Raw genomic sequence first — 46,919 nt, 5'->3', positions numbered from 1 at the left:
CGCGATGAACCTTTTTTAATGGAAGAAGTTCTAGTTTGTATCCCTAACACATTATTGTGGAGGGAAGCACACACCTGTTCCTCCTAACCCGCAATAACCATTCGGATTTTTAGCTAGGTATTGCTGGTGGTAGGTTTCTGCGAAAAAATATTTTCCAGCAGGTAGAACTTCCGTCGTGATCTCGTTGCCTAAAGATTCAGTCATTGCTCTTTGATATTCTTGTTTAGAGTGCTCGGCGATAGACTGTTGCTCTTCGCTGAAGGTGTATATAGCAGAACGGTATTGAGTCCCTAAATCGTTGCCTTGGCGCATCCCTTGAGTTGGGTCATGGCGTTCCCAAAAGGTCTCAAGTATTCGAGCTAAAGACGTTTGTTCGCTATCAAAAATGACACGAACCACTTCGGTATGGCCAGTTTGTCCGCTACATACCTGCTCATAAGTGGGGTTAATCGTGTATCCACCAGCGTAGCCAACGGATGTTGAAATCACGCCATCTAATTGCCAGAACAGACGTTCAGCTCCCCAGAAGCATCCCATACCAAGTAGGACTTCTTGTTGAGAACCCGTAGGAGCATTGAGCAAGTCAGTTTGATTGACGAAATGGCGCTCAGTGATTCGAATTGGGTCAGCATTTCCCGGTAATGCGGTTGCTGCGGAAACCAGTTGTTGTTTGTTTAGCATGTTATATTCCTTTTCGCATACGTTTACCGTGTTAGTTAACATTAGATCTAGGTTTATATTAACTGGAGGCTCATATTGACGGCCGGTTAATATTGATTAAGTCTTTACATTAGACCGTGTTATTGCCGGATTTATTACAGACTCAATGTCGTTTTAGCGGTATGATTTCTTTTCACTTATTAACGTATTGATAACTTCTTCACCAATTAAACATGATAAGAAAAACTTTACCAGTTCTGATTGGCACTCTACTGTCATCGACGCTCGCTTTCGCTGACGTCTCCCTTGAAATTAAAGGGCTTGATGGCGCGCTTGCTGATAATGTGGATGCGTATCTGAGTGCGATTCCTGAAGAAGAGTATTCGGTTTCATTGAGGTTCCAATCTCGCTTGGAGTCGATGATCAAAGAAGCGTTGAATGCGTTAGGCTACTACCAACCTAGTATTACATTTACTCACTCTGAAGATGACAGTGAATTGACTGTTACGGTTGAACAGGGTGATCCTGTTGTTATTTCTGCTTCAGATATTGTTCTGACTGGTGAAGCCAAAGATGATCCTGATTTTTTGGCCTTGATAGCTAAGAGCAAGTTATCTAAAGGTTCGATTTTGAATCATGGTAATTATGACTCTTTAAAATCATCGATCCGCAACCTTGGATTAGCGAAAGGTTACTTCGATGGGGCGTATGATCTTAGCAAACTAGAAGTCGCTCCTGAATTAAACCGCGCTTATGTCCGCCTTCATTATAACAGTGGTATTCGCTATCACTTTGGCTCTACTCAGGTTACGGGTAGCCAAATAGAAGAAGAGAAGGTGCAGTCACTTAAACCATTTGAAGATGGCGAACCTTACTCGATAACCAAAGTTGGCGAATACAACCAAAACCTTTCCAATACAGATTGGTTCTCTTCAGTCTTTGTTGAGCCTGATTTAAGTCAATTGGGTGAAGGTCGTGAAATTCCGATGAAGGTGAGCCTAGCTCCGCAAGCGCGAAACCAAATTGAAACGGGTATCGGTGTATCAACCGACCTTGGTGTTAAAGGTACCCTCAAATGGAAAAAACCTTGGGTTAACGCTCAAGGCCATAGCTTCAATAGCAGCTTATCGATCTCCAAACCAGAACAGACGATTACCGCAGCCTACAAAATCCCGTTGGACGACGTGCTTAATGACTATTATCAAATTAAGTACGGAATGAAGAACCTAGACAATCGTGATACCAAAAGTTTGGAGTCGAACTTAGCCTTAGAAAGATATTGGCGTTTGGATAATGGCTGGCAACGTACTGTGTTTATTCGATACTTGGTCGAAAACTATGAACAAGGTTTGCAAGATGACTTGGCGCAATTCGTATTGCCAGGTGTCTCTTTCTCACGAACTCGAACTCGTGGTGGCTCAATGCCAATGTGGGGTGACAAACAAACCATCATGCTTGAAGCCGGTGATGACACCTTGTTGTCTGAAACCAAGGTGGTGCGTTTCCAAGGGCAAACGGCCTGGATCCGAAGTATTGGTAATAACCATCGAGGTTTAACCCGCCTTCAATTCGGCGGTAACTTTGCCGATGAATTTGAGAAGCTGTCACCCTCTCTGAGGTTCTTTGCCGGTGGTGACAACAGTATCCGTGGTTATGGTTATGAATCCATATCTCCCCGAGATGAAAGTGACGCATTAACAGGTGCAAAATTCCTTGCTACCAGTTCATTTGAATACCAATACCGCTTAGTTGGAAATTGGTGGGGCGCAGCTTTCTACGATATTGGTGATGCATTTAATGATAAGCCAGAATGGAAACGCGGTACTGGCGTCGGGGTTCGCTGGGCATCGCCAGTCGGGCCTGTGAGTTTAGATTTTGCTTGGGGTTTAGATGCGAAGAAAGGCGATGAGTTCCAACTGCACTTTAGTTTAGGGCCAGAATTATGATCAAAGTGATGGGCAAGTGCCTGAAATGGACGTCGATTTCATTGACGTCTATTTTGCTGTTGTTGATAGCCCTGCTCGGTTTTGTGCTGTTCACCAATCCAGGGTTGAACACAGTGCTATGGGGCGCTGAAAAAGCATTGCCACAACTGAAAGTGGAGAGCACCAAAGGGGCTCTATTCCCAAGTTTCACGCTTAATAACGTTCAGTTTAAAGATGACAGCCTGCATATCGATACCAAGGTTCAAAAGCTGAACTTGGCTATTAATCCTCGCTGTCTGCTTGACCCTAAGCTGTGTGTCGATCGTTTAGCGATTCAAGGGTTGGACTTTGCATTTACTGAACTGCCTCCACCCTCTACAGAAGAAACAGAACCGACTCCGCCCGTAACATCGGTAAAAACACCGTTGCCAATTGTGATCAACCGTATCGCTTTGTCTGATATCAAGTTGAATATCTTGGGACATGAAATTGAATGGAGCCTGTTCTCTACGGCTTTGAGTATGCAAGGTAAAAAGCTGACGGTATCGCCAACCTTGTTCAATGACCTAAAAATTAAGCTTGCTGAATCGACAGAAGAACCGCAAACAGAAACGGTAGAACCAGAGGCTGCCACTAAAACGGCTATCGAGTTACCTGAAGTCTTAATTCCTTTGCAGGTTGTACTTGAGCGTTTTGACCTAAACCGTTTCACCTTAGAACAAGAAACGCCAATCGTTGTTAATCACCTTGGGTTAGAGGCACGCGCGGGTAAACACACGGTTGATGTTTCAACTCTCGAACTCGATATGCCACAAGCAAGCGCTAACCTTGCGGCTAAGGTTGAGCTTAAAGGTGATTACCCGTTAGAACTTTCTTTGGATGCGTTAGTGAAAGAAACAGACCTCGCTGGTCAGAAGTTATCGCTAAAAGCACAAGGCAGCGTGGCTAAGTTAAGCCTAGAGTCTCAGTTTTCTGAATTGATAGAGGCAAAACTGTCTGGGGGCATTCAACCCTTAGAGCCAACTCTGCCATTTGATCTTCTTTTGGAGGGAGGCAAAGCGCAATGGCCTCTTACTGGTAAAAGTGACTACCAAGCTGCAATTGAGAAATTCAAAGCCGATGGCTCATTAGATGGTTTTAATGTGCAGCTTAAAGGTGAGGCTGATGGTAAGGAAATTCCGGCCTTAACAATAGATCTGCAAGGCAAAGGCACCACGGAACAGATTGAACTTGAACGCTTGAAACTGAATGCCTTGGGTGGCGAACTAAATGGTGTAGTCAAAGCGAACTGGAAGAAGCTCGTTAATTGGCAAGCCGATGTGACGCTCAAAGACATTCAACCGGGTCTGCAGTGGCCAGAAGCCGAAGGTAACATTAGCGGTAGCATCATCACTTCGGGTGAGCTGACGGAAGCAGGCGGTTGGGCGATTGAACTGCCTAAGCTAGATATTGAGGGTATCCTGCGTGAATACCCACTGGATATCGAAGGGCAGTTGTCAGCGTCTGATCGCAGCGCTAGCGGCGAACCAAAGCTGAAAACAAGCGGTTTGAGCTTGGCTCACGGTGCTAATTCGATTAAGGCTCAAGGGCAACTGGATAAGCAATGGGACATGGGCGTTGATATCTTCTTCCCTGAGCTCGCAAGAAGTGTGCCTGAGTTGAAAGGCAGAGTGATTGGTAACATCCAACTTAGCGGCCCAACGAATGAGCCTGAGGTCGACCTTGCTTTAAATGTCGATATGATTGATTGGAATAGCGAGGCAACACTTGAGTCGTTATCACTCAATGGCTCCGTCGTTCCACTGCCATTACCGGAAGCTCAAGCTGACCTTGTATTAAAAGCGAAGAACTTAACCTATCAAGATCAAAGTGTTGAAAGCATTGATTTAACGGTGAGTGGTGGTGAGAAGAAGCATACCGTGACACTTGATGTGATATCCGACATCGTGTCTACAAGCTTAGCTATTTCCGGTGAGTTGATTCAAAAGCCTTCTCTTATTTGGGATGGGTCGTTAGACAGAGTCAAAATCACCACTCAACAGGGGCCTTGGTTATTAGATCAACCTGTCGCTATCAAAGCCGATGTCGAGAAACAGTTAGCCGATGTTCAAGCGCACTGTTGGATACAAGCTAGTTCGAGTGTGTGCTTAGATGAAGACGTTCGTGTTGGAAAGTCGGGTGAGGCCAAACTGGGTATCAACCAATTCGATTTTGAGCAGATCCAAGCTCTCATGCCTAAAGAAACGCAATTACGGGGCTTAGTTAATGCGACGGCTCACGCTAAGTGGTCAGAGCAAGATGAGCCTGAAGTTACGATAAGCGTTGATATGCCGAAAGGACAAGTTGTTCAACAAATTGACGAACCAATCACATTTGGTTGGGAAAGCGTTGCATTGAGTGCACAACTGAAAGATAACAAATTGGATGCCGATTTTAAGCTGGATGTTTCTGATAATGGTGATCTATCTGGCACAGTATCGTTACCAAACATTCTCGCAGAAGACAAAATGGTCGATGCGGTAATTAAGCTGACAACCTTCCATCTGGACTTCTTACAGCCAATCCTCGGCGAATACAGCCTGTTGAAGGCCGATCTTGAGAGTGACCTACAGGTAAAAGGCTCTTTGATGCATCCTCAAGTCTTTGGTCAATTCTCTGTTGATGGTATTCAAGTCAAAGGCGATGTCACGCCAGTCGATATTAAAGATGGTCGCATTGACCTCGATTTTGACGGCTACAGCGCGAAGTTAGATGCCAATGTTGAAACACCTGATGGTCACCTTGATATCAAAGGCTTCGGGGATTGGAAAGATCTTAAAGCATGGCACTCTAATGTCAGAGTGTTTGCTGATGAGTTGATGGTTGATATCCCGCCTATGGTTAAGGTGAAGGTTGTTCCCGACATGACCATTGATGTCACGCCAGAGCTTGCAAAAATTACGGGTGATATTGCATTGCCTTGGGGACGTATTGTTGTCGAAGACTTACCACCGTCAGCGGTCGGCGTCTCTTCTGATCAAGTGATCTTGAATAAAGATCTTGAGCCAGAGAGCGAAGACACGATTCCATTCAATGTGATGACCAATATTAATATCTCCATTGGCGATGACTTTAAACTGTCTGCTTTTGGTCTTGAAGGTGATTTGGTCGGCAAGCTCAACGTGGCTCAAAAAGACCAAGGTCCTTTTATCACAGGTGAGGTAAATATCGTCGATGGTACTTACCAATCCTTTGGGCAAGATCTCTTGATCAAAGAAGGTAAGATTCTAATGAATGGGCCTCCAGATCAGCCATATGTAGCGATCAATGCGATACGTAACCCTGACAATACTCAAGATGATGTGACCGCTGGTATTCGTGTGACAGGCCCGGCGACAGAGCCGACCATCGAAATTTACTCTGATCCTGCGATGCCACAAGCTAATGCGTTATCTTATATTTTACGTGGTCAAGATATTGATGGGGAGTCGAATGGTTCAATGACAACGACCTTAATAGGCTTAAGCTTAGCGAAGAGCGGTAAGGTTGTCGGCGAAATTGGTGAGGCTTTTGGCGTACAGGACTTGCAATTGGATACTGCAGGCTCTGGGGATGATTCCCAGGTTACGGTCAGCGGCTACATTCTCCCTGGTTTACAGGTGAAGTATGGCGTAGGTATCTTTAACTCGTTAGGTGAGTTTACTGTTCGTTATCGATTGATGCAGGATCTCTATGTGGAAGCGGTATCGGGGCTAGACAGTGCTGTGGATCTTCTCTATCAATTTGAATTCGAGTAACAAAGAGTAGTATTGATTAGCGGATGACGAATGCTGAGGAGGGGTTATGCAGCAACTTGTTTTTGTTTATGGAACCTTGAGGCAAGGTCAGTCCAACCACCACTATTTGCAGCAGTGTGAGTGCTTAGGAAGATTTGACACCCCTGAGGAATACGCTCTTTTCGATTTAGGTGCCTATCCAGCGATGATTTCTGGAAAGAAAAATGTCGTTGGCGAGGTCTATATCATTAACGATGAAGTTTTGGCTTCGCTCGATCGGCTAGAAGATGTTCCTGTTGAGTATCGTCGCGAGCAAATAGAGACTATATTTGGATTAGCATGGGTATATTTGTATCAGCTTGATCTAACGGCTAATAAAGAAATACTTTCGGGTGACTGGTGTAAGCGGGACAACCCGTAATAGCTACCTATCCGTAACATCTATGTATTCTGAGTTGTCGAACAAAAAGCCAGCATGTAAATGCTGGCTTTTTTAATGGCGTTAATTTGATAAATTAAGCGAGATGATTAGTCTCGGTTAAGTTCAAGGAACTCTTCTACTTTTTTCACCATGTTCTTAGAACCGACAAAGAAAGGCACACGTTGGTGTAGTTCTGTTGGTTTTATATCCATGATGCGTTGGGCGCCATCGGAGGCAATACCGCCAGCTTGCTCCATGATGAAGGCTATTGGGTTGCATTCGTACAGCAGACGTAGTTTTCCTTGTGGGTGGCTTTGTGTGCTCGGGTACAAGTAGATACCGCCTTTCAGAAGGTTACGGTGGAAATCCGATACTAGAGAGCCGATGTAACGTGATGTGTAAGGACGGTTGTCACTTGGCTCATTTTCTTGGCAGTATTTGATGTACTTTTTAACACCCGTTGGGAAGCGAATGTAGTTGCCTTCGTTGATCGAGTAGATCTTACCTTCGTCTGGAATCATCATGTTTTCATGAGATAGACAGAAGGTGCCCAGAGATGGGTCGTAGGTGAAGCCGTTTACGCCATTACCTGTTGTATAAACAAGCATAGTTGATGAGCCGTAAATTACGTAACCCGCGGCTACTTGCTTGTGTCCTGGCTGTAGGAAGTCTTCTTGTGTTGGTGGGGTACCAACAGGCGAAACTCGACGATAGATAGAGAAGATTGTACCAACAGATACATTGACATCGATGTTTGAAGAACCATCAAGTGGGTCCATCAGAACGACGTATTTTGCGTTTTTGTTGAGCTCTTTATTGAAGGCGACAGCTTCGTCTTCTTCTTCACTTGCAACACCACAAACTTGATCACGAGCTTCTAGAGCCGCTTTAAACTTGTCGTTCGCGTAAAGGTCTAGCTTTTGCTGTTCTTCACCTTGAACGTTGTCTGTACCAACAGCGCCAGTGATGTCCACTAGACCAGCCTTGTTGATCTCACGGTTAACAATTTTTGCAGCAAGTCGAATAGACGACAAAAGGGATGATAGATCACCGCTTGCATGGGGGAAGTCACTCTGTTTCTCAACAATGAACTCACCAAGGGTGCGCATCTCAGACATGTTATTTCCTTAAACTTCTCTCAATATTAGGGGGAATTTGAGCACTATAGGATTCGCCTCTTACTTGGGCTTTATTCACCTAGACGCCTAGTTAAATTCTAAAGGTTAGATCTTTTTAATGGTAATGAACTAAGCGACGCAGATCTCACTTACTATGTCGACTAAATTTGTTTTGCATTGCTACTCGCTTTTAATCTTCATTTAATGATAATGAGTGCAGTAGTTTGATTTAGGCATGGTTCATTTAGCCAAGCGTTTGGAAGCAATTTATGCATATTCATATCTTAGGAATTTGTGGCACCTTCATGGGAGGTGCTGCGGTATTGGCTCGTCAATTAGGTCACAAGGTTACCGGTAGTGACGCGAATGTTTACCCACCAATGAGTACCTTGTTGGAATCTCAAGGGATTGAAATTATTGAAGGGTTCGACCCTAGCCAATTAGAACCAAGACCTAACTTAGTGGTTATTGGTAATGCGATGAGCCGTGGCAACCCGTGTGTTGAGTATGTATTGGATAACAATCTTAGATACACCTCAGGGCCGCAATGGTTGCAAGAGTTCTTGTTGCATGACCGTTGGGTTCTTGCGGTATCGGGAACGCATGGCAAGACAACAACATCGAGCATGCTGGCTTGGATTTTAGAAGACTGTGGCTATGCGCCTGGCTTCTTAGTGGGCGGAGTGTTGGGTAACTTTGGTATCTCTGCTCGCCTTGGTGAAAGCATGTTCTTCGTGGTCGAAGCCGACGAATACGACAGTGCTTTTTTCGACAAACGGTCTAAGTTCGTTCATTACCACCCAAGAACCTTAGTGATGAATAACCTAGAGTTCGATCATGCTGATATCTTCGATGATCTTGAAGCGATTAAGCGTCAGTTCCACCACTTAGTGCGCACTGTGCCAAGCAATGGCCGTATTTTCTCACCGAAGCAAGATACCGCGATCCAAGATGTGTTATCTCGTGGCTGCTGGAGTGAAACTGAGTCGAGTGGTGAGCTCGGGGATTGGGATGCCAAGAAATTAGTTAAAGATGGCTCCAAATTTGAGGTGTACTTCCAAGGTGAATGTGTTGGAATCGTAGACTGGGATTTAGTTGGCGATCATAACGTAAGCAATGCTTTGATGGCGATTGCGGCGGCAAGACATGTTGGTGTGACACCTGATTTAGGGTGCGAATCGCTGGCGACTTTCATTAATACCAAGCGTCGCTTAGAGTTTAAAGGCGAAGTAGCTGGTGTTTCTGTCTATGACGATTTTGCACATCACCCAACGGCGATTGAACTTACGCTGGGCGGCTTACGTAATAAGGTCGACACAAAGAAAATCATTGCCGTTTTAGAGCCTCGTTCTGCCACCATGAAGCGCGGTGTGCACAAAGAAACGCTGGCTGATTCGTTGAAGCAAGCGGATTCTACTTACTTATTCCAACCCGATAACATTGATTGGTCGGTACAAGATGTCGCCGATGCGTGTCACCAACCGGCACATGTGAGTGATGACATGGATGCATTCGTTGCTAAAATTGTCTCTGAGGCACAAGCGGGCGATCAAATCTTGGTAATGAGTAATGGTGGCTTTGGTGGTATTCACCAGAAACTGTTGGATGGATTGGCAATCAAAGGCTAACGCATCCACGACCTTATAATTTGAAGTAATTGAGAACATGACAAAACACGATAAAGCGATAACTCTGGCTTTCACTGGCGCATCCGGTGCGCCTTATGGCCTGCGTTTACTTGAATGCCTTTTGGCCGCCGATTATCAGGTCTACTTGCTAATATCATCGGCAGCGCGAGTGGTGTTGGCGACCGAGCATGAACTTAAGTTACCTGCTGGGCCAGATGCTGCGAAACAAGCTTTGGTTAAGCATTTAGATTGCGACCCAGAAAAGCTGGTGGTGTGTGGCAAAGATGATTGGTTCTCACCGGTTGCCTCTGGTTCAGCAGCACCGAAGCAGATGGTGGTGTGTCCATGCTCTGCGGGAAGCTTGGCATCGATTGCTCATGGCCTATCAGATAACTTGATCGAGCGCGCAGCAGACGTGGTTATGAAAGAGCGAGGACAGTTGTTGTTGGTGGTTCGTGAGACGCCATTTTCTACGTTGCATCTAGAGAATATGCACAAACTCTCGACCATGGGCGTGACGATCATGCCTGCAGCTCCGGGCTTTTATCACCAACCTAAATCGATTGAAGACTTGGTTGATTTTATGGTGGCGCGCATTCTGGACCATCTTGGTATCGAGCAAGGTTTAGTGCCACGTTGGGGGTACGATCAACGTAATTGATCCAAACTTGATGGCTTATTGTTAAAAATCAAATTACAATCCTGAACACTCATCGGGGAGCGAACCATTCAAATAATGAATGCGAGCTGAGATCAAGCACACGCTTGGGACCCGTAAACCTGAACCAGATAATGCTGGCGTAGGAATTGAGTTAGGAATAACCTCTACCGTTCTCCTCCCTCAAACCTGTGCCGCTCAGACCATGGAGAGCGTCCAGTGAAATTAACATTAACAACTCTTGCTGTTACTACAGCCATCTCTTTTTCTGCCTTCGCAGCAGACAACACCTTAACTGTTTACACTTACGACTCTTTTGCTGCGGATTGGGGCCCTCGTCCTGCCGTTGAAAAAGCATTCGAAGAAAAGTGTGGTTGTGATGTGAATTTTGTCGCGTTAGAAGATGGTGTGTCTATTCTAAACCGCTTACGTCTTGAAGGTGGCAACAGCAAAGCTGACATCATTTTAGGCCTAGATAATAATCTCATGGCTGAAGCGAAATCTACGGGCCTATTGGCTGAGCACAGTGTTGATACATCATCTGTGACGCTTCCTAACGGTTGGAACGACAGTACCTTTGTTCCTTATGATTTTGGTTACTTTGCGTTTATCTATAACAAAGAGAAGCTAGCAAATCCGCCAAAGAGCCTGAAAGAACTGGTTGAGCAACGTGACGATCTTAAGGTTATCTATCAAGATCCACGTACATCAACACCAGGCCAAGGCATGATGCTATGGATGAAGTCGGTTTACGGTGATGAAGCAACTGCAGCATGGAAGAAGCTTGCTCAGAAAACGGTGACTGTGACTAAAGGCTGGTCTGAAGCTTACTCTATGTTCCTAGAAGGCGAGTCTGATTTAGTGTTGTCTTACACAACTTCTCCGGCTTATCACATCATTGCAGAAAGTGATTCTAAGTACGCAGCTGCAAGCTTCGAAGAAGGGCATTACACTCAAGTTGAAGTGGCTGCTAAGGTTAAAGGCAGTAGTAACGAAAAGCTTGCTGATGAGTTTATGGCCTTTCTCCTAAGTGATGAGTTCCAATCGGCGATGCCTACAGGTAACTGGATGTACCCAGTAACGGGTGTCGAGCTACCAAAAGGTTTTGAGCAGTTAACTGTACCGCAGAAGGCGCTGAGCTTTAGCTCTGAAGAGATCGCCGAGAAGCGCAAGCCTTGGATTCGTGAATGGCAGAGTGCGCTTACTTTCTAACGTACTTTTAAAAACTAGCTTTCTGTATTTAAAGGTTCATTCGACATCAATTGAGTGAGCCATTTACGGTAAAAATCAATCTATGATAAAGAAAACACCTAAGGTCGGGATCTGGGTTGCGATACTCATTACCGCCTTCGTGGTTTCAGCAGTTGGGGCATTGCTTAGCAATGCCCCTTCTCTTGATATCAGCCAAGTATGGTCCGATCCTTACTATTGGCATGTAACGAAATTCAGCTTTTATCAAGCGACACTCTCAACGGTGCTGAGTGTTGGCTTTGCTATACCCATTGCACACGCTCTGTGTCGCAGACAGTTTTTTGGACGAGCCTTGTTATTAAGGTTGTTTGCGTCGACCTTAGTTCTACCTGTGTTGGTCGGTGTATTTGGCTTGCTAGCGATTTACGGAAACAGTGGCTGGTTAGCTAAATTCTTGGCGAACTTCGACATTGAACTACCATTCTCGATTTATGGGTTGAACGGTATTTTGTTGGCGCACGTTTTCTTCAACCTGCCTTATGCCAGCCGCTTACTTTTGCAAGCGTTAGATACCGTACCTGCTGAGCAGCATAAACTGTGTGCTCATTTGGGCATGAGCCATTGGAATAAATTCAAATGGGTTGAATGGCCTCGTTTAAGACAGCAATTGCCGCATGTGTGTGGTTTGGTCTTCATGCTGTGTTTTACCAGCTTTGCTACCGTGATGGCACTAGGCGGAGGACCTAAATCAACCACTATCGAACTCGCCATTTATCAGGCGATTAAATTCGACTTTGACCTGCAGGCTGGTGCCTTGCTCGCGATATGGCAAATGCTGCTGTGTGGTGTGCTAGCTGTGAGCATTCAACGCCTATCGAAACCTATTTCAGTGACAGCCAGTCAATTGTCGGAAGAGAAATATTTGGTTAAGGACTGCTGGTGGTCAAAAGCTTGGGATAGCTTTTGGATCATCACCGTCTCAATGCTGGTATTGCCGCCATTAGCTATGGTTATCTTTAGTGGTATTAACTCTCAGGCGCTCACTGTACTGAGCAGTGAGCCGTTTTGGGCTGCGTTAATGACCTCGGTTAAAGTCGCGTCATTAGCAAGTGTTATCGCGGTTGGTATTGGTATCGCCATACTGCTGACTAGTCGAGCATGGCGTTTACAGAACAAGAATTTTCGAGCCGATAAAATCGAGTTGATTAGTACTATTATTTTAGTGACTCCGGGGCTAGTGATCAGTACGGGCCTCTTCTTATTACTGCGTTCATTCACCGATGTTTTCAGTTTAGCTTTCTTTATCGTGATTGCAGTAAACAGTTTAATGGCGCTTCCTTACGTAATTAAAACCTTGGCTCAACCTATGCTACATTTGTCTCAGCAGTATCAGTATGTGTGCGCAAGTTTGGGAATGACTGGTTTCACGCGTTTTAGGCTAGTGGAGTGGCGCGCATTGCGTAAACCGATGGCACAAGCCTTCTCGATCAGCTTTATGTTAGCAATGGGTGACTTAAGTGCGATTGCTTTGTTTGGTAGCCAAGATTTTAGAACTCTGCCCTTGTACCTATTCCAATTATTAGGCAGCTATCAAATGGAAGCCGCAGCTGTGGTTTCCGTGAGCTTACTGTTATTGAGTGTTGGCAGCTTTAGCCTGATTGAATTTTTATTTACTCGAAGATCTAAGCTCGATGCTAAAGAATTGAGGAACCGATGTTGTTAGTGATGAAAGATGTGGACTACCACTATCACAGAGAGTTGTTTTGCTTTGATTTTCAAGCTGAGCAGGGCGATATTGTTGCGCTGATGGGGCCAAGTGGCGCAGGTAAATCAACGCTGTTGGCACTGGTTGCTGGGTTTATTGAGCCCACTTCGGGTGAGATCTCTGTAGCGGGACAGTCACTGATTGGCAAAGAAGCACATCAGCGTCCATTAGCGATGTTGTTTCAAGAGCACAACCTGTTTGCCCATCTCACCGTACGTGAAAATATTGGCTTAGGCTTGCATCCAGGGTTAAAGCTTACGGCAACCCAAAAGCACGAAGTCGAACAGGCCGCTGCACAAGTGGGTGTCGCGGAGTATTTGGATCGATTGCCTGAGCACTTATCAGGCGGTCAACGCCAACGTGTCGCGTTAGCTCGATGCTTTGTTCAGCCTCATGATATTTGGCTGCTTGATGAACCTTTCTCTGCGCTTGACCCTTTGCTTCGTGAGGAAATGCTTAACCTTGTTAGGCGATTAGCCGCCGAGCGAAACATTACGGTATTGATGGTTACTCACCACTTAGGTGATGCACGCAGTATCGCAAATAAGTTCGTTTTTGTAGCGCTAGGTAAGGTGTTGGTTGCAGACTCGATAGAGACACTGACGGCTGATCATCCACAGCAAGAGCTAAGCTCGTTTGTTAAAGCGGGTGAATGATAATTTTTTCACTCCTGTGAGTACTTCTTAATATTGAGTACTTATTGATATTGAGAGCTTCTTGATATCGAGTGCGTCAAAAACAAAAAGACCTAGCATGCGCTAGGTCTTTTATTATCTTTCTGATTAAAGGGCGGCGAAGATTAGTCGCCTAGCTTTAGCTCTTTTAAGATTTGGAATATTTCACGAGAAGACTTAGCCGGTTTATTTGCCGCTTTCTCTTTGTTAGCTTGACGAGCGAGCTGACGAAGACGTTGACGGTCAGCTTCCGGGTACATTTCCATAACGTCTGAAATGGCCGCATCGCCTTCTGCAACAACACGATCACGCAGTTGTTCTAGTTTGTGCAGTTCAACTGTTGCTTGAGAGTGTTTGTTGCGAATCTTATCTAAAGCCGCTTGAATTGGCTCTGGATCGACACTGCGCATTACTTTACCAATGTATTGAAGTTGACGGCGCTTCGCTTCATTTTTAAAGCGTTGTGCATCTTTAATCGCTTGTGCCAAATCTTCAGACAGCGGAAATTTGTCTAATACAGAAGGCTTTAGGTCAACAAGCTCTTCTCCCAGCTTTTGCAGGGCGTCCATGTCCGTTTTCATTTCTGTCTTACTTACCCAGATGATTTCTTCTTCTGGTTCCCATGGGGCTTTTTGGTTTTTGCGAGCCATCTTTTCTGCCTATGTCACTATCTCAAACGAATATATTGCCTATTTTAGCAAGAATCTTGGGGAGAAAGCGAAATTCTTGTTATCCTACGTAATATTGACCTAAAAAATTAGAATAGATATGGATGTAAAACAGCAAGTCGCCCAGCAAAGAGTTGAGCTAGAAGCCGCAGTAGCTAAAGCGTTGGATATGGCATCAGTGAGTGCAGACGCCGCTGAGGTTGCTATTACTAAGTCAACGGGTTTAAGTGTTTCAACACGTATGTGTGAAGTGGAAAACGTTGAATTTAATAGTGATGGTGCGCTAGGTATTACTGTTTATCGCGGCCAGAAAAAAGGCAGCGCATCTACATCTGATCTGAGTGAAAAGGCTATTGCTCAAACAGTCGCGGCTGCGCTTGATATCGCTCAGTACACATCTGAAGACCCGTTTGCTGGTCCTGCAGCAAAAGAATACATGGTAAAAGAAATTCCAGACTTGGATCTTTTCCACCCTGATGAACCAAACCCTGACTATGCCGCTGAGATTGCGATTGCTGCTGAGAAGCAAGCGTTAGTTTATAGCGACAAGATCAAACAGAGTGATGGCGCAAGCTACGATAGCCACTATGGCGTTAAGGTTTATGGTAACAGCCATGGTTTACTAGCAAGCTACGCTTCAAGCCGCCATAGCACGAGCTGCTGCGTGATTGGACAAGGCGCTAATGGTGAAATGGAACGTGACTACAGCTACACCGTTGCACGTCACCGTGATGAGCTATGGACGCCTGAGCGCGTAGGTCAGGAAGCTGCAGAAAAGACCATTAGCCGTTTGGATGCGAAAAAGCTACCAACAGGCCAATACCCAATCATGTTCGCAAATGATGTTGCTACAGGTCTTATCGGTCACCTAGTGATGGCGATAAGTGGCGGCAACCTTTATCGTAAGTCGTCTTTCTTATTAGATCACCTAGGTCAGAAAATTTTACCTGATTGGTTTAACATTTCTGAGCGCCCTCATATCTTACGTGGTTTGGCTTCAAGCCCATTCGATAGCGAAGGTGTGTTCACTCAAGATCGTGAAATCATCACTGATGGTGTGTTAGCAACTTACCTGCTAACTAGCTATGCCGCACGAAAAATGGATATGACACCAACAGGTCATGCGGGTGGTATCCATAACTGGTTTGTAAAATCAACGGGTCAAAACTTTGAGCAGATGCTAAAAGAGCTAGGCACTGGCTTCCTTGTGACTGAAGTAATGGGTCAAGGCGTTAATACCGTGACCGGTGATTATTCACGTGGCGCAGCAGGTTTCTGGGTTGAGAATGGAGAAATCCAATACCCAGTATCAGAAGTTACGATTGCGGGTAACCTAAAAGATATGTTTAATCAGATCGTTGCAGTCGGTAACGATGTTGAAACACGTTCACAGATTCAAACAGGTTCTATCTTGCTTGAGTCGATGAAGGTCGCGGGCGAGTAATTCAATTAACACTAATCTGATGAATTAAAAAAGGGAGCCGATAGCTCCCTTTTTGTTTTCTGTATTTCGCCAAAAATTGGCTAGTTGCTTATGATAACTAGATCAGTATGATTTAAATAAGAATGGTTGCTAAGCCTAAGAACACCGATAGGCCAATAACATCGGTTACTGTGGTCAGAGCCATACCGCCCGCAAGTGCTGGATCGATATTCATCTTTTTCAGCATTACCGGGATGGTTACACCGGCGATACCAGCGACAATCAAGTTGGTCATCATCGCTGCTGAGATGATGCCTCCCAGTATCCAGTTACCTTTCCAAGCAACCACGATACCACCAATGATAACGGCCCATAGAATGCCGTTGAGGAAGCCGATAGAGGCTTCTTTGAGTAGCAGTTCGCGTTTGTTACTGTCACCGATGTGACCAAGCGCTAAACCACGAATGACCAGAGCGACGGTTTGGTTACCAGCAACACCACCCATTGACGGTACGATGGTCATCAAAACAGCAATGGCTGCCATCTCATTCAATGTTGCCTCGAACATGTTAGACACGGATGCTGCAGCAAGTGCCGCTAGAACATTGGCGCCAAGCCATACACTACGACGACGAGCGGATTTTACGACCGGTGCGAAGGTATCTTCGTCGTCGTCCATACCCGCCATGCTCATCATTGAGTGCTCGGCGTCTTCACGGATAACATCAACTACGTCATCGATAGTGATACGACCAACAAGATGCTGGTTACTATCAACAACGGGTGCAGAAACCCAATTACGACGTTCGAACAGACTGGCGATATCGGAAGCACTGGTTTCAACCGCGATCGCTTCGTCGGCATCCTCCATCACTTCTGACACGGACACATCAGGCTGAGTCGTAATCAGTGTGCTGAGCGATAGGTTACCGATAAGGCGTTCTTCTTGGTCAATAACATACAGAGTATCGGTTGCATCGGGTAGTTCGCCACGCATGCGCAAATAACGTAGGACGACTTCAACATCAACATCACCACGGATCGTGATTACGTCGGTGTTCATTAACGCACCCGCTGAATCTTCTGGGTACGAAAGAGCGGTTTCTACTAATGCACGATCGACGGAGTCCATTTGAGAAAGGACTTCGCGAGAAACATCGTCGGGTAGGCTTCGAAGTACGTACGCGACGTCATCGGTTTCCATGCCTTCGGTTGCTTCTGCCAAGGTTTCTGGTGCCATTTTCGACACAAGCGCATCTTTGACGTCTTCGTTTAGCTCATCAAGAATTTCACCGTAGTCTTCTGGATCGGTGAGTTGCCAGAGTACGTCACGACTTTTGCGAGGGGAGGCTTCTAAAAGGTGTGCAATATCTTCAGGTTCCATGTCCTGAAGTTGTCGACGTACGTGAACAAATCGGCCGTTTTCTAGGGCTTCGCTGACTTCTTGGAGGGTTTGGTGAGCTTGGTCGAATTCTAATTGCTCTGCCATATTTTCCTCCTATCTCATTATTCTAACAATGCTTGGAATAGTAACTTAATTCTGGGGCTTATTTAAATCATAAACTTAGATAGAACTAAGATTTAATATTGGTTGGTTCGAAGTTTGAGTCTTATGTGTTGTGAGTGACTCTTTTTCGCTACTCACCCTCATCAAATTTGTCTTCAATGAGATGGCAAACAGCATCAAGTGCTTGTTGTGAATCGGTGCCTGTAGCTTGGATCGTGATGTGTTGCCCTTGCGCTGATTCCAGCATAAGCAACCCCATCACACTGTCTGCAGTTGCGATTTTATCTTCTTCGCTATGGATAGTGATAGTTGCATCAAAACTTTGGGCAAGCTCAACCAATTTTACGGCTGCTCTAGCGTGAAGACCCAAGCGATTTTGGATCAGTACAGTTCGAGTTAATTCCATGGTTAGCCCTGTTGGTGCTTCTCTAGAGAGGCATGTCTGATTTGAACTTGATGACCGAGTTGTTCGAAGTATTCACCAATTTTCTGAGTTAGATAAACTGAGCGGTGTTTGCCGCCAGTGCAACCAATCGCGACCGTTAGGTAACTGCGATTATTCTTCTCTAACATGGGCAACCACTGCTCAACAAAGCCTTGAATTTGTTGCTTGAGTTCAAGAACTTCAGCGTGTTTCTCTAGGAAAGAGTGAATTGGAGCATCAAGTCCCGTCAATGGTCGTAGTGCCGGTTCCCAGTGAGGGTTTGGCAGAAATCGAACATCAAACACATAATCGGCATCACTTGGTAGGCCGAACTTAAAGCCGAAAGACTGAAAAACGATAATGAGTTCTTGTTTTTCTTTGCCCTCAACTTTGAAACGAACCTGTTCACTCAATTCGTAGAGGTTACAGTCACTGCTATCAATCACAATGCTGGCTTGCTCTACAAGAGGAGTCAGAAGTGTTTTTTCTAAATCAATAGCTTGTTCAAGAGAGAGCTTTTCTTGGCCGATCGATAAAGGATGAATTCTGCGTGTTTCGCTGTAGCGCTTGAGTAGCGTCTGTTTACTCGCATCTAGAAATAAGACGTTCAGGTCTATATCTGTGGCGGCTTCTAGCTGGTCTAGCGTTTCTGTAACTAACTGAGGCTCTTTTGGTAGGTTACGAATATCAATGCTAACAGCGACGTTTTGATTGATCTCGCGTACCGATTCGACGAAGTCGTTGAGCAGGTTTACTGGTAGGTTATCAACACAGTAATACCCCAAGTCTTCAAGAACTCGTAGCGCAACACTTTTCCCAGCGCCTGACTGGCCACTAACAACGATTAATCGCATGTTATTACTCGCAAGTTGGGACTTGAATCATGATGTCGTAAAGTTCTTGATCGCTTTGAGCATTACGCAACTGTTTAAGAGTCTGCTTGTCGTTAAGTCGCTCTGCCATACAAGAAAGGGTTTTCAGATGCTCTTTACATTGTTCACTAGGAACAAGTAGAGCAAACAGTAGATCAACTGGGCGGTTATCGATAGCATCAAATTCGATTGGGTCTTGGCATTGTATTAATACAGCAATCGCTTTATCACTGACATTCATGCGTGCATGGGGAATCGCGATACCGTTACCGATACCTGTACTGCCCATTTTTTCACGGCTCAGCATGCACTCAAACAGTTCTGTTGAATCTTGACCGCAGCTTTCTGCTGCGATTTGACTGATCAGCTCAAGGGCTCTTTTTTTGCTTGTGCATTGGACTGCACTTTTAGTGCAGTCCAATGAAAGTACTTCGCTTAATTGCATGTTAGTGACTACTTAGTTTTTCTTTGTGCTTGTTGAGTTGGCGAACAAGTTTATCAACCAATGAATCAATCGCGGCATACATGCTTTCATCTGTTGCTGTCGCATGAATTTCCCCTTGATTTATATGTAGGGTAGCTTCTGCGATTTGATTGATTTTCTCAACTTTTAAAACAACTTGAACACTATTGATATGATCAAAGAAGCGCTCAAGTTTGTCGAATTTGGTGTGAACATAGTCTTGCATTGAATCGGTAAGATCAACGTGATGGCCTTGAATATTGATTTGCATAGACTTTCCTTTTCAGTTGGTTGCCAGGTTACAACTAAATTAATAGTTAACTAATCAATCGTTAATGAATAAAGAGCTAACTACTTTAGTTTATAGCAGGCGTTTACGCTGACTCGATGGGGCAATGCCCAGAGATTCACGGTATTTCGCTATGGTACGTCTAGCTACCTGAATTCCTTGGTCAGCCAGTAAAGCAGCAATCTTACTATCACTTAGAGGCTTTGCGGTATTTTCCGCTGCGACAAGCTTCTTAATGAGTGCGCGAATTGCTGTAGATGAACATTCACCGCCATTGTCAGTGCTGACATGGCTTGAGAAAAAGTATTTGAGTTCGAAGATACCACGTGGTGTGTGCATGAATTTTTGAGTCGTCACACGAGAGATCGTGGATTCGTGCATATCAACAGCTAAAGCCACATCATTCAGTACCATCGGCTTCATGGCTTCTGCGCCATGTTCGAAGAAACCGCGTTGATGTTCAACAATACACCGAGCGACTTTTAGTAGTGTTTCATTTCGGCTCTCTAGACTTTTAATTAGCCATTTTGCTTCTTGCAAATTTGAGCGGATAAAGTGGTTGTCAGCGCTACTGCCTTTGCTACTAAGGGCCGCGTATTGTTGATTCACTTTTAGTTTTGGCACGCTATCTGGATTGATGGTGACCAACCATTTCCCAAGCTCTTTGAAGACGGATACGTCAGGAACCACATACTCGGTTTCGTCTGGCGTGATCTTACTGCCAGGGCGAGGGTCCAGCTGTTGAATTAACTGCAAAACTTCGCGTAGTTCCGCTTCTTTCAGTTTGGTTTCTTTGATGACTAATTTGTAATCGCGGTTACCTAGCTGGTCGATATGGCTAGTAAGTACTAACTTAGCTTCGTTAAGCCAAGGGGTATCTTGTGGGAAGGTCGCCAATTGCAGTAACAAGCAATCTTGCAGATTCACAGAACCGACACCTAGCGGATCAAACTGCTGAATTCGTTTACGAACGGCTTCAATTTCATCAAGCTCGATCTCTTCGTTGTCGAAGTTCTCAAGGATGTCTTCACAAGATACGGTAAGGTAACCGCGGTCATCGATAGCATCAATTAGCGCAAAAGCTATGCTGCGGTCAGTTTCAGTAAATGGTGTTAAATCGAGTTGCCAGAGCAGGTAATCGTATAGACTTTGTGTGGTTTCGCCTTGATAAACGGGCATGTCGTCATCAATCGCAATGCCAGTGTTACCTGTGTTTGCGCTGTAAACGTCTTCCCAAGTTGTATCGATTTCTAGTTCGTTGCCGATCTCTGATTTTTCGATTAAATCGGAGCTGTCAGGTAAGTCTTGTTCTACTGTTTCAACTGTTTCTTTCTCGTCACTGCTAGGTTTTTCTTCCGATGTTGGTGTATCTTCATTGCCATCTTCGACATCGAGTAGTGGGTTCGATTCAAGTGCTTCTTGAATCTCTTGTTGCAAATCCAAAGTAGACAATTGCAACAAACGAATCGCTTGTTGCAATTGAGGAGTCATTGCTAACTGTTGGCCTAGCTTAAGTTGTAATGAGGGTTTCATTCAGTGTTACTTACCTAGTTATTATTCTAAGAACTCTCGATACTCTCTATCTAATCATAGACGGAATTGTTCGCCTAGATAAACTTGTTTAACTTGTTCGTTATTGAGAACATCTTCAGGAGTTCCCTCAGCTATTAGATGCCCTTGACTTACGATGTAAGCTTTTTCACACACGTCTAATGTTTCACGAACGTTGTGGTCGGTAATCAAAACGCCTAAGCCACGATCGCGCAAGTGAACAATGATTTTTTTGATATCGATAACCGATATAGGGTCAACACCGGCAAAAGGTTCGTCCAGAAGAATGAACTGAGGGTTTGCTGCTAGCGCACGAGCAATCTCAACACGGCGACGCTCACCACCAGACAAAGCCATACCATTACTCGCTCGAATATGTTGGATGTGAAACTCTTCGAGAAGATCTTCCAGCTTATCTTGACGTTGTGCGTTAGTCATCTCATCGCGCGTTTGCAAAACAGCCATGATGTTGTCTTCAACTGACAATTTACGAAAAATGGATGCTTCTTGAGGAAGGTAACCGATACCAAGGCGTGAACGACTGTGCATTGGTAAGATACTGATGTCTCGGTCGTCAATGCTGATAGTACCTTCATCACGCGCAACCAGACCCACTATCATATAGAAAGAGGTGGTTTTACCTGCACCGTTTGGGCCAAGTAGCCCGACGATCTGACCTGACTCTACTTGCAAGCTTACGTCTGTTACAACTTTACGTTTTCCGTAGGTCTTCGCTAGGTTCTTTGCTGTAAGGACTGCCATGATTACTTATTCACTTCCGCTGGTTGTAAAACCGTTGATACTCGCTCACTGCTATCACTATCGGCAACCAATTTTTGAGAGGTGATCTGATAGGTAATCTTAGAGCCACGAATGATACTGCCATCTTGAGATAGCATCGCGTTCTTAGTCATGATCAATCTATCGGCAATCAGCTGGTAATGTAAATCGTCAGCTTCACCATAGAGTGTTTTCCCATCGTCAGTAAGTTGAGAAAAGGTTGCGGGCTTTCCGAAACCTTGTATTTCTTCAATTTCACCGTTGACGGCATTACGTGTAACAATGACCTTATCGGCATTGATATTGATGCTACCTTGTTTAAGGTTCACATCGCCAAGAAAGGTTACTTGATTGCTTTTCATATCTAATTGCTGACTGTCTGAATCAATATAGACAGGCTGCTCGCTATCCGAAGATAGAGCATAGACATTAGACGCCGCAAGGGTCAAAGCCAATAAACTAAGGTGTGAGAGTTTCATATCTACCCTGAACAGAATTAAAGAGAGTCGCATTGTTGGTACCGAAGTTCCCTTTCATTGCTTGCCCCTCATTTTCAAAAAATGTACCGATCATATGGACCGGAGTGTCTGAATAAAAATCTCGGCTAGTCAGTTCTACAACCATTTTATCTGTGGTCATTGTATCGAAGCTAGCATCTGGCAACAGGTTCTTCGCCACAACGTTGTCATAAAAAGTGATGACTTGATTTTCATCCATAATTGCGCGATCAGCGGTCACTCGCCATTCTATCGTATGCCCTTCTCGGAATACTGAAAGAGCCGGGTCTTGAAAATGCGTATCGCCAACGACTGAGTAGTGCTCTAGATGAGTTGATTCAACTCGGTAGCTACGAATACCGCTTTCGCCATAACTAATATTATCAAGATTCTTGCCACTAAACGCAGGCAGTTCCAAGTTTGGATCTACTTGTATCGTCGAAGTTTGCTCTTTGTCGTACAAGTAATAGGCCGACCAAGAGGCAATAAAGATGAGTATTAAGTAGATAATACGATTAAAACTCATATGCTTAAACCTTTGTGCACGTCGAGTTCGTTTCTTGCTTGTAAAATAAGGTCGCAGACTTCACGTACCGCACCATGACCGCCGTTAATGGTTGTCACGTAGTTTGCACGCTTTGCAAGTAGCGGGTGACCATCTGCTACACATACCTTCAAACCAACTTTTTCCATTACAGGCCAGTCGATCAGATCGTCTCCGATGTAACCTGTATTTTCAGGGCTTACAGAAAGCTTATCGCAAATATCTTGGTATGCCTTAACTTTATCGTCCTGACCTTGGTAAATCAGCTTAATACCCAAAGCCGTCATTCGATTTTCAACAATCTGAGATTGACGGCCAGTGATGATCGCGATTTCAACGCCTGCGCTCATCAACGATTTAATACCGTAGCCGTCGCGCGTATGGAAAGTTTTTAGTTCTTCACCATTGTTACCCATGTAGATGCGACCATCAGAGAATACGCCATCTACATCGCAAATCAGTAGTTTGATCTCTTTTGCTATCGCAAATACACGTGAATCTACTGTGCCGTAAAGGGTTTCAATTGCCTGTGACATTACATTACTCCTGCTTTCAGTAAGTCATGCATATTTAAAGCGCCTACTAATTTGCCATTATCACACAACATCAGGCCATTGATGCTTCTAGCTTGCATCAAATTTAAGCCTTCAACAGCGAGCATGTTGGGTTCTGCTACCGTTGGGTTAAGTGTCATCACATCGCCGATCTGAGTGTTATGAATATCAACGCGTTTGTCTAAGATACGGCGTAAATCACCATCGGTAAAAATGCCAGCCATTTGACCATCGTCACCAACGATGGCCGTCATGCCTAAGCCTTTTTGAGAGATCTCTAGTAGAGCATCTCGTACTAGTGCATCCGGAGCTACAACTGGGAGAGCGTCGCCAGTGTGCATGATGTCGTCTAGTTTCAACAGCAGTTGACGGCCTAAAGCACCTCCAGGATGAGACAGTGCGAAATCTTGAGCGGTAAAACCTCTTGCCTGTAAAAGTGCAACGGCTAATGCATCACCCATAACCAAAGTCGCGGTAGTACTGGTTGTTGGTGCTAAACCTAGGGGACACGCTTCTTCGGGTACTGAAATCTGTAAATGAATATTAGATAAAGTCGCCATGTTCGATGTTGGCTTGCCAGTCATGCTGATAATTTTAATGTTTAAACGCTTTAATACTGGGAATAGACTGAGGATTTCTCCTGACTCTCCTGAGTTGGATATTGCTATCACAATATCACCCGGTTCGATCATGCCTAAATCACCATGCGCTGCTTCACCTGGGTGTACAAAGAAAGCTGATGTACCAGTACTTGCAAGTGTAGCTGCTATTTTGTTACCAATGTGGCCAGATTTGCCCATGCCCATCACTACGACTTTGCCTTTGTTGTTCAGGATTAGGTCGCAAGCTTTGCTAAAATCATCATTAAAAAATTGGTCTAATTGCGTGAGACCTGCAACTTCAGTTTCCAAAACTTGTTTTGCAACGCTGCAATAATCAAATGGCTGAGACATCAAATACTCCAAGTACGGGAAGTTAAATCAACAATTAAGCTGACATGTTCATTAGTAGGTAACTTTGATATGCCACGAACGTCACGATTAACACGCCGCCTTCGATACGATTCACGCTACGAGATTTGCCTAGTGCCATGATAACAAGGAGTAGCGATACGCCTAGCATTACCCAGAAGTCACGACCCATTGCAAACTCACTCAGGATTGAAGGGTTTAGGATGCCCGGGATACCCATCACGGCAAGGATGTTGAATACATTTGAGCCAATGATATTACCCACAGCCATATCATCTTCACCCTTCATAACGCCGGCTAGTGATGCTGCAAGCTCAGGCAAGCTAGTGCCTACGGCAATTATGGTGAGACCAATCACAAGGTCGCTCATACCAAAGAACTTAGCGATAACAACCGCGTTATCAACCAACATGTTGGCCGCTAGAGGTAGAATAATTAGACCAACCACCACCCACATTGCGGCTTTGGGGTTGCTCACGCCTTCAGGAACTTCAGATTCTTGTTCGTCAAGAAAGGCATCACCGTTCTTTTGTTCACTACGGCTTATTTGCAGCATTGCAAATAAGAAAGCGGCAAAAAGAACAAACAACAACACGCCTTCATAGAAGCCTAAGTGATTATCCCAAAGCAGTGCGCCTGCTAATAGAGTGACACCTATCATTAAAGGTAGTTCACGACGAATCACACCAGAGCTAATCGATAATGGCTTTATTAGGGCTGTAATACCTAAAATCAGCGCAATGTTGGCGATGTTTGAGCCTAATACGTTACCTACCGCCGTATCTGTTTTACCATCAAGGGCTGCTGTCGCAGAAACCATCATTTCAGGGGCTGAAGATCCCATAGCTAAGATTGTCATACCGATAACTAGTGGTGAAATACCGAAGTTGCGAGCAAGAGCAGCGGCACCGTAGACCAGCTTATCTGCACTCCACACCAAAAAACCTAGACCGATAATAAGAAACGCAATCGCTTCAAGCATGATGATTCCTAAAAATTAATAAAAAACGGAGAATTAACCGCTAATTTTGACTTGTTGCTAGATAAAAGGGAAGTCACTCGACAAATTAATTACCAGTTAGTGGTAAAGAAATGTTGATGAAGAACGAATTTCTCAATGCTTTCAAATCCCTGCATTGCTTTCTGTTTTTAATAATTAATTGAACAGTGCTTTTAATTCTAAAGTAGACTCATTATTATTGCAGCCATAATTGGCGTTTTTAAAGCAAGGAAACAACAAAATTATGTTGAACACTGAGCTTGTGAAAGTTAAGAATCTCAGCTTCTCACGCGGTGATCGAATTATCTTTGATGATATCAGTTTAGATGTTCCTCAAGGAAAAATAACCGCGATCATGGGGCCGTCAGGGATCGGTAAAACAACCTTATTACGTCTGATAGGTGGGCAATTACCGCCAGATGAAGGTGAAATTTGGTTTGATGGCGACAACATCCCAGCATTGCCACGTCGAAAGCTATATCAAGCACGCAAGAAAATGAGCATGCTTTTCCAATCGGGGGCACTTTTTACGGATTTGAATGTCTTTGATAATGTGGCGTTTCCTTTGCGAGAGCACACTGAACTTAACGAAACATTCATTCGCACCATCGTATTGCTTAAGCTTGAGGCGGTAGGATTACGAGGCGCGGCGCAATTAATGCCAAGTGAGCTTTCTGGTGGTATGGCGAGAAGAGCGGCGTTGGCCCGTGCGATCGCATTGGACCCAGACCTCATTATGTATGATGAGCCTTTTGTTGGCCAAGACCCAATCACCATGGGTGTATTGGTTGAATTGATTCGTAACCTCAATCAAGCTTTGGGTTTAACCTCTATTGTCGTTTCTCATGATGTCCCTGAGGTGATGAGCATTGCTGATTGGGTCTATTTGATGGCTGATGGGAAAATTATTGCTGCAGGTTCCCCTGATGAGTTGTACAACAACAGCGATCCAAGAGTGCAGCAATTTTTGCAAGGTGAATCGGATGGCCCTGTGCCATTTAGGTTTCCTGCAAATAGCTTAGAAAAGGATTTGTTTGAATATGATTGCTAAAACTATTGCGGGTGTCGGTAAGCGCGCACTTGCGATCTGTGAGTCATTTGGTCGAGCAAGCCTAATGCTATTTGGGGCTTTGTTTGGCATCCCGAAACTAAAAAACTTCCCTCTATTAGTTAAACAATTTTATAGCGTTGGCGTTCAGTCATTGGCTATCATTTTAGTTTCAGGCTTGTTTATTGGCATGGTACTCAGCCTGCAGGGCTATGTCGTATTAATCGACTATGGCGCAGAGGGTAACCTTGGGCAAATGGTCGCGCTCTCGTTGTTACGGGAATTGGGCCCTGTGGTGACAGCACTTCTGTTTGCTGGCCGTGCGGGTTCAGCATTAACGGCTGAGATCGGCTTAATGAAAGCAACGGAACAGATCTCTAGCCTTGAGATGATGGCGGTTGATCCTCTTAAACGCATTATTGCGCCACGTCTCTGGGCTGGCCTTATCTCTATGCCGTTGCTCGCTATGATCTTTATGGCGGTCGGGATTTGGGGTGCTCAGTTAGTCGGTGTGGATTGGAAAGGTATTGACCACGGCAGTTTCTGGTCTGCGATGCAGTCTTCCGTTGAGCTTGGCCGTGATATTGGTAACAGTATGATCAAATGCATGGTCTTCGCTATCACCGTAACTTGGATCGCACTTTTTAATGGTTATGATGCAGTACCGACATCCGAAGGTATTAGTCAGGCAACCACACGCACAGTAGTACACTCTTCTCTAGCGGTATTAGGGCTAGATTTTGTTCTTACCGCATTGATGTTTGGGAATTAATCATGCAACAAACTCGAAAATTAGAATTATGGGTCGGCACCTTTGTTATTGCCGGAATTTGCGCAATCTTAATCATGATCTTTCAAGTCGCTGACGTAAAAGGTCTCGGTTCAAACCATACTTACAACTTAAAAGCGACCTTTGACAATATTGGCAGCCTAAAGGTTCGCTCACCAGTAAAGGTGGGGGGCGTCGTTGTTGGTCGAGTTCAAAGTATTGAACTTGATACTGAGAGCTACCTTCCTGTGGTTGAACTGTCTATTGATGCGAAGTACTCACAATTTCCTGATACCTCTAGTGCTCAAATCTTAACGTCGGGCTTGATCGGTGAGCAGTACATCAGCTTAGTTCCAGGCTTCATCTTTGAAGATGAAGAGATGTTGGTTGATGGTGATTCTATCGAAGACACCAAGTCGGCATTAGTATTAGAAGATTTGATTGGCCAAGTGCTGTATAGCGTCGGTGGCTCTGATAATAGCGAAGCTAAGGAGTAGGCTCATGTTAAAGACTAATTACTTATTGAAAAGACTGCTTCTGACAGCTGTCGCTTTGCTGATGTCGACTCCAGCTTTTTCGGCAAAACCGATTGACCGAACTCAGCCTTATCAGATGATGACTCAAGTTGCGGAAGAGGCTTTCGCCCGTTTGAAGAACGAGCAAGAGAATATCCAACAAGATCCTGAGTTACTGAAGGTCATCGTGGAAGAAGAGTTGATGCCTTATGTGAATGCTCAATATGCGGCGCTGAAGTTGCTAGGGCCAAACTTGAAAGGTGCTGACAGAGGAGACGTGCGCGTATTTATTGATGCATTTCGTAAATATCTCGTTTCTTCTTATGCTCAAGTGTTAACTCAATATACAGATCAGACGATTAAATTTGGTCCAGAACCAACAATTAAAACAGATAGCCGTATTACCAGTATTAAGGTTGATATCATTGATACGCCGCGACCAAACATTAACCTTGAGTTTAAACTGCGTAAAAATAAGAAGTCAGGTGAGTGGAAGGCGTTTGATATGGTTGCCGAAGGTATAAGCCTGCTTTCGAGTAAGCAGTCAGAGTGGAATACTAAGATTCGTCAAGAAGGCATCTTACAAGTTGCCGACGAACTAGAGAAACTGGCCGCACAACCGATTCGTTTCGAGAGTAATAAATAATGAGCCATTCTCAATGGCAAGCACTAAGCTCTAAAGAGTATAAGCTGCTCGGTGATATCGACCGAGACAGTGTCCCTGCAATCTGGCGAATATTGGAAAAGTGGCAAACAACGGAATCGAGCGTTGAAATTGACCTTAGCCATATAAATCGAGTCGATTCAGCAGGAATGGTGATGCTAATTCACTTATTAGAGCATGCAAAAAATCAAAACTGTCATATAATGCTCAGTTTCGTGCCAGAACAATTACGAACGTTGTTCCAATTGAGCAATATCCAGCCAATGATGGCAGAACACATAAAAAATTAGGCAGGAGCTATTTGTGGACAGCACAAAAGTACAAGAATTATTAGCAGAAGCACTGAACCTTCAGGAGATTTTCGTGAAGGGTGAAGGCAGTCATTACGAAGTTGTTGCGGTTGATGCATGTTTTGACGGCATGAATCGAGTTAAGAAGCAGCAACTAATCTACGGCCCACTAATGGAATACATTCAACGCAATGATATCCATGCTCTTTCTATTAAGGCTTTCACGCCAGAAGAGTGGGAACGTGATAAGAAACTGATGTCACTTTAAGGTTTATGATGGAAAAGTTTCGAGTTATTGGATCGGATAAGCCGTTAAGCGGTGAAGTGACGATCTCAGGCGCAAAAAATGCAGCGCTACCTATCTTATTTGCTTCAATTCTTGCTGAAGAGCCAGTGGAAGTGAGTAATGTTCCTCACCTACGTGACATCGATACTACGATGGAACTACTAAAACGTCTTGGCGCAAAAGTATCACGTAACGGTAGTGTTCATGTTGATGGCAGCGAAATTAATGAATTTTGTGCGCCTTACGATTTAGTAAAAACAATGCGTGCTTCTATTTGGGCTTTAGGTCCACTAGTGGCTCGTTTTGGTGAAGGCCAAGTGTCACTTCCTGGTGGTTGTGCGATTGGCGCTCGCCCTGTTGATCTGCATATCCATGGCCTAGAGCAACTAGGTGCAACGATTACGTTGGAAGATGGTTATGTTAAAGCAAGCGTTGATGGCCGTCTGAAAGGCGCGCATATCGTGATGGATAAAGTAAGCGTTGGCGCTACGATTACTATCATGTGTGCAGCAACGCTAGCTGAAGGAACAACTGTATTAGATAACTCAGCGCGTGAGCCTGAGATTGTTGATACAGCTGATTTCCTAAACAAACTAGGTGCTAAAATTTCTGGCGCAGGTACAGACACGATTACTATCGAAGGCGTTGAGCGTCTTGGTGGTGGTCATCACTCTGTGGTTGCTGACCGCATTGAAACAGGTACGTTCCTTGTAGCGGCTGCGGTTTCTGGCGGTAAAGTGGTTTGCCGCAACACCAATGCTCATCTTCTTGAAGCTGCATTAGCGAAGCTTGAAGAAGCGGGTGCGAAGGTTGAAACAGGCGAAGACTGGATCAGCCTTGATATGACAGATCGTGAGCTGAAAGCGGTGAAAATCGTAACAGCACCTCATCCAGGTTTCCCAACCGACATGCAAGCACAGTTTACTCTGCTTAACATGATGGCGAAGGGCAGTGGTGTTATCACTGAGACTATCTTTGAAAACCGCTTTATGCACATTCCTGAGCTACAGCGAATGGGTGCAAAAGCGGAAATCGAAGGCAACACGGCTATCTGTGGTGAGACGGAAAAACTGAGCGGCGCTCAAGTAATGGCTACGGACCTTCGCGCATCTGCGAGCCTTGTGATTGCTGGCTGTATTGCTCAAGGCGAAACCATCGTTGACCGTATTTATCACATCGATCGTGGCTACGATAAGATTGAAGATAAACTGTCAGCCTTAGGCGCAAACATTACACGATTTAGTGAGTCGAACTAACCTAGGTTAGTGGATTCATGAATCAGTAAGATGAAAACATAAAAGTCGGAACCTTGGTTTCGGCTTTTTTATAGTTGTATTTACCGCAAGTAAATCTATTGCTCATTTTTGCGCAAATAGATGAATCAACTTGGCGGTCGGTGAGGAACAAAATGATAGCAATATTACGTATTTTCGCAGTGGCGATATTTGCGATTCTTATGTTTGTATTTGGGTGTGGTTACTGTTTACTGAGCCCGCGCAACCCAAAACACGTATTTACCTTTGGCCGCTATTTCGGTCGCATGTCGAAGATCTTCGGCATGAAGTTAGAGCTTCGCATCCCAGAAGATGCCTACTCTCGTGGCCAACATGTTTATGTGGCGAACCACCAAAACAGCTGGGATCTATTCACGATTTCATCAGCGGTAACGCCTAAAGTGGTGACGGTTGGTAAGAAAAGCCTAGTGTGGATGCCTCTATTTGGTCAGCTTTACTGGCTGACGGGTAACATCCTAATTGACCGTGCTAACCGCAGCAAAGCGGTGGGTACCATTGATCAGGTAGTGACCAGCCTAAAAGAGAGCGACGTTTCAGTATGGATGTTCCCTGAAGGGACTCGTTCTCGTGGCCGTGGTCTGCTGCCATTCAAAACGGGTGCATTCCATGCGGCGATTGGTGCTGGCTTACCGATTATCCCTATCGTGTGTAGCTCAACAGATGGCGTGAAGCTAAACCGTTGGAACAACGGCCATGTGATTGTTGAGATGCTGCCACCAATCAGCACTGAAGATTACGATAAGTCTAATGTTCGTCAACTGGCTAACCTAGCTCGTGAGCAGATGGCTGCTAAGCTTGAAGAGTTAGACAAAGAAGTGGTTGAGCTTAATAAGAAGTAATCATCTAAGCGAAACGATGAACAATAAAAAAGGTTGCCAATTGGGCAACCTTTTTTGTATCTGATAAACGCTCAGCATTATGCCTTATTCGTTTACTAGAAACCGTTTATTCTAGATATTAAAACCTATTTGCGAACCGCAATAGCTTCGATCTCAATACCTACATCTTTTGGCAGACGTGCTACTTCAACACATGAACGTGCAGGGTAGTTTGCAACACCGTGCTCATCAAAGAACTTGCCGTAAACTTCGTTTACTGTACCGAAGTCGTTTAGGTCTTTAACGAATACTGTTAGCTTTACGATGTCTTTTACAGTTAGGCCTGAAGCTTCTACAACCGCTTTAACGTTGTCTAGAGATTGGCGAGCTTGCTCTGCGATATCAGCAGATACTTCACCAGTTGCTGGGTTTACTGGGATTTGACCAGAAGTCAGTACCATGTTGCCAAGGTCAACACCTTGTACGTATGGGCCGATTGCAGCTGGAGCAGATTCTGTGTGAAGTACTTTAGTCATTGGTTTATTCCATCAGTTATTAGATAAAAATCAATTTTCAGTGTGCCTTCAAACTTTGGATAGGTAAAGAGCAAAATACCCCGCATAGGCGAGGTATTTGATAGTTTTTACATTCGGTCAGCGTTGCCGTATGGCGTTATCTTTCTGTCACGATCTCGCGAGAGAATACCTTTTCGCAATACTTACACTTTAATCGAATATCTTCTTTCTTTTCAAAGATCTTAAAGCTGCTTTCAACCGGTTCATTGTGAGTAATACAGTTGGTGTTTGGACACTCGAAAACATCGTTGATTTGCTCAGGAAGTTCTAGGGGGAGCTTCTTAACCACTTCGTAATCTTCGATTTGGTTTACTGTTGCATGAGGTGCGTAAAGAGCCAGCTTGCTCGCCTGTTCTTCGGTGATAAACACATTCTCAATCTTGAGTAGGTCTTTTCCGCCTAGTGCAGAAGACGGCAGATTTAGGCCAATCGTCACACGCTGATGAGAGTTATGCATGTCGAACAGTTTTAGCACTTTGATCCCGATGTTAGCTGGGATGTGGTCGATAACAGTACCGTTTCTGATTGCTTCAACTTTTAATTGAGTCTCTTTAGACATGATATTTCTCCTCTACAGCGTTTCGTTAAGAACAAGGGCTAGTAATGCTTCACGCGCGTAAACACCATTCTCTGCTTGCTGGAAGTAGTAAGCGTAAGGTGTTTTATCGACATCGATAGTAATTTCATCAACGCGAGGAAGAGGGTGTAGAACCTTCAGGTTATCGCGTGCATTTTCCAGCATTGAAGCGGTCAGGATATACGCTGATTTGATGTGCGCGTATTCTGACTCATCGAAGCGCTCTTTTTGAACTCGAGTCATGTACAAGACATCAAGCTCAGGAATGACATCTTCCATGTCCGTCAATAGTTGGTACTTGATGCCCGCTTCATCAAGCTCTTCGCAAATGTAGTCTGGCATCGCCAGTGCTTCTGGTGCCACGAAATAGAAACAGATGTTGTCGAACTTCGCTAGCGCTTGCGTCAACGAGTGAACTGTACGGCCGTACTTAAGGTCACCAACGAATGCAACGTTTAGGTTGTCGAGGCGGCCTTGTGTCTCGGCGATAGAGAATAGGTCTAATAACGTTTGTGTTGGATGTTGATTTGCGCCGTCACCTGCGTTAATAACTGGTACACCGTTTGAGAACTCAGAAGCCAGACGCGCTGCGCCTTCTTGAGGGTGACGCATTACGTAAGCGTCAACGTATGAAGAGATAACCTGTACCGAGTCCGCTAGCGTTTCGCCTTTCTTTGCCAAAGAAGTGTTACCACCACTGTCGAAGCCAATCACGTCACCACCGATGCGTTGAATCGCAGTTTCAAAGGAGAGGCGAGTTCGCGTAGAAGGTTCGAAGAAGCAGCTGGCAACAACTTTGTTCTTGATGAGTTCTGGGTTTGGTACAGCCTTTAGCTGACCTGCCGTTTGAACAATTAATTCTAGCTCTTCACGAGAAAGCTCTGGAATTGAGATGATGTGCTTTTGATAGAGCGAATTCGCCATGATCTTCTTCCCCACAATAATGTATTGGCCATAAAAAAGCCCCCCATAATGGGAGGCTTTAAAAAAGTGCTGAAAAGCAGAATAGACGGCCTGGCAAGCATGTTAGCTTGCGAGCAATATTTGGTGTCTTCATAATTTTATTATGTGTTTTCACAATATCATTATGTTTTATCACAACATTGCTTGGCGTCATTTTCACTACTCTCAGACAAATTGCCGAGAATTATACGCTTTCAATTTGTGAGCGCAAGCGATTACATCAAGCTTTTGTTTACTTTCAATATTCGCTATTGGCCCAGTGTCGCAACCATTACCGCTTTGATGGTGTGCATGCGATTCTCAGCTTCATCAAACACAATTGAGTAATCCGATTCAAAGACTTCGTCAGTGACTTCTAAACCGTTCATTCCATACTTGTCTGCGACTTGCTGGCCGATTACGGTTTCATTGTTGTGGAAAGCAGGTAAGCAGTGCATGAATTTCACTTGAGGGTTACCAGTGAGCTTAATAACTTCCATATTCACTTGGTAAGGCGTCATAACAGCAACACGTTCGTCCCAAGCTTCTGGCGCCTCGCCCATCGAGACCCAAACATCGGTGTAAAGGAAATCACAACCTTTAACACCTTCAGCAACGTCTTCGGTTAACGTGATTTTAGCACCTGTACTTTGCGCGATAGCTTGGCACTCTTCAACGAGCTGTTCTTCTGGCCAAAAGGCTTTTGGCGCGACAAGGCTAATATCCATACCCATTTTCGCAGCACCGACTAAAAGTGAGTTGCCCATGTTGTTACGAGCGTCACCTAGGTAGGCAAAGCTGATTTGATGTAGATGTTTACCGCGACCATGCTCAAGCATAGTGAGGAAATCAGCCAAGATCTGAGTCGGATGGAATTCATCGGTTAGGCCGTTCCAAACCGGCACACCAGCGTATGCGCCAAGATCTTCGACAGTGCTTTGACCAAAGCCACGGTATTCAATGCCGTCGTACATACGACCTAATACACGAGCCGTATCTTTCATTGATTCTTTCTGACCAATCTGAGAACCAGAAGGGCCTAGATAAGAGACTTGAGCACCTTGATCAAAGGCCGCTACCTCAAAAGCACATCGAGTTCGTGTTGATGCTTTTTCAAAGATCAAAGCGATGTTTTTACCGTTAAGCTTTTTCTGCTCTGTTCCTGCATACTTAGCTTTTTTTAGATCAGCAGACAGATCGAGTAAAAACTGAATCTCTTTAGGAGTAAAGTCGAGAAGTTTTAGAAAGTTACGATTGCGAAGATTAAAGGCCATCTCTCGCTCCTTGCGAATATAGAATCAATGAAGAACTCAGTTAAACATAAAGATGCTATATTTGTGAATATTTATTTTATTAATTTAATAAAAAAGGCCAGTAAATGAATACTGGCCTAGATAAGTTATTGAGTTCGTTTAACTGAGCTCTTTGACTTAGATACCGTCTCTTTCGATAGGGCAGCTCATACAGCGTGCGCCGCCACGACCACGGCCTAGCTCGTTGCCAGGAATCGTTAGAACTTCGATACCCGCTTTGTCGTATTTCTCATTGGTGTAAACATTACGCTCATAGCCAATCACGGTACCTGGCTTCACTGTTAGTACGTTGTTAGCGTCATTCCACTGTTCACGTTCAGCTTCATAGTTGTCACCGCCAGTCGTGATGATCTTCAGCTGATCAAGGCCTAGAGCCCCTTCAATTGCTGACAGGTAGTTTTCCGATTTCTCTACACGCATCTCACCATTTTCTTTTGGTGTTAGGCGCCAAGTATCTAGATCTTTGCGAACAATCTCAGGGTAGACAGAGAAAGTGTCGATATCCATGTGCGTCATCACCGTATCAAGGTGCATACAAGAGCGGTGTTTTGGTAAATCAATCGCAATTACTTCGGTTGCTTGACCCGAACGGAACAAGCTAGCCGCTAGGTTTTCGACACCTTGTGGCTTGGTACGCTCAGAGATACCAACCAGTACCGCGCCTTTACCGATAACCAGTACGTCACCGCCTTCAATATTGGCGTTGTCGTAGTGAAGGTCTTCATCACCAAAGTACTTAATGAAATCTTGACCGGCGAACACTGGATGCCAGCGGTAGATAGCACGCAGGTGGTTCGTTTCACGTTGACGTGCAGGCTTCATCATTGGGTTCAGCGATACACCGCCGTAAACCCAGCATGAGGTATCTCGCGTAAACAGGTGGTTAGGCAGAGGTTCGATAACGAAATCGAGTGGTCGATGCATTTTAGGCAGCATCGATGATGATTTGATAGGAAGCTCAGAATAAGCCAAGCCACCGAGTAAGATCGTTGCTAGATGCTCATTATCCATTTGAGCAAGGTAGTTTCTTAAGTCACGGGCAAAAGTAGGCCCATAACGGAAATCTGAGATTTGAGTATTCAGCAACCACTCACGAGCCTGAGGTACGGCAAGCGTCTCTACTAGCAGGTCGTGCAGCAGTAGCACTTCTACGTCTTGACTGCGCAGCGTTTCTGCAAAGGCATCATGTTCTTCACCAGCTGCTTCAACGGCAAGTACATCATCAAATAAAAGATCATGACAGTTTGAAGGGGTGAGGTGGGTGAGTGCTCTTTCAGGTCTATTTAGGAGAACTCGTCTCAATTGACCGACTTCGGAGCCAACGTACAGCTTACTCATTTTGCATCCTTACTATTAATCCAGCGTCTATTTATGACAAGCTTGTCCGTAATATGCAAGTTTTACAGATTGAGTTAATGCAAGGTATTTGGCTAATTATTGGTCATAAAATCTGCCATTTTAAACTTTACGCAGATTAAATTCCAATTTACTGGCTATCGAACGGAACAACGTTTTTGAGGATCTATGCTCAATTCATGGCTTGTTAGAATTGAATTTTGCTTATCAATCGTGATTTTTTATTCACTATTATGCACTTTTTGATAACAAGCTGAGGATTTATGCACCCTAAAAGCGGTTGGGTGTATGCAGCCAATGTGACTAATCACGCAAGTTTTATTCAATAAGCCCTAAAGTGGCCACAAAAACGAAATGCTAAAATACGTGGCAGTTAATAAAATGTTGGAAATTTGTTTCTGTGATTTTGATTTCACTTTTGAATTGATATTGGCTCTGCGATCTCGCGATAAACTTACCTTTCTAGGCCTGATCTGGGTGGCTTTTCTGGACGATCCGTGCCATATTTCGTGGCAATCAAATTTGATCTTTTCATAGTCAACACTCTGGAGCAGACACATGTCTCACGAAGATGAATATCTATCAGTAGCGGAATTAATTGAATTTCAAAAGGAAGAGACTCGCGACATCATTACAGCATTAATTGAAGATGGTAGCGATCCTGAAGCTCTATACGATATCGAGCATCACCTATTTGCTGAAGATTTCGATGTGCTTGAGAAAGCGGTTGTTGAAGCATTCAAAATGGGCTTTGAAGTGCTTGAAGCTGAAGAGACTGAAGACGAAGATGGCAATAAGCTACTTTGTTGTGATGCAACGATGCAATGTACTCTGAATGCAGAAGCGATCGATGAGCAAGTTGAGAAGCTTGTGAACCTTGCAGAGAAGTTCGACATTATCTACGACGGTTGGGGCACTTACTACGAAGGTGAAGATGCTATCTACCCGGACGAAGATGATGAAGGCGAAGAGTAATTCTTTCCTAATTTTAAAAAATGCCAGCCTCGAGCTGGTATTTTTTTACCCTCAGAAAAATAAATGTCTTTATATGCATTCATTCATTATAATGCGGTCAAAATTGATCTAGCTCAAGGAATGGTATGCGGTTGCTTCTCGATGGTCTTTGGCAAATTTCGCCACTGACGGATCTCTCTATCCCACAAGATGACATCACTTTTCCGGCTCCGTTAAGCTCAAAGCTCCCTGGTAGCTTGAGTGAAAATGAAATTGCAGAGCAAGAGTGGCACCTGATGCATGACATTGAAGTGGATGACGCTATGTTGGCGTGTCCATTTGTTGAGCTAGTGATGGCTGGGGTCGATTACTTTGCTGAAGTTCGACTTAATGGTGTGGCTGTATTTGATTGTGATGGCAGCCAAGTTGAATATCGTAAAGATATCCGTCCTTACATGCAGTCCGGCCGAAACCGTTTTGAGATCCTTTTCCTTGAAGAAGAAGAGAGCCTGTTGCTTGAAGAGGATATGGATGATTTTGTATCTTCACAGGTTGTCGCTAAATCTGATTCGCGCATCGGGATTTGGCAAGCGCCATACCTGCAGTTCGTTCGAAACGTCAAACTAGAGCAAGTTGTCACAGAGCAGATCTGGCACCATGGCGGTGGCTGTGAGTTCAAAGTAGATGTTATCTATCAAACGCTAAAGCCGGGGTTAATATCGGCATCCATCAAGTTTAATGGCATGACACTCGTAATGCCGATAGATGTGCGCGCAGAGCATGCCGGCGTTGTGTTTCAGGTGGAAGCTCCCATGGTATTTAATCTTGAGAAGCCCAACCCTAAGCATCTATATCAATTAGAAGTGGTACTTGATGGGCAAGAAGAGAGTTCTTTTGTTGCCTTGAACCCAACTTCTTGCGTCAGTAACTTTTTACGCTAACTCCGTATATTTTAGCACTATCTTCTTTCGCTATAGCGGCACATTCTGCTTATAACGATTTGGCCATGACAACCTCACAAGCGTCGTGGCCTGTCTCTCCCCAAGCTGAGTCAAGGTGCTCAAACCCAAGTTTCTCATAGAGTTTGACCGCAGCACCTAAGCATTCCGTCGTTTCTAAATACATGTGTTGATACCCAAGTTGTTTGGCTTGCTTTAAGCTCAAAGCGACAATTCGCTTGGCTAGGCCATGCCCTCGAGTTTGCGGTAAGAAGTACATCTTTTGCAGCTCACACACATTGGGTTTACCTGCTAGAGGGGCAAAGCCACCGCCTCCGACGATCTTACCGTTGTGTTCGATAACCCAGTACATTGCATTCGCTTGGCTATAGACAGAATACATATCATCGAGTGTTGGATCGGCCACGCCATAGCCTTTATCTTCGGTCAGTCCATGTTCAGCCGAAACTTGGCGAATGACTTGTGCGATGCTTGGGTTGTCTTGCGGTGTAATGGCTCTAAGGGTGAACTCAGCAATTTGTTCCATGCTCTACCTATGAAAGGGTCACTAATATGTGACCCAATATATGGTGACTAAGCATGTTGGTGCAAACAGAATTGTTGTTGTGCCATTTGGTTGTCAGCTTTTCGTAACCAGACTTTCTCGTGGAAGTAGTAAGCAACTGTATTCAAAGTAGGCTCTAGCAAAGCCATCACACCGCCGATGAAGGCATCGCCAGTCAACAAGTAGACAACGGTAAAGGCAACACTAAAGTGGATGCTAGCAAAGCTTGCTGTTTTTAATTTGGTCATCCACTGACGAGCTTTAAGCGCTGGAACTTGAGCCCACGCCTTTTCATGAAAATAGAAGGCAACAGTATTCACAGAGGGCTCAATCATGGCGATTAAGCTACCAATTAAGATGTCGCCTGTGAGTACATAAGCGACACTAAATGCGATAGTAAAATGTAATGCAGCAAAGGTTAGTGTCTTTTTCATGATAATTACTCGGTCGTTGTGTTGTTTCGATAGAGCTATTATTGAGAATTATTATCACTAAATCCAATGGGCAGTTAAGATTGTTTTGATAGGCAAAAGCTATCAATAAACTGGAGTGAGGCTGATTGGATTGGAACTTGGTGCATAAAAAAAGGCTGACCATGAAGGCCAACCTTTTTATCTAGAGCGAGAGGTTCGAAACCTCCTCGTTCATTCAGTTTTAAAGAGCAGCAATTGTTGCTTTTTGCTCTTCAAGCTTCACAAGAGTCTCTTGGTAGCCTTCAAGCTTTTCACGCTCTTTCGCGATAACCGCTTCTGGCGCTTTAGCAACGAAACCCTCGTTACCTAGCTTACCTTCGATACGCTTAATCTCGCCGTGAGTTTTAGCTACTTCTTTATCTAGACGAGCAAGCTCAGCATCTTTGTCGATAAGACCCGCCATTGGGATCATTAGCTCAGACTTACCAACCAGTTTAGTTGCACAAGCAGGAGTCTCTTCACCATCAGCTAGAACTTTAATGTCGTCTAGTTTAGCTAGAGAGTTAAGAACGATCTTGTTCGCTTCGATACGAGCTGCATCTTTCTCATCAGCTACTTTGATCATTACTTCTAAGCCTTGGCTCGGTGCAATGTCGTATTCCGCACGTAGGTTACGGATAGCTGTGATGAAAGTCTTAACCCATTCGATGTCTTCTACGATCTCAGCATTGAAGTTATCTTCGTTAAACTGAGGAAGCGCTTGAGTCATGATTGTCTCGCCTTCAACGCCGTCTACTAGAGGCTTAACGCTCTGCCAGATAGATTCAGTGATGTAAGGAAGAACTGGGTGAGCAAGACGCAGAGTCTTCTCTAGAACCGTGATAAGCGTGTAACGAGTCGCTTGTTGTTGAGCTTCAGTGCCTTTCCAAAGAACCGGTTTAGTTAGTTCTAAGTACCAGTCACAGAATTGGTTCCAGATGAATTCGTAAAGCGTGTTTGCTGCCATGTCTAGACGGTAGTTGTCTAGGTGAGCATTAAACTCTTTCGCTGCAACTTCAAACTGAGATTCAATCCACTTATCCGCTAGAGAGAATTCCATGTTTGCACGGTCTTCAACAGACAGTGACATGCCACAATCGTGCTCTTCTGTGTTCATCAGTACGTAACGGCTCGCGTTCCATAGCTTGTTACAGAAGTTACGGTAACCTTCAAGGCGCTTCATGTCCCAGTTGATGTCACGGCCAGTTGAAGCCATAGCAGCAAGAGTGAAACGCAGTGCGTCAGTACCGTATGGTTCGATACCGTTTTCGAAAGTTTTACGTGTTGCTTTTTCGATCTTAGCAGCCAGTTTAGGTTGCATCATGTTGCCACAACGCTTTTCTACTAGCTCTTCAAGGCCGATGCCGTCAATCATGTCGATTGGGTCAAGTACGTTACCTTTCGACTTAGACATCTTGTCGCCGTTTTCATCACGGATAAGACCTGTCATGTAAACCGTTTTGAAAGGTACTTGAGCCTTGCCATCTTCGTCTTTCACGAAGTGCATGGTCATCATGATCATACGAGCAACCCAGAAGAAGATAATATCAAAACCAGATACTAGTACTTCTGATGGGTGGAATGTTTTCATTGCTTCAGTATCTTCAGGCCAGCCTTGCGTGCCGAACGTCCAAAGTGCAGAAGAGAACCATGTATCAAGTACATCGTTGTCTTGCTTAAGAACAATCACCGGTGAAAGGTTGTTCTTTTCACGAACTTCTTCTTCAGTGCGACCTACGTAAACTTTACCATCGTTGTCGTACCATGCTGGGATACGGTGGCCCCACCACAGTTGACGAGAGATACACCAATCTTGTACGTCACGCATCCACGCGAAGTACATGTTTTCGTACTGCTTAGGTACGAATTGGATTTCGCCATCTTCAACGGCTTTGACTGCAGGTGCAGCAAGAGGTGCTGTGCGCACGTACCACTGGTCAGTCAGCATTGGTTCGATAACCACACCACCACGGTCGCCGTAAGGGACAGTTAGGTCGTGATCTTTGATCTCTTCAAGTAGACCAAGTTCATCGAATTCAGCAACGATAGCTTTACGTGCAGCAAAACGCTCCATGCCTTGGTACTTAGCAGGGATATCTGTTGAGTAAACATCGCTTTCTTCGCCGTTGGTTGTGAAGACTTCAGCAGCATCACGGATATCAGCGTTGAACGTTAGGATGTTGATCATCGGTAGGTTGTTGCGCTTACCCACTTCGTAATCGTTAAAGTCATGAGCTGGAGTGATCTTCACACAACCCGTGCCTTTTTCCATGTCTGCGTGCTCATCGCCTACGATAGGGATAAGACGGTTAACAACAGGAAGTAGGATTTCTTTGCCGATAAGATCTTTGTAACGAGGATCTTCTGGGTTAACCGCTACGCCAGTATCACCAAGCATGGTTTCTGGACGAGTAGTAGCAACAACGATGTAGTCTTTACCATCAGCCGTTTTAACACCGTTCGCTAGCGGGTAGCGGAAGTGCCACATGAAACCTTTTTTGTCTTTGTTTTCAACTTCAAGATCTGAAATTGCAGTGTGCAGTTTAGGATCCCAGTTTACTAGACGCTTACCACGGTAGATTAGGTCTTCTTCGTATAGACGAACAAACACTTCTTGAGTCGCAGCCGATAGGCCGTCATCCATAGTGAATCGCTCACGATCCCAATCTACAGATGCTCCAAGACGACGAAGCTGTTTAGTGATCGTGCCACCTGATTCGCCTTTCCATTCCCAGATCTTGTCGATGAAAGCTTCACGACCGTAGTCGTGTTTTGTTTTACCTTCTTCAGCAGCAATCTTACGCTCAACAACCATTTGAGTTGCGATACCAGCGTGGTCAGTACCCACTTGCCAAAGCGTGTTTTTGCCTTTCATACGTTGAGCACGGATAAGCGTATCCATGATCGTATCTTGGAACGCGTGACCCATGTGTAGGCTGCCAGTGACGTTCGGTGGCGGGATCATGATGCTGTAAGCTTCTTTTGATGTGTCACCGTGTGGCTTAAAGTAGCCTTTCTCTTCCCAAGTCTGATACAGAGCTTGTTCGATTGATGTTGGGTTGTATGTCTTTTCCATAGTGCTCTTAAACGGATACTGTGAATGGTTAATCGTGGTCAAACTTCATAAGTGAAGCTTCTTGAATCTAAATCCAAAGATAGCTTTAACTATGAGGTTTGACTATGGATGTTGAATCTCGATCGTCTGTAGCTGATATCCAGCCTGACGGTAAATTTTATACCTTTCTCGAGCGAGTTGCTTAGCTTTTTCTTCGCAAGGGACGAAGTCTATCACCTGAGCAAAGGCGTTCGCAAAGGTTGTATGATTATCGGCCAGATTAATTACTAGCTGACGATTCCAATTATGTTTTACGCCTTGATAGCCAATTTCGATGTTGGTTGAATACTTTGGGCCTTCGCCAACCAAGTTGTGCGCAATAAACTCACTGGGTTCGACTTGCCACAAAACTTCAGCAATACGCTCGGCATGTTCTTTGTCATTACAGTTGAGATAAAGCTTAGCGCCTTGTTTCGCAAAGTGCTGAGCAAGAAACAGCACATAGTGAGCAAAACCATCTTCGCTGGCTTGCGGACTGTCTGAAGGCACAATGTAAAATGTAGCAGTCTGCATACTTAATACTCGAACTGAAAATCGTGGATATCAATGTTACTTGGTTAACAGGATCTAACAAATAGCGCTTATTAAAAAAGGGCCCGTAGGCCCTTTTTATTATTTTGAAGATTGCTCTTCAGTCTCTTGGCCGCTGCGGTTCAATAAGAATTGGACTAGCATTGAGACAGGACGACCTGTCGAGCCTTTCGCTGCGCCTGACTTCCAAGCTGTACCAGCACTATCGATGTGTGCCCAGTGGTACTTCTTAGTGAATTTAGACAGGAAGCAACCAGCAGTAATTGTGCCGCCAGGACGGCCGCCGATGTTCGCCATATCAGCGAACGGGCTGTTTAGCTGCTCATGGTACTCGTCTGCCATAGGTAGACGCCATGCTCGGTCACTTGCTTGCTCAGAAGCATTAACAAGTTCGTGAGAAAGCGGGTTGTGGTTCGATAGAACGCCACTGATGTGGTGACCTAGAGCGATAACACATGCGCCAGTTAGCGTAGCAACATCGACAACACAATCTGGTTCAAAACGCTCAACGTAAGTTAGAGCATCACATAGAACCAAGCGACCTTCAGCATCAGTGTTTAATACTTCAACCGTTTGGCCTGACATTGTCGTTAGGATATCACCTGGACGGTAAGCATTGCTGCCCGGCATGTTTTCACAACCAGCTAGGATACCAACTACATTAATCGGTAGGTTCAGCTTAGCCAGTGCTTTCATTGTACCGAATACAGACGCCGCACCACACATGTCGTACTTCATCTCATCCATACCTTCACCAGGCTTAAGCGAGATGCCGCCTGAATCGAAAGTCAGACCTTTACCGACTAATACAATCGGCTTCGCATCTGGATCCGGAGCGCCTTTGTATTCCATGATAGACATCATAGATTCATTTTTAGAGCCACGGCCTACAGCTAGGTATGATGTCATACCCAGTTTTTCCATCTCTTCTTCGCCAATGATCTTAGTCTTCACTGTCTCGTAATCGTCAGCTAAGCGACGAGCTTGAGAAGCAAGATAAGCAGGGTTTGCGATGTTTGGTGGCATGTTGCCTAAATCTTTAGACGCTTTTACACCTGAAGCAATAGCAAGGCCGTGAGAAATAGCTTTCTCACCCAGGCTCAATTCGCGGCGTGTTGGTACGTTGAATACCAGTTTACGTAGTGGACGACGAGTCTCTGGTTTATTACTCTTGAATTGATCAAAAGTGTAAAGGCCATCTTTAGTCGCTTCTACTGCTTGGCGAACTTTCCAGTAAGTATCACGACCTTTAACGTGCAGTTCAGTCAGGAAACATACTGCTTCCATAGAACCCGTTTCGTTTAGTGTGCTGATGGTTTTTTGGATAATTTCTTTATATTGACGCTCGCCTAGCTCACGTTCTTTACCGCAGCCTACAAGCAGAACACGTTCTGAAAGTACACCAGGTACTTGATGCAGTAGTAGCATCTGGCCAGGTTTACCCTCTAGATCACCGCGACGAAGCAGTGAACTAATATAGCCATCGCTAATCTTATCTAACTGCTCGGCTACTGGAGAAAGGCGGCGCGGTTCGAATACACCGACAACGATACATGCGCTGCGCTGTTTCTCTGGGCTGCCACTTTTTACACTGAACTCCATGCGTACTCCTACATCCTGAAGACAAATCGAACTAAATGTTGGATAATGGGTTCTTACTTGTTGGATCCTATAATGGAACTGACCTTAAAGAAGAACGTTAACACTTAGCTAAAAATTTAAAAAATAAAAGGTTCAACGGGAAATTATAGTGATTCAATCAAAAAAACAAGTTTTGTATAGGTAATTTGAGCGTGATTATTGTTAGATATTTGATCCGAGAGACAATCAAGAGCCAATTTGCGATATTTTTTGTTCTCTTTCTCGTGTTTCTCAGCCAAAAGTTCATCAGTGTTTTAGCCGACGCCTCTGATGGTGATATTCCAGCAAGCCTTGTATTATCGATCGTGGGTCTAAATATGCCAGCGATGGGGCTCTTGATGCTTCCACTTAGTATCTATATTGGCATTTTGCTGACTTTTGGCCGCCTTTATGCCGAAAGTGAGATTGTGGTGATGAATGCTACGGGTATTGGCAATAAATTCCTCATCCAATCAGCACTTTATCTGGCATTGATTACCGCAACTGTCGCTGCTTTTAACTCCTTTTGGCTGTCTCCGTGGTCACAAGATAAAGTAGAACAAATGTATGAGGAAGTGGCTGCAGAGAACAGCGTCGATTTACTACCCAAAGGCAAATTTGCAAGGACTCCCGATGGTTCTTCAGTTGTGTTTATCGAGGGTATCGATGGTAATCAATTAGACAATGTGTTCGTTTCTCAAATGCGACCTCGCGACTCAGTGCTTCCTAGTGTGATGTTCTCTAAGTCGGGAGACGTAAAAGAATTGAGCGATGGCCGCCAAGTTATTGTGATGTACGATGGTACTCGTCATGAAGGAGTGCCTTCTCGCCTTGATTATAGAGTGACGCACTTTGAAGAGTATGAAGGCTTAATTGGTCAGCGTGAAGTAGAGAAGAAAGGTCGAGAGTGGGAAGCGATTCCAACTATTGACCTTATTGGAAATCAAGATAATCGTGCCAAGGCTGAATTGCAGTGGCGCATGTCACTGGTGTTGTGTATCCCATTGTTGACTATGCTCGTTGTACCGCTGTCAGCAGTTAATCCACGACAAGGTCGTTTTGCAAAAATAGGTCCGGCAATCCTGATTTATTTGACTTACTTCTTGGCAATCAGTGCAACCAAATCTTCAATTGAAGAAGGGGACATTCCTGCTGCAATAGGCATGTGGCCAATCAATGCATTATTATTGTTTGTCGCGATTGGTGCCAACTTTATGGATAGTGTGCCTGTTAGGCGTTTGAAAGAAAAATTCAAGAATAAGAGGTTGGCTTAAGCCGTGTTTAAGATTCTCGATTTATATATAGGCAGAACCATCATCGCGACCACGTCACTGGTATTGGTGACGTTTGTCGGTCTCTCTGGAATTATCAAGTACGTTGAGCAATTGCGGAAGGTAGGTCGTGGTACATACGATCTATTACAAGCGTTGTATTTCGTTTTATTGAGTATTCCTCGTGATATCGAAATGTTCTTCCCAATGGCGGCATTGCTTGGTGCATTGATTGGGCTTGGTATGCTTGCTGCGAGTTCTGAGCTTGTGGTTATGCAAGCCGCGGGTTTCTCTAAGTTAGATATTGGTTTATCGGTACTTAAGACTGCGATTCCGTTAATGGTTATAGTGACATTGCTTGGGCAGTGGGGAGCTCCGCAAGCGCAGAAGATGGCTCGTGACTTAAGAACCATTTCGGTTGCTGGTGGTAGTATTATTTCTACTCAAAGCGGTGTTTGGGCTCGAGATGCCAACGACTTCATTTTCATTGTTAAAATAGACGATGATAAGCTCTATGGTTTGAACATGTGGCGCTATGATGAGAACAAGGCTCTGAAAACGGCCATATACTCAAAAGAAGTCGATTACGTTGGAGACAACGTTTGGACAATGCGCGATGTTGAGGTCACCTCTTTTGAGAATGAAATTCAGATCACTAAAGAGAGTTTACCGACTTTCTCTTGGGAAACCTCGTTAGCTCCAGACAAACTCGCGATAGTGACGGTGAAACCGGAAGAGCTCTCGTTAAGTGGCTTGTATGATTATGTTTCTTATCTCAAAGCATCAGAGCAAGATGCAGCACGTTATGAGCTAGCTTTGTGGAGGAAGATTACTCAACCTATTTCGATAGCTGTGATGATGTTGATGGCATTGTCGTTTATCTTTGGTCCTTTACGTAGCGTGACCATGGGAGCAAGGATTCTCTCTGGTGTGATTGCTGGCTTTACTTTCTATATATCCAGTGAGTTCTTTGGGCCAATCAGCTTGGTTTATCAAATACCACCTGCCTTTGGTGCGATAGCCCCTAGCGTGGTGTTCTTCGGAATTGCCATCATGCTCTTGAGGCGGAAACTATAAATGATAAAGGAAGGCGTTAAGCCTTCCTTTTTTGATCTTGCTTTAAGTTCGCTTAATAGCGTTATTGTGCCTTTGGCAACACAACGACTTCGGTCTTTGCCCAGATATCGTGAAAGCCACGTTTCTGAGGGTCGAATGGAACACATAAGTTTGCAAGTCCAAACCCCGATGTACCTAAACGTATTAGCGCTTGAGTTATTGTGATCGCAGAGCCATCTTTGTTTTGAACTCGTAGCTTCCAAGCTCTCATCCCTAGAGTTTGACCTGCTCTGGTCCAGAAGAAGACAAAGAAGTAAACCCAAACGACGACTAAGTAAAAAGTATACGCAGGGCTCCAAATCGGATGATTAGTCAAGAAGTCACTGACATCGGCATACCCGCTATGGTTAAAAATACCAAGAGCCATGAGTGCGTGCAGTAGAGCAACAATGATGCCGGCAGCCATCATTTCAATAGCGATTACGATAAGGGCGTCATAGAACAAGGCACCAAATCGGCGCATTACCCCAGCTGGTGGCAGAGTGTTTGTTGATGTCATGGTGTTATTACTTCTTTAAAAATTGAGGCGTCAGAATATAGTTTAAGGCTTGGCCTGAAAAGAGACATGACG

47 protein-coding genes and 1 riboswitch are annotated in these 46,919 nt (G+C 44.6%); of the genes, 21 read left to right on the top strand and 26 right to left on the bottom strand.

What is annotated here, in order from left to right:
* Nucleotides 1–51 precede the first annotated feature (51 nt).
* Complete coding sequence (gene msrA / locus AB4407_RS17365) at nt 52–681, bottom strand: peptide-methionine (S)-S-oxide reductase MsrA (RefSeq protein ID WP_372121436.1); 630 nt, start codon at nt 679–681, stop codon at nt 52–54.
* 212 nt (nt 682–893) lie between these two features.
* Between msrA and AB4407_RS17360 the strand changes: the two genes are divergently transcribed.
* The 3 genes from AB4407_RS17360 to AB4407_RS17350 are packed head-to-tail and all read left to right on the top strand — an operon-like array spanning nt 894 to nt 6,761.
* Nucleotides 894–2,606, top strand: a complete 1,713-nt coding sequence (locus AB4407_RS17360; RefSeq protein ID WP_372121435.1) for an autotransporter assembly complex family protein — start codon at nt 894–896, stop codon at nt 2,604–2,606.
* Nucleotides 2,603–6,361: a translocation/assembly module TamB domain-containing protein gene (locus AB4407_RS17355; protein WP_372121434.1), complete on the top strand. Its 3,759-nt coding sequence runs from the start codon at nt 2,603–2,605 to the stop codon at nt 6,359–6,361. The genes AB4407_RS17360 and AB4407_RS17355 overlap by 4 nt, the downstream gene beginning before the upstream one ends.
* A 46-nt stretch (nt 6,362–6,407) precedes the next feature.
* Nucleotides 6,408–6,761 (top strand): gamma-glutamylcyclotransferase, encoded by a 354-nt coding sequence (locus AB4407_RS17350; RefSeq protein ID WP_135384611.1) that lies wholly within the window; start codon nt 6,408–6,410, stop codon nt 6,759–6,761.
* Nucleotides 6,762–6,868: 107 nt separating this feature from the next.
* Here AB4407_RS17350 and fbp read toward each other — a convergent pair whose 3' ends face one another.
* Nucleotides 6,869–7,879 carry a class 1 fructose-bisphosphatase gene (fbp, locus tag AB4407_RS17345; RefSeq protein ID WP_372121433.1) on the bottom strand — a complete coding sequence of 337 codons (1,011 nt, stop codon included), beginning with the start codon at nt 7,877–7,879 and terminating at the stop codon, nt 6,869–6,871.
* Between the two features lie 269 nt (nt 7,880–8,148).
* On the opposite strand from fbp, the gene mpl reads away from it, so the two are divergent.
* From mpl to thiQ, 5 genes are all read left to right on the top strand, one after another.
* Nucleotides 8,149–9,507 carry a UDP-N-acetylmuramate:L-alanyl-gamma-D-glutamyl-meso-diaminopimelate ligase gene (gene mpl, locus AB4407_RS17340; protein WP_372121432.1) on the top strand — a complete coding sequence of 453 codons (1,359 nt, stop codon included), beginning with the start codon at nt 8,149–8,151 and terminating at the stop codon, nt 9,505–9,507.
* A gap of 37 nt (nt 9,508–9,544) precedes the next feature.
* Complete coding sequence (locus AB4407_RS17335) at nt 9,545–10,168, top strand: flavin prenyltransferase UbiX (RefSeq protein ID WP_009847752.1); 624 nt, start codon at nt 9,545–9,547, stop codon at nt 10,166–10,168.
* A gap of 43 nt (nt 10,169–10,211) precedes the next feature.
* A riboswitch (TPP riboswitch) is annotated at nt 10,212–10,331 on the top strand.
* A 53-nt stretch (nt 10,332–10,384) separates the two neighbouring features.
* Complete coding sequence (thiB, locus tag AB4407_RS17330) at nt 10,385–11,377, top strand: thiamine ABC transporter substrate binding subunit (RefSeq protein ID WP_372121431.1); 993 nt, start codon at nt 10,385–10,387, stop codon at nt 11,375–11,377.
* Between the two features lie 82 nt (nt 11,378–11,459).
* Nucleotides 11,460–13,079: a thiamine/thiamine pyrophosphate ABC transporter permease ThiP gene (gene thiP, locus AB4407_RS17325; protein ID WP_372121430.1), complete on the top strand. Its 1,620-nt coding sequence runs from the start codon at nt 11,460–11,462 to the stop codon at nt 13,077–13,079.
* Nucleotides 13,073–13,777, top strand: a complete 705-nt coding sequence (thiQ, locus tag AB4407_RS17320; RefSeq protein WP_372121437.1) for a thiamine ABC transporter ATP-binding protein — start codon at nt 13,073–13,075, stop codon at nt 13,775–13,777. The genes thiP and thiQ overlap by 7 nt, the downstream gene beginning before the upstream one ends.
* Before the next feature lie 143 nt (nt 13,778–13,920).
* Here the strand turns inward: thiQ and yjgA are convergent, their stop codons facing one another.
* Nucleotides 13,921–14,445, bottom strand: a complete 525-nt coding sequence (gene yjgA / locus AB4407_RS17315) for a ribosome biogenesis factor YjgA (RefSeq protein WP_009847748.1) — start codon at nt 14,443–14,445, stop codon at nt 13,921–13,923.
* A gap of 118 nt (nt 14,446–14,563) precedes the next feature.
* Between yjgA and pmbA the strand changes: the two genes are divergently transcribed.
* Nucleotides 14,564–15,907: a metalloprotease PmbA gene (gene pmbA / locus AB4407_RS17310; RefSeq protein ID WP_372121429.1), complete on the top strand. Its 1,344-nt coding sequence runs from the start codon at nt 14,564–14,566 to the stop codon at nt 15,905–15,907.
* A gap of 112 nt (nt 15,908–16,019) precedes the next feature.
* Here the strand turns inward: pmbA and mgtE are convergent, their stop codons facing one another.
* The 12 genes from mgtE to AB4407_RS17250 all read right to left on the bottom strand — a co-directional run bounded on the left by mgtE (nt 16,020) and on the right by AB4407_RS17250 (nt 25,320).
* Entirely contained in the window at nt 16,020–17,375 is a 1,356-nt protein-coding gene (gene mgtE, locus AB4407_RS17305; RefSeq protein ID WP_372121428.1) for a magnesium transporter, read from the bottom strand.
* Nucleotides 17,376–17,523: 148 nt separating this feature from the next.
* Nucleotides 17,524–17,799 (bottom strand): HPr family phosphocarrier protein, encoded by a 276-nt coding sequence (locus tag AB4407_RS17300; RefSeq protein ID WP_009847745.1) that lies wholly within the window; start codon nt 17,797–17,799, stop codon nt 17,524–17,526.
* 2 nt (nt 17,800–17,801) lie between these two features.
* A complete protein-coding gene (gene rapZ, locus AB4407_RS17295) occupies nt 17,802–18,671 on the bottom strand; it encodes an RNase adapter RapZ (protein WP_017097544.1) in 870 nt (289 codons plus the stop codon).
* A 4-nt stretch (nt 18,672–18,675) separates the two neighbouring features.
* The gene (gene ptsN / locus AB4407_RS17290) at nt 18,676–19,134 is read right to left on the bottom strand and encodes a PTS IIA-like nitrogen regulatory protein PtsN (protein WP_009847743.1); all 459 of its coding nucleotides are present in this window, start codon (nt 19,132–19,134) and stop codon (nt 18,676–18,678) included.
* A 1-nt stretch (nt 19,135) separates the two neighbouring features.
* Nucleotides 19,136–19,423, bottom strand: a complete 288-nt coding sequence (gene hpf / locus AB4407_RS17285; RefSeq protein WP_009847742.1) for a ribosome hibernation promoting factor — start codon at nt 19,421–19,423, stop codon at nt 19,136–19,138.
* A 90-nt stretch (nt 19,424–19,513) separates the two neighbouring features.
* Entirely contained in the window at nt 19,514–20,974 is a 1,461-nt protein-coding gene (locus tag AB4407_RS17280; protein WP_372121427.1) for an RNA polymerase factor sigma-54, read from the bottom strand.
* 54 nt (nt 20,975–21,028) lie between these two features.
* Nucleotides 21,029–21,754: an LPS export ABC transporter ATP-binding protein gene (gene lptB, locus AB4407_RS17275; RefSeq protein WP_009847740.1), complete on the bottom strand. Its 726-nt coding sequence runs from the start codon at nt 21,752–21,754 to the stop codon at nt 21,029–21,031.
* 2 nt (nt 21,755–21,756) lie between these two features.
* Nucleotides 21,757–22,251, bottom strand: a complete 495-nt coding sequence (gene lptA, locus AB4407_RS17270; protein ID WP_009847739.1) for a lipopolysaccharide transport periplasmic protein LptA — start codon at nt 22,249–22,251, stop codon at nt 21,757–21,759.
* On the bottom strand, nt 22,232–22,795 hold the full coding sequence (gene lptC, locus AB4407_RS17265; protein WP_372121426.1) for an LPS export ABC transporter periplasmic protein LptC: 564 nt from the start codon (nt 22,793–22,795) through the stop codon (nt 22,232–22,234). The genes lptA and lptC overlap by 20 nt, the downstream gene beginning before the upstream one ends.
* Complete coding sequence (kdsC, locus tag AB4407_RS17260) at nt 22,792–23,349, bottom strand: 3-deoxy-manno-octulosonate-8-phosphatase KdsC (RefSeq protein WP_372121425.1); 558 nt, start codon at nt 23,347–23,349, stop codon at nt 22,792–22,794. Before kdsC ends, lptC begins: the two co-directional genes overlap by 4 nt.
* Nucleotides 23,349–24,320: an arabinose-5-phosphate isomerase KdsD gene (gene kdsD, locus AB4407_RS17255; RefSeq protein WP_372121424.1), complete on the bottom strand. Its 972-nt coding sequence runs from the start codon at nt 24,318–24,320 to the stop codon at nt 23,349–23,351. Before kdsD ends, kdsC begins: the two co-directional genes overlap by 1 nt.
* Before the next feature lie 34 nt (nt 24,321–24,354).
* Nucleotides 24,355–25,320 carry a calcium/sodium antiporter gene (locus tag AB4407_RS17250; protein WP_372121423.1) on the bottom strand — a complete coding sequence of 322 codons (966 nt, stop codon included), beginning with the start codon at nt 25,318–25,320 and terminating at the stop codon, nt 24,355–24,357.
* Nucleotides 25,321–25,582: 262 nt separating this feature from the next.
* On the opposite strand from AB4407_RS17250, the gene mlaF reads away from it, so the two are divergent.
* The 8 genes from mlaF to AB4407_RS17210 all read left to right on the top strand — a co-directional run bounded on the left by mlaF (nt 25,583) and on the right by AB4407_RS17210 (nt 31,044).
* On the top strand, nt 25,583–26,389 hold the full coding sequence (mlaF, locus tag AB4407_RS17245) for a phospholipid ABC transporter ATP-binding protein MlaF (protein ID WP_372121422.1): 807 nt from the start codon (nt 25,583–25,585) through the stop codon (nt 26,387–26,389).
* Nucleotides 26,379–27,158 (top strand): lipid asymmetry maintenance ABC transporter permease subunit MlaE, encoded by a 780-nt coding sequence (mlaE, locus tag AB4407_RS17240; RefSeq protein ID WP_009847733.1) that lies wholly within the window; start codon nt 26,379–26,381, stop codon nt 27,156–27,158. The genes mlaF and mlaE overlap by 11 nt, the downstream gene beginning before the upstream one ends.
* 2 nt (nt 27,159–27,160) lie before the next feature.
* Nucleotides 27,161–27,652 (top strand): outer membrane lipid asymmetry maintenance protein MlaD, encoded by a 492-nt coding sequence (gene mlaD, locus AB4407_RS17235; RefSeq protein WP_017100037.1) that lies wholly within the window; start codon nt 27,161–27,163, stop codon nt 27,650–27,652.
* A 4-nt stretch (nt 27,653–27,656) separates the two neighbouring features.
* Nucleotides 27,657–28,316, top strand: coding sequence for a phospholipid-binding protein MlaC (gene mlaC / locus AB4407_RS17230; protein ID WP_372121420.1), 660 nt, complete (start codon nt 27,657–27,659; stop codon nt 28,314–28,316).
* Entirely contained in the window at nt 28,316–28,624 is a 309-nt protein-coding gene (locus tag AB4407_RS17225; RefSeq protein ID WP_372121419.1) for a lipid asymmetry maintenance protein MlaB, read from the top strand. The genes mlaC and AB4407_RS17225 overlap by 1 nt, the downstream gene beginning before the upstream one ends.
* 13 nt (nt 28,625–28,637) lie before the next feature.
* Complete coding sequence (ibaG, locus tag AB4407_RS17220; RefSeq protein ID WP_010435028.1) at nt 28,638–28,892, top strand: BolA family iron metabolism protein IbaG; 255 nt, start codon at nt 28,638–28,640, stop codon at nt 28,890–28,892.
* A gap of 8 nt (nt 28,893–28,900) precedes the next feature.
* Entirely contained in the window at nt 28,901–30,166 is a 1,266-nt protein-coding gene (gene murA, locus AB4407_RS17215; protein WP_372121418.1) for a UDP-N-acetylglucosamine 1-carboxyvinyltransferase, read from the top strand.
* Between the two features lie 152 nt (nt 30,167–30,318).
* Entirely contained in the window at nt 30,319–31,044 is a 726-nt protein-coding gene (locus tag AB4407_RS17210) for a 1-acylglycerol-3-phosphate O-acyltransferase (protein WP_372121417.1), read from the top strand.
* Between the two features lie 125 nt (nt 31,045–31,169).
* Here AB4407_RS17210 and AB4407_RS17205 read toward each other — a convergent pair whose 3' ends face one another.
* The 5 genes from AB4407_RS17205 to arcA all read right to left on the bottom strand — a co-directional run bounded on the left by AB4407_RS17205 (nt 31,170) and on the right by arcA (nt 35,768).
* On the bottom strand, nt 31,170–31,559 hold the full coding sequence (locus AB4407_RS17205; protein WP_004738682.1) for a RidA family protein: 390 nt from the start codon (nt 31,557–31,559) through the stop codon (nt 31,170–31,172).
* A gap of 136 nt (nt 31,560–31,695) precedes the next feature.
* Nucleotides 31,696–32,157, bottom strand: a complete 462-nt coding sequence (gene pyrI, locus AB4407_RS17200; protein WP_017058927.1) for an aspartate carbamoyltransferase regulatory subunit — start codon at nt 32,155–32,157, stop codon at nt 31,696–31,698.
* 12 nt (nt 32,158–32,169) lie between these two features.
* Nucleotides 32,170–33,099 carry an aspartate carbamoyltransferase gene (pyrB, locus tag AB4407_RS17195; RefSeq protein WP_048662137.1) on the bottom strand — a complete coding sequence of 310 codons (930 nt, stop codon included), beginning with the start codon at nt 33,097–33,099 and terminating at the stop codon, nt 32,170–32,172.
* A gap of 287 nt (nt 33,100–33,386) precedes the next feature.
* Entirely contained in the window at nt 33,387–34,391 is a 1,005-nt protein-coding gene (locus AB4407_RS17190) for an ornithine carbamoyltransferase (protein ID WP_048666353.1), read from the bottom strand.
* Between the two features lie 156 nt (nt 34,392–34,547).
* The gene (gene arcA, locus AB4407_RS17185; RefSeq protein ID WP_048659260.1) at nt 34,548–35,768 is read right to left on the bottom strand and encodes an arginine deiminase; all 1,221 of its coding nucleotides are present in this window, start codon (nt 35,766–35,768) and stop codon (nt 34,548–34,550) included.
* A gap of 576 nt (nt 35,769–36,344) precedes the next feature.
* Here arcA and rraB point away from each other — a divergent pair.
* Together rraB and AB4407_RS17175 are read left to right on the top strand one after the other, a co-directional pair.
* The gene (gene rraB / locus AB4407_RS17180; protein ID WP_017058930.1) at nt 36,345–36,761 is read left to right on the top strand and encodes a ribonuclease E inhibitor RraB; all 417 of its coding nucleotides are present in this window, start codon (nt 36,345–36,347) and stop codon (nt 36,759–36,761) included.
* A 125-nt stretch (nt 36,762–36,886) separates the two neighbouring features.
* Nucleotides 36,887–37,681 (top strand): glycosyl hydrolase 2 galactose-binding domain-containing protein, encoded by a 795-nt coding sequence (locus tag AB4407_RS17175; RefSeq protein ID WP_372121416.1) that lies wholly within the window; start codon nt 36,887–36,889, stop codon nt 37,679–37,681.
* A 49-nt stretch (nt 37,682–37,730) separates the two neighbouring features.
* Here the strand turns inward: AB4407_RS17175 and AB4407_RS17170 are convergent, their stop codons facing one another.
* The 5 genes from AB4407_RS17170 to pepA all read right to left on the bottom strand — a co-directional run bounded on the left by AB4407_RS17170 (nt 37,731) and on the right by pepA (nt 43,943).
* Nucleotides 37,731–38,225, bottom strand: coding sequence for a GNAT family N-acetyltransferase (locus tag AB4407_RS17170; RefSeq protein ID WP_048659258.1), 495 nt, complete (start codon nt 38,223–38,225; stop codon nt 37,731–37,733).
* 47 nt (nt 38,226–38,272) lie between these two features.
* The gene (locus AB4407_RS17165; protein WP_048659257.1) at nt 38,273–38,677 is read right to left on the bottom strand and encodes a DUF2061 domain-containing protein; all 405 of its coding nucleotides are present in this window, start codon (nt 38,675–38,677) and stop codon (nt 38,273–38,275) included.
* Nucleotides 38,678–38,897: 220 nt separating this feature from the next.
* Nucleotides 38,898–41,771 carry a valine--tRNA ligase gene (locus AB4407_RS17160; RefSeq protein WP_048659256.1) on the bottom strand — a complete coding sequence of 958 codons (2,874 nt, stop codon included), beginning with the start codon at nt 41,769–41,771 and terminating at the stop codon, nt 38,898–38,900.
* A 102-nt stretch (nt 41,772–41,873) separates the two neighbouring features.
* Nucleotides 41,874–42,323: a DNA polymerase III subunit chi gene (locus tag AB4407_RS17155; protein WP_048659254.1), complete on the bottom strand. Its 450-nt coding sequence runs from the start codon at nt 42,321–42,323 to the stop codon at nt 41,874–41,876.
* A 99-nt stretch (nt 42,324–42,422) separates the two neighbouring features.
* Complete coding sequence (gene pepA / locus AB4407_RS17150; RefSeq protein WP_017058936.1) at nt 42,423–43,943, bottom strand: leucyl aminopeptidase; 1,521 nt, start codon at nt 43,941–43,943, stop codon at nt 42,423–42,425.
* A gap of 191 nt (nt 43,944–44,134) precedes the next feature.
* Between pepA and lptF the strand changes: the two genes are divergently transcribed.
* Both lptF and lptG read left to right on the top strand, forming a co-directional pair.
* Nucleotides 44,135–45,235, top strand: coding sequence for an LPS export ABC transporter permease LptF (gene lptF / locus AB4407_RS17145; protein ID WP_009847716.1), 1,101 nt, complete (start codon nt 44,135–44,137; stop codon nt 45,233–45,235).
* Nucleotides 45,236–45,238: 3 nt separating this feature from the next.
* Nucleotides 45,239–46,309: an LPS export ABC transporter permease LptG gene (gene lptG, locus AB4407_RS17140; protein WP_372121415.1), complete on the top strand. Its 1,071-nt coding sequence runs from the start codon at nt 45,239–45,241 to the stop codon at nt 46,307–46,309.
* 61 nt (nt 46,310–46,370) lie between these two features.
* Here the strand turns inward: lptG and AB4407_RS17135 are convergent, their stop codons facing one another.
* Nucleotides 46,371–46,847 carry an RDD family protein gene (locus AB4407_RS17135; RefSeq protein ID WP_017097527.1) on the bottom strand — a complete coding sequence of 159 codons (477 nt, stop codon included), beginning with the start codon at nt 46,845–46,847 and terminating at the stop codon, nt 46,371–46,373.
* Nucleotides 46,848–46,919 lie beyond the last annotated feature (72 nt).

Origin of the sequence: Vibrio sp. 10N.261.46.E11 (assembly GCF_041472735.1) — a bacterium.
Lineage (GTDB): Bacteria > Pseudomonadota > Gammaproteobacteria > Enterobacterales > Vibrionaceae > Vibrio.
Note: the sequence above shows the minus strand (reverse complement) of the source record. Positions and strands in the feature narration are given on the sequence as shown.

Coding starts and splice junctions, on each gene's coding strand:
- msrA (WP_372121436.1), bottom strand. CDS start 681: ATGCTAAACAAACAACAACTGGTTTCCGCAGCAACCGCATTACCGGGA.
- AB4407_RS17360 (WP_372121435.1), top strand. CDS start 894: ATGATAAGAAAAACTTTACCAGTTCTGATTGGCACTCTACTGTCATCG.
- AB4407_RS17355 (WP_372121434.1), top strand. CDS start 2,603: ATGATCAAAGTGATGGGCAAGTGCCTGAAATGGACGTCGATTTCATTG.
- AB4407_RS17350 (WP_135384611.1), top strand. CDS start 6,408: ATGCAGCAACTTGTTTTTGTTTATGGAACCTTGAGGCAAGGTCAGTCC.
- fbp (WP_372121433.1), bottom strand. CDS start 7,879: ATGTCTGAGATGCGCACCCTTGGTGAGTTCATTGTTGAGAAACAGAGT.
- mpl (WP_372121432.1), top strand. CDS start 8,149: ATGCATATTCATATCTTAGGAATTTGTGGCACCTTCATGGGAGGTGCT.
- AB4407_RS17335 (WP_009847752.1), top strand. CDS start 9,545: ATGACAAAACACGATAAAGCGATAACTCTGGCTTTCACTGGCGCATCC.
- thiP (WP_372121430.1), top strand. CDS start 11,460: ATGATAAAGAAAACACCTAAGGTCGGGATCTGGGTTGCGATACTCATT.
- yjgA (WP_009847748.1), bottom strand. CDS start 14,445: ATGGCTCGCAAAAACCAAAAAGCCCCATGGGAACCAGAAGAAGAAATC.
- pmbA (WP_372121429.1), top strand. CDS start 14,564: ATGGATGTAAAACAGCAAGTCGCCCAGCAAAGAGTTGAGCTAGAAGCC.
- mgtE (WP_372121428.1), bottom strand. CDS start 17,375: ATGGCAGAGCAATTAGAATTCGACCAAGCTCACCAAACCCTCCAAGAA.
- AB4407_RS17300 (WP_009847745.1), bottom strand. CDS start 17,799: ATGGAATTAACTCGAACTGTACTGATCCAAAATCGCTTGGGTCTTCAC.
- rapZ (WP_017097544.1), bottom strand. CDS start 18,671: ATGCGATTAATCGTTGTTAGTGGCCAGTCAGGCGCTGGGAAAAGTGTT.
- ptsN (WP_009847743.1), bottom strand. CDS start 19,134: ATGCAATTAAGCGAAGTACTTTCATTGGACTGCACTAAAAGTGCAGTC.
- hpf (WP_009847742.1), bottom strand. CDS start 19,423: ATGCAAATCAATATTCAAGGCCATCACGTTGATCTTACCGATTCAATG.
- AB4407_RS17280 (WP_372121427.1), bottom strand. CDS start 20,974: ATGAAACCCTCATTACAACTTAAGCTAGGCCAACAGTTAGCAATGACT.
- lptB (WP_009847740.1), bottom strand. CDS start 21,754: ATGGCAGTCCTTACAGCAAAGAACCTAGCGAAGACCTACGGAAAACGT.
- lptA (WP_009847739.1), bottom strand. CDS start 22,251: ATGAAACTCTCACACCTTAGTTTATTGGCTTTGACCCTTGCGGCGTCT.
- lptC (WP_372121426.1), bottom strand. CDS start 22,795: ATGAGTTTTAATCGTATTATCTACTTAATACTCATCTTTATTGCCTCT.
- kdsC (WP_372121425.1), bottom strand. CDS start 23,349: ATGTCACAGGCAATTGAAACCCTTTACGGCACAGTAGATTCACGTGTA.
- kdsD (WP_372121424.1), bottom strand. CDS start 24,320: ATGTCTCAGCCATTTGATTATTGCAGCGTTGCAAAACAAGTTTTGGAA.
- AB4407_RS17250 (WP_372121423.1), bottom strand. CDS start 25,320: ATGCTTGAAGCGATTGCGTTTCTTATTATCGGTCTAGGTTTTTTGGTG.
- mlaF (WP_372121422.1), top strand. CDS start 25,583: ATGTTGAACACTGAGCTTGTGAAAGTTAAGAATCTCAGCTTCTCACGC.
- mlaE (WP_009847733.1), top strand. CDS start 26,379: ATGATTGCTAAAACTATTGCGGGTGTCGGTAAGCGCGCACTTGCGATC.
- mlaD (WP_017100037.1), top strand. CDS start 27,161: ATGCAACAAACTCGAAAATTAGAATTATGGGTCGGCACCTTTGTTATT.
- mlaC (WP_372121420.1), top strand. CDS start 27,657: ATGTTAAAGACTAATTACTTATTGAAAAGACTGCTTCTGACAGCTGTC.
- AB4407_RS17225 (WP_372121419.1), top strand. CDS start 28,316: ATGAGCCATTCTCAATGGCAAGCACTAAGCTCTAAAGAGTATAAGCTG.
- murA (WP_372121418.1), top strand. CDS start 28,901: ATGGAAAAGTTTCGAGTTATTGGATCGGATAAGCCGTTAAGCGGTGAA.
- AB4407_RS17210 (WP_372121417.1), top strand. CDS start 30,319: ATGATAGCAATATTACGTATTTTCGCAGTGGCGATATTTGCGATTCTT.
- AB4407_RS17205 (WP_004738682.1), bottom strand. CDS start 31,559: ATGACTAAAGTACTTCACACAGAATCTGCTCCAGCTGCAATCGGCCCA.
- pyrI (WP_017058927.1), bottom strand. CDS start 32,157: ATGTCTAAAGAGACTCAATTAAAAGTTGAAGCAATCAGAAACGGTACT.
- pyrB (WP_048662137.1), bottom strand. CDS start 33,099: ATGGCGAATTCGCTCTATCAAAAGCACATCATCTCAATTCCAGAGCTT.
- AB4407_RS17190 (WP_048666353.1), bottom strand. CDS start 34,391: ATGGCCTTTAATCTTCGCAATCGTAACTTTCTAAAACTTCTCGACTTT.
- arcA (WP_048659260.1), bottom strand. CDS start 35,768: ATGAGTAAGCTGTACGTTGGCTCCGAAGTCGGTCAATTGAGACGAGTT.
- rraB (WP_017058930.1), top strand. CDS start 36,345: ATGTCTCACGAAGATGAATATCTATCAGTAGCGGAATTAATTGAATTT.
- AB4407_RS17175 (WP_372121416.1), top strand. CDS start 36,887: ATGCGGTTGCTTCTCGATGGTCTTTGGCAAATTTCGCCACTGACGGAT.
- AB4407_RS17170 (WP_048659258.1), bottom strand. CDS start 38,225: ATGGAACAAATTGCTGAGTTCACCCTTAGAGCCATTACACCGCAAGAC.
- AB4407_RS17165 (WP_048659257.1), bottom strand. CDS start 38,677: ATGAAAAAGACACTAACCTTTGCTGCATTACATTTTACTATCGCATTT.
- AB4407_RS17160 (WP_048659256.1), bottom strand. CDS start 41,771: ATGGAAAAGACATACAACCCAACATCAATCGAACAAGCTCTGTATCAG.
- AB4407_RS17155 (WP_048659254.1), bottom strand. CDS start 42,323: ATGCAGACTGCTACATTTTACATTGTGCCTTCAGACAGTCCGCAAGCC.
- pepA (WP_017058936.1), bottom strand. CDS start 43,943: ATGGAGTTCAGTGTAAAAAGTGGCAGCCCAGAGAAACAGCGCAGCGCA.
- AB4407_RS17135 (WP_017097527.1), bottom strand. CDS start 46,847: ATGACATCAACAAACACTCTGCCACCAGCTGGGGTAATGCGCCGATTT.